The sequence below is a fragment of the Variovorax sp. Root434 genome, assembly GCF_001426595.1.
GTDB lineage: Bacteria > Pseudomonadota > Gammaproteobacteria > Burkholderiales > Burkholderiaceae_C > Variovorax.
In genome coordinates this window covers 1-57,671 of record NZ_LMEK01000013.1, presented here as the reverse complement: position 1 = coordinate 57,671, position 57,671 = coordinate 1, and the positions used below count along the sequence as shown (strand labels likewise).

Genomic DNA, 57,671 nt, shown 5'->3' with positions numbered 1-57,671 from the left:
CTGCCGGTGCTGCGCCGCATCGGGCAGGCGCTGGCCGAGGTGAAGGGCGAGGTGCTGATCACCGGCCATTCCGACAACCAGCCGATCCGCTCGCTGCGCTATCCGTCGAACTGGCACCTCTCGGCCGCGCGGGCCGATGCGGTGAAGGGCGCGCTGTCGACGCTGGTCGATCCGGCGCGCATGCGCTCCGACGGCAAGGCCGACGCCGAGCCCGTGGCCGCCAACGACACGCCAGCCAACCGCGCGAAGAACCGGCGCGTCGACATCGTGCTGCTCACGGAACCCGAGCGCGTCGCCGCGAACACGGGAGCCACGAAATGATCAAGAAAATCTTCGGCTTCCTGTTCAGCCCGCTGCTGCTGACGCTGCTCGCGCTGCTCATCGTCGCGCTGCTGATCTGGTGGATCGGGCCGCTGGTGAAGATCGGCTCGCTCGCGCCGCTCGAAAGCGAAATGGTGCGCGCCATCGTCATCGGCGTGATCGTGCTGGCCGTGCTGCTGCGCGCGCTGTACCGCCGCTGGCGCGCGCGCCGCGCGAGCCAGCACCTGACCGACGGCCTCATGAAGGCCCCGGCCGCCAAGACCGATGCGCCGGTCAACGGCGAGCAGAAGATCCTCGACACGCGCTTCAGCGAAGCCGTCGCCACGCTCAAGCAGATGCGCCTGCACGCCGCGGGCAAGAAGCCGGGCTGGCGCGACTGGATGTCGATCTCGGGCGGCAGCTACCTGTACGACCTGCCGTGGTACGTGTTCATCGGTGCGCCCGGTGCGGGCAAGACCACTGCGCTGGTGAACTCGGGCCTGAGCTTTCCGCTCGCCGAGAAGTTCGGCCCCGGCGCCATTCGCGGCGTGGGCGGCACGCGCAACTGCGACTGGTGGTTCACCGACGAAGCCGTGCTCATCGACACGGCCGGGCGCTACACCACGCAGGACAGCCACCAGTCGGAAGACAAGAGCGCGTGGGAAGGCTTCCTGGGCCTGCTCAAGAAGGCGCGCCCGCGCCGGCCGCTCAATGGCGTGTTCCTTACCGTCAGCGTGGCCGACCTGCTGAGCCAGGGGCCGGAGGCGCGCACGCAGCTCGCGGCCTCGATCCGCGCGCGCCTGCTCGAACTCGATTCGAAGCTCACCACGCGCCTGCCCGTGTACGTGCTCGTCACCAAGAGCGACCTGCTCTACGGCTTCACCGACTACTTCGACGACCTCGGCAAGGAGCAGCGTGCGCAGGTCTTCGGCTTCACGCTGCCGGCCGACGAGAACCTGCAGGTCGAGGAGAAGGGGCTTTCCAAGGCCTTCCACCGCGAGTTCGCGCTGCTGCACAACCGCGTGAACGACGGCCTCATCGCGCGCATGCAGCGCGAGACCGACGGCACGCGCCGCGCGGCGATCTTCGGTTTTCCGGCGCAGTTCGGCTCCATCGGCTCGCTGCTGTCCGACCTGCTCGAACAGGTGTTCACCGGCTCGCGCTTCGCGCAGCCGCCGTGGGTGCGCGGCGTGTACTTCACCAGCGGCACGCAGGAGGGCAGCCCGATCGACCGCGTGATGGGCAGCCTGGCGCGCAGCTTCGGCATCGAGCGCGCGATGCTTGCGCCGCAGAAGTCCAGCGGTCGCAGCTACTTCCTCACCTCGCTGCTGCGCGAAGTGGTGTTCCCCGAGCAGCGCCTCGCGGGCGCCGACGTGAAGCTGGAGCGCCGCCGCCACACCATGCGCGTGATCGGCGTGACCGCGATGACGCTCGTCACCGTCGGCCTGCTCGCCGCCTGGGGCTACAGCACGCTGCAGAACATGAACTACCTGAAGTCGGTCGAGGCCCGTGTCGAGCCGGCCCGGCAGAACCTCGCCGCGCTGCCCGCGCGCGTGCAGAACCTGGTCGAGGTCGCGCCCGTGCTGCAGGGCCTGCGCGACATCTGGAAGACGCCCGACAACCGCCAGGGCGACGAGCCGCTGTCGATGACGCTGGGCCTGTACCAGGGCGACAAGCTCGACGCGGCCGCCATGCTCACGCACCAGCGTGCGCTCAACGACGCCTTCCTGCCGCAGATCGCCAAGCGCATCGAGGACCAGCTGCGCACCGCGCAGAAGGACAACCTCGAGTTCACCTACGAAGCGCTCAAGAGCTACCTGATGCTCTACCAGCCCGAGCACTTCGACGCCGAGGCGCTCAAGGCCTGGATCACGCTCGACTGGTCGCGCAACCTCGACCGCGGCATTCCCGAAGACCAGCGCAGGCAGCTCGAAGACCAGCTCGACGTGCTCATCGCCCAGGGCCCGCCGCGCTCGCCGCTCAAGATGGACGAGAACCTGGTGCGCAGCGTGCGCGCCGTGCTCGCGAGCTACCCGCTGGAGCAGCGCGTGTTCAGCCGCCTGAAGCGCCAGCGCGCCAGCAAGGACATTCCGGCCTTCAGCGTGGCCAACGCCACCGGCCCCTCGGGTCCGCTGGTGTTCGAACGCATCAGCGGCAAGCCGCTGAGCGAAGGCGTGCCGGGCATGTTCACCTACGACGGCTATCACAAGCGCTTCCAGAACGAAGTGACGGTGCTCACCGGCCTGCTCGCCAACGAAGACCCGTGGGTGCTGGGCCAGGACCGCAACGCCGCCGACCGCCTGCGCGACGTGGCCGCGCTCGGCGCGCTGACCGACCGCGTGCGCCGCCTCTACCTGGAGGAATACGTCAAGCAGTGGGAGGCGCTGCTCGCCGACGTGCGCCTGATCCGCGTGAGCGGCCTGGAGAAGAACATCGAGACCGCGCGCATCCTCTCGGGCGTCGACTCGCCGCTCGCGAACTTCCTGCGCGCCGTGGTCAAGCAGACCACGCTGATCCCCGCGGCCGACACCAACAAGGACGTGGTCAGCAAGGCCACCGAGACGGTGCGCAACACCCGCAAGGGCCTGGAGGACCTGTTCGGCAGCGACCCCGGCCGCCAGGTGGCGCCGGGCAAGCGCATCGAGAGCATCGTGGACGACCGCTTCGAGTCGCTGCGCCGCCTCGTCACCGCGGGCGGCCCCAACCAGCCCGCGCCGATCGACGACGCGCTCAAGCTCTTCAACGAGGTGTACGTGTACCTCAATGCGGTCGACACCGCGGTGAAGGGCCGCACCTCGCCGCCGCCCGGCGACGTGGCCGGCAAGCTCAAGTCCGACGCGGGCCGGCTGCCCGAGCCGGTGCGCTCGATGGTCGAGAACCTGAGCCAGGCCGGCGCCGCACAGGCCCAGGTGGCCGAGCGTGGCAACCTGAGCCAGGACCTGCGCCCGGTAGCCGAGTTCTGCGCGCGCGCCATCGCCGGTCGCTACCCCTTCGTGCAGAGCAGCAAGCGCGACGTGCTGCCCGAGGACTTCGGCCAGATGTTCGGCCCCGGCGGGTTGATGGACGACTTCTTCCAGAAGCGCCTGGCCGCCATCGTCGACACCAGCACGCGCCCGTGGCGCTACAAGCCCGTGGCCGAGCGCGGCGCCATCACCACCCAGGCGATCGCCCAGTTCGAGCGCGCCGCGCGCATCAAGGAGATCTTCTTCCGCGGCGGCGGCCGGGGCCCGTCGATGCGGCTGGACTTCAAGCCCGTGGAGATGGACGCCGGCATCACGCAGTTCATCCTCGACGTCGACGGCCAGCTCGTGAAGTACGCGCATGGTCCCGTCGTGCCCATGGCCGTGCAGTGGCCGGGACCGAAGGGCAGCAACCAGGTGCGCATCCAGGTCAGCCCACCGTCGACCACCGGCAGCTCGGGCGCCGCGGTGGATGGGCCGTGGGCGTTGTTCCGTGCGCTGGACGACGGGCAGCTCGAAGCAGGCGATGCGCCCGAGAAGTTCTTCATCACCTTCCAGATCGGCGCGCGCAAGACGCGCTTCGAAGTGACGACCAACAGCGTGCAGCATCCGATCCGGCTGCGCGAGCTGCGTGAGTTTTCTTGTCCGGAGGGGTTGTGAGCGTTGAGTCTTCATCGCCGCTCTTTGCATCGACCGCGTTGCCGGGGTGGTTCGGCAAGCTGCCGGGCATGGGCGACTTCGCGCACCGGCGTCTGCCTGAGCCGTTCCGCGCCGTGTGGGACCAGTGGCTGCAACGCGGCATGGCGCGGCTGCGGGATCGGCATGCGGACTGGACCGAGCGGTATCTGGAGGCGCCGATCTGGTGCTTTGCGCTGGGGCGGCAGGTGGCGGGGGAGCGGGCGTGGATCGGGGTGCTGATGCCTTCGGTGGATGGGGTGGGGCGCTACTTTCCGTTTGCTTTGGCGATGGAGCTCGATGAGGCGGTGCCTGAACAGCTTCAAGGGGCGGCGCTGGCTGCGGCGCTGCAGTGGTGGGCTCATGCGACTCAGGCTGCGCTGGAGGGGCTGGATGGGGATCTGGACGCACTGCGGTTCGATGCTGTGCTGCAGAGGTTGTTTGCTGCTGCTGCTGCTGCTGCCTCGGTTCGCGAGAACACGGTGGAGTCGTTGATGTTGCCTGTTGCTGGGGCCTCGCTTTGGTTGGGGGATCCTGCTGCTGAGCAGGGGGTTCGGATGTTGAGTACCGGGTTGCCTCGGGATGAGCAGTTCGAGGCGTTGTTCCTCGGCTTTGCGGAGGAGGGGTGAGATGAGCGCCTCTCTTCGTCTTGTTTCCCGAGGCCGGGTCTCGCCCCGGCGGGCGACTTACTTTCTTTGCTTCGCCAAAGAAAGTAAGCAAAGAAAGGCGACCCCACTGTCTGCGTCCCTTCGCTTCGCTGCGGGCAACCTGCGGTGCTCGCGTTTCGCGGGGTCCGCAGAACTCGCTTCGCTCAAACAGCTGCGGCCCTTATCCGCGAAACGCTCCGCTCCTCGGCGCAGCCAGAGGGGAGGAGAACCCTCCCGGGCCTTCGCTTCGCTCGGCCCCCATGCGGCTGCAGGCGCGCAGCGCGTGCAGCCGCCCCACGCCGAGCGCAGCGATGGCGCGTTCGGTTTTCCTATCCCTTCTGGCTGCGCCGAGGAGCGCAGCGGTTCGCGGATCAGGGCCCGCCCTTGTCTGAGCGAAGCGAGTTTGGGCGGGACCCCGCGAACCGCGAGCACCGCAGGTTGCCCGGAGCGAAGCGGAGGGTCGCAGACAGTAGGGTCGCCTTTTCTTTGCTTACTTTCTTTTGGCGAAGCAAAAGAAAGTGAGTCGCCCGCCGGGGCGAGACCCGGCCCCGGAAAGCAAACCAAAAGCACACCCCAACAAGGAGCCAGTCAATGACCGACTCCAACGACGACCGCACCCGAGTGGTCCCCAACAAGCCTGCGCAGCCGACAACAACCGGCGACACATCAGCCACCGTCATCACAGCCGGTGCAGCCGCGAACATTCCCGTCACCAGCCCCGCCACGGGCAGCACCGAAGCCGGCCTCCTCCCCGTAGGCAGCCGCCTCGCAGAATTCGAAGTCACCAGAGTCATAGGCCAGGGCGGCTTCGGCGTCGTCTACGAGGCCTGGGACCACACCCTCGAACGCGTGGTGGCCATCAAGGAATACCTGCCAACGTCGCTGTCGACAAGACAGCAGGACGGCACAGTGGTCCCCCTGTCGGAACGACACCGCGAAACCTTCGACCTCGGCATGCGCAGCTTCATCAACGAAGCCCGCCTGCTGGCCCAGTTCGACCATCCGTCGCTGCTCAAGGTCTACCGCTTCTGGCAGGAGAAGGGCACCACCTACATGGTCATGCCCTTCTACCGGGGCGACACGCTGAGAGAGGCCCTGGTGGCCATCCCCGCCGGTGTCGACGAGGCATGGCTGATCCGCATCATGGACGGCGTCACGCAGGCGCTGGCGGTGATGCACAACGCCAACTGCTACCACCGCGACATCGCCCCCGACAACATCATCCTGCTCGAAGGCTCCGGGCGCCCGGTGGTGCTCGACTTCGGCGCCGCGCGCCGCGTGATCACCGACAAGACGCAGGCGATCACCGTCATCCTCAAGCCCGGCTATGCGCCCATCGAGCAGTACGCCGAGATGCCCGACATGTCGCAGGGCGCTTGGACCGACGTCTACGCACTCGCGGCCGTGATGCACGTCGCCGTGTGCGGCCGCGCGCCGCCGCCGTCGGTGGCGCGGCTGCTGTCCGACAGCTACGTGCCGCTCGCGGGCAACGAGATCCTGCGCCAGCGCTACAGCATGCGGCTGCTCGAAGCCATCGATGCGGGCCTGGGCGTGCGGCCCGAGCAGCGGCCGCAGTCGATGGCCGAGCTGCGCGCGGCGCTCGATCTCGAGGTGGGGCACAGCATCGCGCCGACGCCGCGCACGCAGCCGCCATCGGGCGCGCGGGCCACCACGAATGCCGATGCGGCGACGGTCATCGCCAGCGGCAGCAAGGCCGGCAGCGGCAAGCCGCCCGCACCCGCACCCACTCCCGCCAGCGGTGGAAAGGGCAGCAGCAAGACTGTCGCCGCACTCGCATCGGTCGCCGTCCTCGCGGCCGCGGCCGGTGGCGGCTGGTGGTGGTTCCAGGGCCGCGCAGGCGGTGAAGCGGACAGCGGCGGCGGCAAGCAAACCGTCACCGCCACGCCGGCCCCGCCGACCGACACCAAGGTTGCAGAGGCACCACCTCCTGCGCCTGCGCCACCACCGCCGCCTCCGGCCCCGCGCACGCCCGCCGAATCGCTGCAATCGCTCGCGGCCGGTGCAGCCCCGGGCTTCGACGTGACGGCCACGCCGAAGAAGGCCGAGGTCGCCATCGGCAAGGACCGCCTCGCTTTCGAAGTGCGCAGCAAGCGCGAGGGCTTCGTCTACGTGTTCCTGCTGTCCAGCGGTGGCGAGATGTTCCTGCTGTTCCCGAACCTGCTCGACAAGTACAACAAGATCACCGCCGGCGGCTCGCTCTCGCTGCCGCGCGCCTCGTGGCCGATGGACGCGGGCGGCCCGGTCGGCACCGACCAGTTCGCGGTGCTCGTGAGCGAGCGCGAGCGCGATTTCAGCGCCGCCGGCGTGCAGAACGACGGCGTGTTCCCCGTGTTCCCGCTGCCGGTGCTGGCCGCGCTCGAAGCCACGCGCGGCACCGGTCCGTCGCCGCTGCTGGGCAAGCCCGTGTGCGCGCCCAACACCCCATGCAACGACGTCTATGGCGTCGCGAATTTCAAAATCGTCGAGAAGTAATCGTCTGTAGGGCGTTGGCCCCTCGGGCCGCCACTTGCTGGACAAGGAGACTTTCATGACCGCTTCACAACCGCAACAGCAGCCCGAACAGCGCCTCGCCTGCGCGCTCCGATGGGCCGTTGCCGCCGCCATCGCCTCGCTGGCGGGCTGCGCCGCACCACCGCCGGCCGCCACGGGTACCGGCGCGGCCACGACGGACACCGCGGGCAGCACGACTGCCTCGCGCACGCCGCCACCTGTCGGCACCAGCGTGGCCGGGCAGGCGCGCACTTTCTCCACGCAGCTCGCCACCTACACCTCGGTCGGCTTCGACTCGGTGCCGGGCTGGGCGCGCGACGATTTCTCCGAGAGTTGGCCTGCCTTCCTCGGCAGCTGCAAGGTGCTGACCGGGCGCGGCGCCGAGTGGAAAGAGGTTTGCGCCCGCGCGCTGAAGGTCGACGGCAAGAGCAACAACGCCATCCGCGGCTTCTTCGAGGGCGAGTTCTCGGCCTACCAGATCCGCGACGACGACCGCAGGCCCGACGGCGTGGTCACCGGTTACTTCGAGCCCGAGATCGCGGGCGCCCGCCAGTACGGCGCACCCTTCATCTACCCCGTCTACGGCCAGCCCGAGGACATGCTGTTCGCCGACGCGCGCAAGCTGCCCGCCGGCAACGGCACGGTGGCGGCGCGCGTGGAAGGGCGCAACGTGGTGGTGCAGACCGGCCTCAGCACGCGCGACATGGGCGCACCGGGCCTCTATGCGCTCGATCTCTCGGGCATTTCGCGCGACACGCTCGACCGCAAGGTGCGCCTGCGGGTCGAGGGCAAGCAACTGCTGCCGTACTACACGCGCGAAGAGATCGAGACCAAGGGCGCGCCCAACGCCAAGGTGCTGGCCTTCGTGAGCAGCGCCACCGCGCTGTACGAAATGCAGATCCAGGGCTCGGGCCGCATCAGGATGGCCAATGGCGACATCGTGCGCGTCGCCTACGCCGAACAGAACGGCCAGCCCTTCCGCCCGACGCTGGCGCAGGCCTCCAACGGCAAGCCGCGCAGCCCGGTAAAGGTGCGCGGCTCGTCCATCGAGCTGCAGCTGGACGACGGCGACGAGGACGACACCGGTGCCGTCGACAGCGGCACCATCCGCACGCGCGGCTTCACGCTCGTGCGGCCGGTGGCCAGCGGTCCGGTCGTCGTGCCGGGGCGGCGCGCGGCTGGCGCGGTGAGCGGCTCGGGCATCAAGGACCCGAGCTACGTGTTCTTCAAGGAATCGATCTCGCCGGTGGGCGGGCCGGTGGGCGCCTTCGGCGTGCCGCTGTCGGCGGGGCGTTCGATTGCGGTCGATCCGCGCAGCACGCCGCTGGGCTATCCGGTGTTCGTGTCGACCCGCACGCCCGGCAGCGGCGCGCCGATGCAGCGCCTGACCATCGCGCAGGACACCGGCGGCGCCATCCGCGGCGCGGTGCGGGCCGACTATTTCTTCGGCAACGGCCAGCAGGCAGCGACCAACGCGCGCCGCATGAAGGAGCGCGGGCAGCTGTGGATTCTTCTGCCGCGCGGCCTCGCGGTGGCGCAGGCCGCGGCCTCGTCGGCCATCCGCACGCGCGGCGGGGCGGTGGGTGCGAACCTGCCGCAGTGCCTGGTGCCCTCGGAAGGCAGCTGCGTCGACGATTGATCGATCGATCGGGCGCCTTGATTCTTCATGCAGGAAACCCTCTCGTCCGCGGAAAGTTCTGAACTCGTCCGCCTCTGGCGGCGCAGGCAGACGCTGTCCCCCGACGACATGGGCGCCATGTACCGCATCGTGGGCGAGGCGCTGGTGGCCTGCAACCCGCCCGAGCTGCAGGTGCTGGGCGAGGGCCGGCAGGAGCTGGTGGCGCAGTTCATCTACGTGAAGGTGCTGCGGCTCGACGCCGACCCCGACGAGGCCGACGAGCGCGCGGGCCACAGTGCGCCTTCCACGGCGTTTGCCTTGTGCGCCTACTTCCGCCGCTACCTCATCGACTGCACGCGTGCCAGCTCGTTTCGCCGCAAGCTCTCCATCGGCGACCAGATCACCGAGGCGCAGCTCGAGGACGAGATCGGTGCGGGCGAAGACCTCGACGGCTGCCTGGCCGAGCACGGCTTGAGCGCGCAGGCCGTGCAGCTTGCCGCGCGCGCCTTCATCGCCGGGCTGCCCGAGCCCGAGCGCCTGCTGCTGTGCGAGGGCTTCGGCAAGGAGGCCGAGGGCGGGCTGTCGGGCGTCGCCTCGCGCCACGCCATTGCGTCGTACCACTACCGTGCGGGGCGGCTGGGCCTCGTGCACAAGCGCGAGGGGCTGACCGCGGACTACGCCAAGACCCGGCTCGGCGGCTGGATCGAGCAGACGCTGGGCATCGCCATCGAGCCCGGCAACATGGCCGCGATCCTGCAGGTTTTCAAAATCCTCGGTGCTGAAGCGTCTTATGCCTGAAGACATAGCCATTCAGGAACAGACGCCATGACCCACGACCTCTGGCCCCCGCTCAGCGTGATCCGCCACGCGTTCGAAACGGGCGCGGCCGTGCCCGACGACGCGTCGCCGCCGGGCATGGCCACCGTGGCCATGCCGGGCTCGTCCCTCGGGACGAGCGCCGAACCCGTTGCTGCAGCCGCCGCATCCGATCTGCTGCTGCCCCTCACCGAATTGGCCCGGCGCCGCGAGGCTGTCGCCCAGCGTGCCTTCCCGGCGCGCTGGGCGCCGGGCCGCCTCGTCAGCGTGGTGCACGAAGGGCGCCTGCTCGGCGTGCTGCTCGACCGCTGCATCCACGGCGAACTCTGGCAAGGCTGGATGGCCGCCGGCGAGGCCGACTGGGCATCTGCATTCGACGTGCTGCTGGAGCCTGAGGACGAGCCCTTCGAGCCGATGTTCGGCGTGATCCAGACCTGGAACGTGCTCACGCTCGAGCCGAGCCCGCAGCTGTGCGCGCGCGTGCAGGGCGAGGTGTCGGCCACGCGTCTCGCCGCGATCCGCGCGGTGCATGACGAGTGGGCCGCGCACGCCTCGCTGGCCATTGCGCCCGAACCGGGGCGCATCGCGCTGCGCAGCGTGGGCGGGGTGTTCTCGGTGCTGTCGGGCACGCCGCTCGGTCCGCAGGACCCGCGTGCCGACTACCAGGCGCTGTACCGCGACGCGGGCCTGCGGCTGGGGGCGGCGCTGGCGCGGCCGCAGGGCGATGCATCGGCTTCTTCGCCTTCTTCTTCTTCATCTTCGCGTGCGCAGCCGCAGTCCCGGCCGGAAGACGGCTGGTGGGGCAGCATCCGTCGCTGGTTCGGCGCGGAAGGCTGGGCGCGCCCGGCCTTCGCGGTGCTGGCGCTGTTCGTGGTGATCCAGAACATCGGGGTGCTGGGCGGCCGCGGTGCGTCCGAGGAAGACGAGGTGCGATTCCGCGCCGTGCCTGCCGCACCTGCGCCGACCCGGGCCGACCTCGTGGTGCGTTGGAAGTCCGGCGTGCGCATGGACGAGGCCGACCGGCTGCTGCAGTCGATTTCGGCCGATGTGGTGGGCGGGCCGGGCGGCGAGGGCGCGTGGCGCCTGCGAGTGCCGGAGCCCGTCGATGCGCTGGCGGTGCTCGCGGCTTCGCCGCTGGTCGAGTCGGCCGGGCCGGCCCGGGAGCAGCGGCCGTGACACACCGCGCGCGTTTGTTGTCTTCCTCCCTCCCCCTCTGGGGGAGGGCAGGGGTGGGGGCACGCGGCGCATCCAGTGGGCGCTCTGCCTGCCCCCATCCCAACCTTCCCCCAAAGGGGGAAGGAGCAATACAAACGCGCGGTGTGCGAATGCTGTCGGCATTTTTCTCCCTCCCCTTCCGGGGGAGGGCCGGGGTGGGGGCACGCGGCGCATCCAATGGGCGCTCTGCCCGCCCCCATCCCAGCCTTCCCCCAAAGAGGGAAGGAGCAACACAACTTCGCGTTCTGCAGGTGCTGCTCGTGCTGTGGCTGATCGCCTGCTGCACCCTTGCTTTCGCCACCCCGCGCGCGCTGCTCGTCGGCGTCTCTGAACTCGCCAACCAGCCGCAGGCGCTGTGGCTGCAGGCGCCGCGCAACGACGTGATGCTGATGCGCGATGCGCTGCTCAAGCAGGGCTTCGCGGCGTCCGACATCACCATGCTCGCCGATGGTGTGAATGGCGCCGCATTGCCCGAATCGAAAGCCATCCACGAGGCTCTTGCCAAGCTGCTCGCGCAGTCGAGAAGCGGCGACTTCGTGCTGCTGTATTTCTCCGGCCATGGCACCCGGCTGCGCGACATCGCCAAGCGCTACCAGGAGCCCGATGGCCTCTCCGAGAACTTCCTCGCGCGCGACGTGCGCGGCACGCTGGGCAGCGACAACGTGCTCACGGGCGACCTGCGCGACGCCGACTTCGATGCGTGGATCCAGTCCTTCCTCGCGAAGAACGTGTTCGTCGCCTCGGTGTTCGACACCTGCTCCGCCAACTCCATGACGCGCGGCACCGCCGATGCACCCGCCACCGCCGAAGGCCCGAGCGACGACGAGGTGCGCTGGCGCGGCCTGCGCGCGACCCAACTGACTGGCGGTGCCGCGCCGGTACGGCCCCTGACGCCGCCCACACCGGCCGAAGCCGTGCCGCGCGCCCGCTACGTCGCGTTCTTCGCCTCCGAGAGCCACCAGATCACGCCCGAGCTGCGCCTGCCCCGCAAGGCGCGCAACGCCCGGCCGCAGGGCCTGCTGACCTGGGCCATGGTCGAGGCGCTGTCGCGCAAGCCCGCCACCTGGCGCGACCTGTTCGACGGCGTGCTCGCGCTGTACCCGCCGGTCATCGACGAACTCGCGCAGCGCTTCCCCACGCGCGAGCTGCCGTCGCCCGTGGCCGAAGGCAACCTCGATGCGCCGCTGTTCGCCAACAGCGGCGCGCCCGCGTCCACGCGACCCGTGTGGCGCGCGCAGCGCAGCGGCGACAGCCTGGCCATCAAGGCCGGCCTGCTCGATGGCCTTGCGCAGCAGCAGGAGCTGCGTGTGATCGCGACGCTCGACGACGGCGCCGTGCGCAGCGCGCCGGCCACGGTGGCGCAGATCAAGCTCGGCGGCGCGTGGCTCGCTGTGCCCGCGGCGTTGAAGGACGTGTCGGGCAGCGCGTTCTGGAGCGTCACGCCGATGACGGAGCCGGCCGCCACCGCCTTGCGCGTGCGCGCCGACAAGCCCTTGCCCACCGGCCTCAGCCTCGACTATCCGGCGGCGATCCGCCTGACCGACGACGCTGCCACCGCCGACGTGCGCTGGACCGACCTCGGCGCCTCGGGACAGCGCCTCGAACTGCTCGCACCGCTCTTCGGCGCGAACGTCTCGACCGTGGTGCTGCCCGACACCGCCGCGCTGCGCCGCCGCCTGCAGGCCTTGGCGCAGCTCAAGTGGCTCTCGCAGCTGCAGGGCTACGGCAAGGACGGCCAGCTCGACGGCTTCGATGCCGCGCTGGAGGTGTGGAGCGGCGACCGCATGCTGCGCAGCGTTCCCGTCTCGCAGGCGGCCAACGCATTGCCCGCCGCGCGCACCGGGGAGCGCGTCCGCCTGACTGTGCGCAACACCAGCGGCCGCTCGCTCGACCTCGTCATCACCGGCATCGATGCGCGCGGCAACCTGCAGTCGGTCTACCCCGACGAGCTCGGCGAAACCAACCGATTCAAGCGCGGCACGACCGAGCAGCCCTCGGTCAAGCGCTTCGACCTGCCCTGGCTCGATGCCGCCGGCGATGCGCGCCTGCTGGTCATGGCCGTGCCCGCCACGCCCTACAGCGCGCCGCGCCTGTTCGGCGTGGGCTACGCGCAGGCCGATGTGTCGGAAGTGCGCGTGCGCGGCGGCCAGCCGCCGGCCGAGAGTGGCGAGCGGCAGGTGTTCGCGGCCCTGCTGCGCAGAAGCGCCGCTGCGGACGGCGGAGCCCGGCCATGAAGCCGGCGCATGCGATTTCGATTCATCCTTTTTCTTTCGCACCTCGGAGGTGATATGGCATTTCTCGACGACGGCTCCTGGAGCCCTGAAGACGCCCGGCAGTTCTACGACCTGATCGGCACCGGCTCCGCGGAAACCGACCTTGTCATGCTGATCGAGAACAAGGGCGCGCCCGTCGAAGCCGAACTCGACCGCTCCTTCGACGACGGCAAGGCGCGGCTGAACATCGGCGGCTACTACTGGTCGGTGCAGGTGCCCGAGTCGTCCAGCCAGAACCAGGTCGTGCCCAACAACCTGATCGTCGCGCGCCGCAGCGACGCGGCCACCGCCACGCTCGCCAGCCTGCTGCGCACGCAGGAGAAAGACCTGAAGGTCGTCATCAGCGCCTTCAAGGCCGGCGGCGACGAGCGCGCGCCCGATGCGCAATCGACCTTCGAGCTGGTGCTGGAGAACGCCCGCATCTGCAGGCTGGTGCTCAACTCCGGCGGCCACTGGGGCGTGCCCTCGGAGCTGGTCTCCATCAGCTACCGCACGGTGAAGGTCAAGTCGGCGCCGCAGAAGACCACCGGCTTGCGCGGCGCGGTGCGCGAATGCCAGTTCACCCGCGCCTGAACGCCGCCACATCCAGGAGCCGCACACCATGACGACCGCCGCCGAACTCCTCAAGGCCGCCGACCCGGCCGCCGCCCTCAAGGCCCTGAGCGACGACGTGCGCGCCAGCCCCGCAGACAGCAAGCACCGCGTCTTCATGGCGCAGCTGCTGTGCGTGCTCGGCCAATGGGAGCGCGCGCTCAACCAGCTCAGCGTGGCGGCCGAACTCGACGCGCTCGCCGTGCCCATGAAGCAGGTCTACGGCGAGGCCGTGCGCTGCGAGGGCCTGCGCGCCGAAGTGTTCGCCGGCACGCGCACGCCGATGATCTTCGGCCAGCCCGACGAATGGCTGGCGCTGCTCATCGAGTCGCTGCTGCGCCAGGGCCGCGGAGAAAGCGAGCTGGCCGAGGACCTGCGCCAGCGCGCCTTCGACGGTGCGCCCGCCATCAGCGGCACCATCGACGGCACGCCCTTCGAGTGGCTCGCCGATGCCGACATGCGCCTGGGGCCGGTGCTCGAAGCCTTCGTCAACGGCAAGTACTACTGGATTCCGTACGCGCGCCTCGCGCACATCAAGATCGAGCCGCCCGAGGACCTGCGCGACTGCGTGTGGATGCCCGCGCACCTGCAGTTCGAGAACGGCGGCGAAACGCTCGCGCTGATTCCCACGCGCTACGAAGGCACCGAGAAGACCGAGGACGGCGAGCTGCTTCTTGCGCGCAAGACCGAGTGGCGCGAACTGCGCCCCGAGGTCTGGGCCGGCCATGGCCAGCGCGTGCTCGGCAGCGACGCGGGCGAGTACGCGCTGATGGACGTGCGCGAGATACTGTTCACGCCCGAGGGCGGCGAGAGCAGCGCCGGTGGCTGAACTCACCGCGCAGGAGCGGCTGCAGCCTTCGCTGCTCGACCGCCTCGTCGACAACGCGCCCGACGAGAAGCGCGAGAGCGACGAGAAGCGCACGCTGACCAAGCAGGCGCTGCGCCAGGCCGTGCTGCGCGACCTCGGCTGGCTGTTCAACGCCACCGGCTACGGCCTTGCGATGGACGACAGGCAGTACCCGAATGCAGCGCGCTCGGTCATCAACTACGGATTGCCTATGCTGTCTGGCCAGTTCACCTCGTCGGTGCAGCGTGTCAGCATGGAACAGGCTTTGAAGAACGCAATCCTGCAGTTCGAGCCGCGCATTTTGTCCCGCACACTCGAAGTGGAACTCGTCATGGAAGGCCCGGCACTGGACTCCCACAACAGCATCGGCCTGCAGATCCGCGGCATGCTGTGGGCGCAGCCGGTACCGCTCGAGTTCCTGATGCGAAGCCGCGTAGATCTTGAAGAGGGCCGCATAGAGATCGTGGACATGGCGCAAAACCCAAGGTAAGTCCGACATGGACCCTCGGCTGCTGAGCCTGTACGAACAGGAACTGCGCTACTTCCGCGAAAGCTCTGCCGAGTTCGCACGCGCGTTCCCGAAGATCGCGCATCGACTTGGCATCGAGGGCCAGGAGGTGGCCGACCCTTACGTGGAGCGGCTCATCGAGGCCACCGCGTTCCTGTCGGCGCGCGTGGGCCTCAAGCTCGACGCCGAGTACCCGCGCTTCACGGGCCACCTGCTCGACATCGTCTATCCACACTTCCTCGCGCCGACGCCGGCGATGGTGATCGTGTCCTTCGTGCCTGACCCCGATGACGCGAACCTCGCGACCGGCCCGAGCCTGCCGCGCGGCAGCGGCCTGCGTGCGCGGCAGGCCGTGGGGCAGAACACGCATTGCGAATTCCGCACGGCCAGCGCGCTGCGCGTGTGGCCCATCGAGGTGCAGCGTGCGCAGTACTTCACCTACGCCCCCGACCTGCCGCTCAACACGCACCCGCAGTCGCGCGCCATCCGCGGCGGCCTGCGCATCGCGCTGCGCGCCACGGCCGGCCTGAACTTCAGCCAGATCGCGCTCGACGACCTCGTGCTGCATTTCGGAGGCGCCGAAGACGTGGCCTGGCAGCTGCACGAATGCGCGCTGGGCCAGCCCGTCGGCGTGCTGGTGCGGCCGCTGGCACCGAGCGGTGCCTTGCAGGGCGCGGCGCAGAGCCTGCCCGCCAGCGCCATCGGCGCGGTCGGCTTTGAGGACGACGAGGCGCTGCTGCCCGCCACCGCCACCGGCTTCTCGGGCTTTCGCCTGCTGCAGGAGTACTTCGCGTTTGCGCAGCGCTTCCAGTTCGTACGCATCGGCGGGCTCGAGGCGCTGCTGGCCACGATGCCGGTGACCGATGTCGAGATCGTGCTGCTGTTCTCGCGCGGCGACGCGGCGCTCGAAAAGCTCGTGAGTGCCGACAACGTGCAGCTGCATTGCGTGCCCGCCGTCAACCTGTTCACCAAGCGGCTCGACCGCGTGGCCATGACCGAGGGCGTGAGCCAGTTCCACCTGGTGCCCGACCGCACGCGGCCGCAGGACTTCGAGGTGCACACCGTCACCGAGGTCATCGGCCACGGCGCGCCCGGTGCCGATGCGGCGGCGGTCGAGCAGCCGTTCCGGCCCTTCTACTCGGCCTTCCACGGCAGCCGCACGAGCCATCCGGCCTACTTCACCACCACGCGCGAGCCGCGCATGCTGTCGGTGCGCCAGCGCACCGAGGGCAACCGCAGCAGCCACATCGGCTCCGAGGTCTACATGCAGATCGTCGATCCGCAGCAGGCGCCGTATGCGGCCACGCTGCGGCAGCTGGCGGTGACCGCGCTGTGCACCAACCGCGACCTGCCGCTGCTCATGCCGCTGGGCCGCGAGAACGACTTCGACTGCGTCGACTCCTTCCCCGTGCAGCGCGTGCGCATGGTGCGCGGGCCGTCGCGGCCGGTGTCGCCGGTGGTGAGCCAGGGGCTGGGGTGGCGCGTGGTCGATCACCTCGCGCTCAACTACCTGTCGCTGTCCGACAGCACGCCGGAGCAGGGCGCCGCTGCGCTGCGCGAGACGCTGATGCTCTACGCCGTGCATGCCGACGAGATGCGCCAGGGCCAGGTGCGCGGGCTGCTGTCGGTGAAGTGCAAGCCCGTCGCGCGCAGGCTGCCGCTCAAGGGCCCGATCGCCTTCGGGCGCGGACTCGAAGTGACGCTCGAAGTCGACAAGGACGCCTTCCACGGCCACAGCGCGTTCCTGTTCGGCGCCGTGCTTGCACGCTTCCTGTCGCGCCACGTGGAGGTGAATCATTTCGTCGAGACCGTGCTGCGCATCGCGGGCAAGGGCGAGACCATGCGCTGGAGGCCGCTGTGCGGGACGCGCCAGATTCTGTGAACGCGCGGGTCGATGCCGCACTGCGCGAGTGGTCGGCGCAGCCGTGGGCCTTCGACTATTTCGCGGTGATGCGCCGGCTGGAGTCGGTCGCGAAGACCACGCCGCGCTGGGGCCGTGCCTTGCTGCCGAGCGCCGAGCCTGTGCGCGTGGGGCAAGAACCTTCGCTGTCGTTCGCGCCCGCGAGCTTCAGCCGCTTCGAGCCTGCCACCGCGCATTCGCCGCCGCGCCTGCGCCAGCAGTTCTTCGGCTACATCGGCCCCAACGGCCCGCTGCCGGTGCACCTGAGCGACTTCATCCGCGAGCGCAGCCTGAACCATGGCGACCCGACGTGGCTGGCTTTTCTCGACAGCTTCTCGCACCGCTTCTCGCTGCACTTCTATCGCGCCTGGGCGCAGTCGCGGCCTGCCGTGGCGCTCGACCGGCCGGGCGAGGACCGCTTCCGCCTGCAGATCGGCGCGCTGATCGGCATCGGCACGCCGGGCCGCGTGGACCGCGACGAGATCCATGACGACGCGCGCCTGCATTTCTCGGGCTGGCTCGCGCGCCGCGTGCACAACGTGGAGGGCGTGGAGTCGGTGCTGTGCAGCTACTTCGGCGTGCCCGTGAAGCTGGAGCGCTGGGTTGGCCACTGGATGAGCCTGCCGGCCGGAGAGCTCACGCGGCTGGGGCAGGGCGAGAGCTCGCGCTCGATGGGCATGGGCGCCATGCTCGGCACCCGTGCCTGGGACCGCCAGCACCGCGTGCGCCTGCACCTGGGGCCGCTCACGCTCGACCAGTACCGCATGTTCCTGCCGATCGGCAACGCACGGCCCGTGCTGCAGCGCTGGATACAGCAACTGCTGGGCGACGAGCTGGAGTGGGACGCCGAACTCGTGCTCGAAAAGGCACAGGTGCCGCTCACGCGCCTCGGCGATGCGAAGGGCAACGGACCGCGCCTGGGCTGGGTCTCGTGGCTCGGGCAGCGCACACGTTCGCGCGACGCGGCGGACGTGCGCATCGGCAGCCAGCCTTTCAATCAACCCATCTTCATTCGTTCAGAAGAGATACGGAGTCCCTCATGAGTGAAATCAGCCGCACCGCCCTTTTCGGCAAGCTCAACTCGCTGGCCTACAAGGCCATCGAGGGCGCCACCGTGTTCTGCAAGATGCGGGGCAATCCGTACGTGGAGCTGGAGCACTGGTTCGCCCAGCTGCTGCAAGTGCAGGACTCCGACCTGCACCGCGTGATCCAGCACTACGGGCTCGATGTGTCGGTCATCGCGAAAGACATGACCACCGCGCTCGACCGCCTGCCGCGCGGTGCCACCGCCATCAGCGACTTTTCGCCGCACATCGAGAACGCCATCGAGCGCGCATGGACCTACGCCACGCTGCAGTTCGGCGAGGCGCAGGTGCGCACCGGCTACATCCTGGTCGGCATGCTGAAGACGCAGAGCCTGCGCAACCCACTGTTCGGCTTGTCGAAGCAGTTCGAGAAGGTCAAGGTCGAGGACCTGGCCGACAACTTCACCAAGATCTGCGACGCCTCAACCGAGGCGCAGATGCGCGCGCAGGACGGAACCGGCATGGGCAGCGGCGCGCCGGGCGAAGACTCCGGCGCAATGGCGCCGGCCGCCATGGGCAAGGGCGATGCGCTGAAGAAGTTCGCGGTCGACCTCACCGAGAAGGCCAAGAAAGGCGAGATGGACCCGGTGACCGGGCGCGACGAGGAGATCCGCCAGATCGTCGACATCCTCATGCGCCGCCGCCAGAACAACCCGCTGCTCACCGGCGAGGCCGGCGTCGGCAAGACGGCCGTGGTCGAAGGCTTCGCGCAGCGCCTCGCGCGCGGCGACGTGCCGCCGCAGCTGAAGGACGTGAAGCTGCTCACGCTCGACATCGGCCTGCTGCAGGCCGGCGCCAGCATGAAGGGCGAGTTCGAGCAGCGCCTGCGGCAGGTGATCGACGAGGTGCAGAGCTCGCCCACGCCCATCATCCTGTTCATCGACGAGATCCACACGCTAGTGGGCGCGGGCGGCGCGGCCGGCACCGGCGACGCAGCCAACCTGCTGAAGCCCGCATTGGCGCGCGGCAACCTGCGCACCATCGGCGCCACGACGTGGGCCGAGTACAAGAAGTACATCGAGAAAGATCCGGCGCTCACCCGCCGCTTCCAGGTGGTGCAGGTGCCCGAGCCCGACGAGACCAAGGCGATCCTGATGCTGCGTGGCGTGGCCAGCGTGCTCGAGAAGCACCACCGCGTGCAGCTGCTCGACGAGGCCATCGAGGCGGCGGTGAAGCTGAGCCACCGCTACATTCCCGCGCGCCAGCTGCCCGACAAGGCCGTGAGCCTGCTCGACACCGCCTGCGCGCGCGTGGCCGTGTCGCAGCACGCGACGCCGCCCGAGGTGGAAGACTGCATGCGGCGCATCGAGGGGCTCACGGTCGAGCAGGAAATCATCGGACGCGAGGAGGCCATCGGCATCGATGTGACCAAGCGCGCGGCGCAGGTAGCGGCGCTGCTCGACGAATCGAAGACCCAGCTCGAAGGGCTCAATGCGCGGTGGAAGGAAGAGAAGGGGCTGGTCGACCGGCTGCTCGAACTGCGCGCCAAGCTGCGGGCGGGGAACAAGCCGGTCGATGCGCCGGCCGGCGGCGATGCCAAGGCCGACGTGCCCCCACCCCAACCCTCCTCCAGCGGGGGAGGGAGCGAAGACAGGGCGGCGCTGCTGGAAGAACTGCACACGCTGCAGGCCAAGATCCACGTGGTGCAGGGCGAGTCGCCGCTCATCCTGCCCTCGGTCGACGAGCAGGCGGTGGCCTCGGTCGTCGCCGACTGGACCGGCATTCCCGTCGGCCGCATGGTCAAGAACGAAGTCGAAGCGGTGCTCAAGCTCGCCGACACGCTCAACCAGCGCGTCATCGGCCAGAAGCACGGCCTGGAGATGATCGCGCGCCGCATCCAGACCTCGCGCGCGCGGCTCGACAACCCGCAGAAGCCCATCGGCGTGTTCATGCTCTGCGGTACATCGGGCGTGGGCAAGACCGAGACCGCGCTCGCGCTGGCCGAGGCGCTCTACGGCGGCGAGCAGAACATCATCACCATCAACATGAGCGAGTTCCAGGAGGCGCACACGGTCTCCACGCTCAAGGGCGCGCCGCCGGGCTACGTGGGTTACGGCGAGGGCGGCATCCTGACCGAGGCCGTGCGCCGCCGGCCGTACAGCGTGGTGCTGCTCGACGAAGTGGAGAAGGCCCACCCCGACGTGCACGAGATCTTCTTCCAGGTGTTCGACAAGGGATGGATGGAAGACGGCGAGGGCCGCATGATCGATTTCAAGAACACGATCATCCTGCTCACTACCAACGCGGGAAGCGAGCTAGTGATGAGCATGTGCCGCGACCCCGAGCTGCTGCCGGACTCCAACGCACTGGCCGATGCACTCAAGGCGCCGCTGATGAAGGTGTTCCCGCCCGCGCTGCTGGGCCGCATCGTCACCATTCCCTACTACCCGCTGTCGCCCGAGATGATGAAGAAGATCGTGCGGTTGCAGCTGGGCCGCATCAAGAAGCGCGTGGAGACCAACCACGGCGTGCCCTTCGAGTACAGCGACGCGGTGGTCGAGCAGGTGGTCGCGCGCTGCCAGGACCCGGAATCGGGCGGGCGCGTGATCGACGCGATCCTGACGAACACCGTGCTGCCGACGATTTCGGTCGAGTACCTGCAACGGCTGGCGTCGGGTGGGGAGATCCGCCGGGTGGCGCTCGACGTGAAGGACGCCGACTTTACCTACGCCTTCGACTGATCAATCGGCTCACCGACTGACCGACAAGCCTCCACCTCAAGAGAAAAAGATGGCCGACCACGAGTTCCGCATCGAGAGCGATTCACCCGCCAAGGACGACCTGATGTTCTGGCGCATCGTGGGGCACGAGGCGCTGGCGCGCCCGTCGGCCTACGAGCTCACGGTGATCTCGACGAACAAGGCCATCGATGCCAAGGACATCCTCGGGCATGCCTTCGACGTGGTGATCGAGTTCAAGGATGCCGACGGCGGCACGCACGAGCGCCACTGCCAGGGCCATGCGGTGCGCTTCGTGCGCGCGGGCCACATGGGGCGGCACTACGAATACCGCATCGCGCTGCGCTCCTGGTTCTGGCTGCTCACCAAGCGCGCCAACTCCCGCATCCTGCAGGAGAAGAAGGTGCTCGAAGTGCTCGACGCGGTGTTCGAGGACAGCCCCATCAAGCGCTTCAAGAAGACCAAGGCCGACAATGTGATCGGCAACCACAATCCGCGCCGCTACTGCGTGCAGCACCAGGAAAGCGATTACCAATTCCTGTCGCGCCTGTTAGAAGACGAAGGCATCTACTACTGGTTCGACGCGCACGACGCGCCCGGCACCATGCACATATCGGACGCCAGCGACATGGCGCACGACAAGCTGCCCGCCGCCGACACCTTGCGCCACATGGCGACCAACGCCGCCGAGCCGCGCTTCAACGAGATCTCGCGCTGGGTGAGCGGGCGCCAGTTCGACACCGGCAAGCACGCCTCGCGCGACAGCGATTTCAAGGCGATCAAGAAGAAGCTGGGCGCGGACATCGATGCATCGGACGACCACGAACTCGCGAGCCTGGAGCTCTTCGAGTTCCCGGGCGGCTACTTCAGCGGCGACGATGCCGAGACCCGGGCCAAGCTGCGCGGCGACGAACTCAGTGCGCGCCGCGACCGCCACTGGGCCGTGACGCCATGGCCCGACGTCACGGCCGGGCGCGGCTTCAAGTACGAGGGCGACCCCGACGGCACCCGCAACGGCGACTACATCATCGCGGCCTGCACCTTCGTCGCCAGCCATCGCGGCTACGAGGGCGTGAGCGGCAACACCCTGGCGCAGCCCGTGCACGCCGCGCTGGCCGACGTGCTGCGCGACGACGCGGTGAACGCCGACACGCTGCCCGTGCTGGAAGAGATCATCGCGGCCACGCCCGCGCTCTCGGCCGCGCAGACCGGCAGCAGCATCTTCCTGCTCACCGTGATGCCGGTCGAGCGCCTGTTTCGCACGCCGCGCCTCACGCCGCGCGTGACCATGCCGGGCCCGCAGACCGCCATCGTCGTCGGGCCCAAGGGCGACGAGCTGCATGTGGACGACCACGGCCGCGTGAAGGTGCACTTTCATTGGGACCGCTACGACGAGAGCAACGAGAAGTCGACCTGCTGGGTGCGCGTGTCGCAGCCCTGGGGCGGCAAGGGCTGGGGCGGCTACTTCATTCCGCGCATCGGCCAGGAGGTGATCGTCGACTTTCTCAATGGCGATCCCGACAGGCCCATCATCGTCGGCCGCGTCTACAACGACGACCAGCCCATTCCCTACAAGTCGCCCACGCAGAGCGGCTTCAAGACCCGTTCCACGCCCGGCGGCGGTTCGTCGAACTACAACGAGATCATGTTCGAGGACAAGAAGGGCGAGGAGAACATCAACATCCACGCCGAGCTGGACATGAGCCGCAGCGTGGAGCGCGACGATTCCACCACCATCGACCGCGACCAGAGCGTCACCGTCAAGCGCGACCAGACCAACCACGTGGACCGCGACCGCAAGAGCACGGTGACGCGCAACGACACCAACATGGTGGCGGTCGATCAGAAGAACACGGTCAAGGGAAAGCAGAACAACCAGGTGGTGGGCGACCGCACCACCTTCGTCGACAGCAACGACACGCTGACCGTCACCGGCACCCGCACCACCGACGTGACCGGTGCCCGCACCGACACCTCGCGCGCGGGGGAGACCCGCAACGTGATCGGCAACCAGACCATCACGGTGAGCGGCAACCTCACCTACAAGGCGGCGAAGATGAGCTTCGAGGCCGCGCACATCGACTGGATGGTGACGGGGGCGAGTTCCAAGTACATCACTGTGCCCAGCGGTCCTCTCGCCTTGATGGCCAACAAGATCAAGCTGATGGGCAATACCGGCATCGAAATGATGGCGGCGGGCAACATCGACCAGACGGCGGTGGGGTCCAACACCACCATCCTCGGGCCCAACACCAGCGGCTACATCGGCAACAACTCCGAGGCGAACCTGGGCATCACCAGTTCCACCTTCATGGGGATGAGCATCGAGAATTCGGTGTCGCTGGCGATGAGCAACTTTGTCGGTGTGGCCATCGAGAACACGCTTGCCGTCAAGCTCATCAACTGTGCGGCGCCGGAGATCAAGGCGGTGTCCACTGCTGACGTGGACTTGACGCCGCTGAAGGTCATCACCCCTGGGGGCGGTGGCGGCGGCGCCGGCGCCGCCGCGGTTGCCGGCGTCATCGGCCTGGCGGCGGGCGTGGGCACAGCGATCAAGGGCATCGGCGACACACTGAAGCAGTACGCTGATGCGGCCGATGCGTTGACGACTGCTTCCGAAGAAGCCGCGCAGGCCGGTCTGCCGGGGCTTGCGGGCCGGCTCTCCACGCTCGCGAGAATCACACGCGATCGCCGCTCGCAGGGCGTCGCGGCGGCGGGCACCGCTGCCATCGGCATCTTCATGCCTCCGGCGATTCCTCTTTTTCTGGCCATGGGCGCGGGAGCGGCTGCATCCATGGCGACGGATGACGCTGGGGCCGCAGCGCTCGGTGACGACAGGTCCACCAACGCCGACGGTTCGTCCGCCAGTTCGAGCGCCTACGGGGAGCGTGCAACCCCCTGGACGCCGCCCACTGGCTCGGGGTCGGGCTCTGGCGGCTCCGGCTCCGGCGGCGGTTCCTAGGCGCAGCGGCAGACGATCATGCAGGTCCTCAAACCCCAGGCGCTCGGCCTGTCGACGCGCCCCATCGAGTTTCGCAAGCGCTTCGGCCTCAGCATCAGCGCCTGCCTGCACTTGCCGTTCGCGCAAGGCGAGCACGGCACGCTGTGGGCGGAGCAGTCGATGTGGTCTTTCCTGGCGAAAGAAATGGCTCAGCCGTTGATTGACGAGGGTGTGGCCAAGCTCACACCGGAGTTCCTGGTGCACGGCAAGGCGTTTCCTCCTCCGGATCGATCGGCCGGCTGCGCGGTGCGCGCCCGCTTCGGCACGCGAGAGAAGACCTTGCTGGTGCTGGGAGACCGCTACTGGGATGGCTCCGCTCCGAGCGAGGCCAGACCCTTCGAGGAGATGCCGCTGGATTGGTCAAGGGCCTATGGCGGGCCGGACTTTCCCCTCAACACCGGCGGCCGCGGCAGAGAGAGGTCGGACGGCACGGCCTGGTTGCCCAACATCGAATTGCCGCACGACCGCCTGCTGCGCCCCGACCAGGCCGTCGCACCGGCCGGCATGGGTGCGCTGGACGTGATGCACCCCCAGCGCGTGCAATACCGCGGCACCTACGATGCCGACTATCTGAAGCTGCATGCGCCGGGGTTCGCACCCGACACCGACTGGCGCTATTTCAACCTGGCACCGTCCGACCAGTGGATGGACTCCGCACTCGCTGGCGACGAGTCGTTCTCGTTCGAGAACATGCACCCGCAAAAGCGCCTGATCGAAGGCCGCTTGCCGGGCATGCGCGCACGCGTTTTCGTCGGCTACAGGATGGCGGTCGGCGAGCCCAAGGTGCGCGAGGTGCCGCTGCGGCTGACGACGGTGTGGTTCTTTCCGCATGCCGAGCGCTGCATCGCGATCTTCCAGGGGCTGGCCGAGGTCGGAACCGACGACGGCTCCGACGTGGTGAGCCTCATGGGTGCGGTCGAACGCATCGGCCAGCGTCGCTCCGATGCGTACTATCTCGCCGCCGCCGCGAAACGTGCCGATCCGAAGATGGGGCCCATCTACTCGATCGTTGACAGCGACCTGCTGCCGGAAGGAGTGAGCACGCTCGACCCTGATGTGGAGGCCGCGAAGGCACCCTTCGAATTGCAAGGCCTGCAGGCCGAAGCGCAATACCACCGCGCCGAGATGGAAGTGGCGCTCGCCCGCGAGAAAGCCGTTGCCATGGGCAAGGACCCGGATGCGCTGGGTATCCGGATGCCCGAGCGCGAGAAGGTTCCGGTAGGCGACGAGCTGCCGGCCTATCTGGAAAAGAAGATGAAGGAGGCCGAGGCCCAGCGGTGGGCGGCGATCGAGACTGTGGTCACGACGATCGAACGGGCCCTGGCGATGACGCAGGAGCAGAAGATCGACCTCGAGAACCTGCAGCACCGGGGCCCGCCGAAGTATGACCCCGACAAGCACATGGCCGAGATGCGCGCGCAGGCGGCCGCAGGTACCCGGCCGCTCGATCTGTCGCCGGTCTTTCCCAGGTTGTGCCAGATCGAGGACGCGCATCGCGCCGGCTACCTCCAGGCCGCGCACATGCAACTGCCGGCCTTCGCGATGCCGAAGGACGAGGCGGCGAAACTGCGCGCAGAGATGGCGCGCGCCGGCGCGGCCAGCATCAAGTTCTTCGCGGGCATCGACTTCACGGGGGCCGATCTTTCGGGCCTGGACCTGAGGGACGTGAACCTGGAGGGCGCGTGGCTGGAAAGCGCGAACCTCGCCAATGCCAATCTCTCGGGCGCCAACCTTGCGGGCGCGGTGCTGGCGCATGCGAACCTGGAGGGCGTGATCGCCATCGGCACGAAGTTCGGCAAGGCCAACCTCGGCAAGGCCCGGCTCGCGGGTGGTGTCTTCGACGACGCCGACTTCACTGATGCAACGCTCATGCACTGCGCATTCGCCGGAACGCAGATGCGGCGCGCGATATTCGCCAAGGCCAATCTGCTGGAGACCACGTGGGGCGATGCCGACTGGACAGGCGCAGACCTGAGCAGGCAGGTCTTCTACAAGCTGGACCTGAAGGGCATGCGCTGGCCGGAGGCCAACCTGTGCGGCTGCAGCTTCATCGAGTCGGACCTCTCGGGTGTCGACATGCATGCCGCGAAGATCGAGAACGCGACCTTCGTCACCAGCAGGCTCGACGGCGCGAAGCTGATGGCGGCGCAATGCTCCGGGACCGTGGCGGTCAAGGGAAGCAGCCTGGCCGGCGCGGATATGAGCCAGGCCGATCTGCGCAACTTCAATTTTGGCGCTTCCGATGCGCGCGGCGCCAAGCTGATCCGCGCGGTGCTCGATGGCGCCAACCTCTGCGAGGCACAGCTCGAGGGAGCCGACCTGAGGCTTGCCAGCGCCAAGGGTGCGCTGATGCGCAAGACCATCTGCGCCAATGCGCTGCTGTCGGGCGTGAACTTCAGCGACGCGATCTTTCAGTCGGCGGATCTGCGGGGGGCCGACTTGCGGCGCAGCAATCTCTTCGGGGCCGACCTCGGCCGGGTGCGGCTGGACGGGTCGACGAGCTTCGATGGCGCATTGCTCAAACGGGCGCGCACATGGCCTCGACTCACGGCGCAACAGCAGGCGGCGGCATGAGTCCGGGTCTTCTTGCCATTGCCGTCAGCGTCGGGGAAACGCTGGAAGGGCTCGACCTGAGCAAAGGGCGCTATGCCGGGTTGCCGCTGGGTGGCGGGATCTTCTCGCAGGTCAATTTCGCCGAAGCGGATCTGCGCGGCGCGGACCTGCGCGAGACGGTATTCAATGTGTGCGACCTGCGTGGCGCCATCGCATCCGGCGCCAACCTGCGCAAGGCCGTCTTCAACCGCTGCAAGCTCGATCACGTGGACCTGCGCGAGGCCAACCTGCACGGTGCCGTGTTCGCGGAGTGCGACCTGACGCATGCGCAGATGGCGCAGTCGTCGATGACGATGGCCACGGTGACCCGCTGCAGGCTGGACCATGCCGTGCTGCGCGGCGTGCCGCTCGACTCCGCGGTGATCAGCCAGTCGGTGCTGCTCGACGTATGCGCCGACGACACCAGCTGGCAATACACCACCGTCAACGAATGCGATCTCTCGCACCTGACGTGGACCGGCGCACGCATGCTGCGCAATGTGTTCTTTAAGACCTCGCTGAAGGGCATGTCGTTTGCCGGGCTGGACCTGAACGGCTGCCAGTTCTCGTCCGCCGACCTGAGCGGGGCCGACTTCAGCGGCGTCACGCTGCAGCAGTGCAACTTCCAGGGCGCGACGCTCGATGGCGCGAAGTTCGCGAAGGCCGTCGCGCCGTCGGCGATCTTCTGCGCGGCCACCGGGAAGGCTGCCGACTTCTCCGGCGCAAGGCTGCGGCAGGCGCTCTTCACCGGTGCCGTTTTGCCGCAGGCCAACTTCACAGGCTGCGATCTGTACCAGACCCATTTCGCGGGCGCGAAAGTGCAGGGCGCCAACTTCAGCGGCGCCGAGCTCACGTACGCCGACTTCCGCCACGCCGATCTCGCCACGGCCGACCTGCGCCGCGCCACCATGCTGCGCACCGTGCTGCATGCCGCCATCACCGAAGACGCACAGATGACCGACCGCGCCCGCGCGCTAGAGACCGACCCGGAGCTGTCGGAATCGGAGCGCTGGCAGCCGCTGGTCGCCTGACATGACGAACACAGAGGGAACCACCATCATGAACAACGAAACCTCAATGCCGACGAAAGCGCGCACCGGCAGGAAGAGCCAGGCCGCGAAGGCCATTCCCGGCGAATGGTGCGTGGGCATTCTCGGAACCGATGCGAAAGGCCGACAGGTCGTTGCCAGCGGCGATCTGAAACTGCGCGCACGCCGCGCAGCGAGCTGCCTGCTGGAGCCGGCGGCGGGCGACAGCGTGGCCTGCCTGCGCATCGCGCCCGATGAGGTGTGGATCATGGCCGTGCTGCTGCGGGAAGAGGGCACGGCCAATGTCCTGAGCTGTGAGGGCGGCACCGGCATGCGCATCGCTGCCGAGGGCGGACGCATCGAACTGGCAGCCGAAGAGCTCGACATCGCCACCCAGCGCACGCGCCTGGCCACCGACAGCGCCGACGTCGTCGGCCGCCAGCTCAGCGTGGTCGGCACCAGCCTCAAGCTCGTCGGCTCGGTGCTTTCGTCGGTGATGGACCGCGTGCAGCACTTCAGCAGGCACTACCTGCGCACCACCGACGGCATCGACCGGGTAGCGGCGACGCATGTGGAGTGCGAGGCGAAGCAACTCATGCGTCTCGAAGGCGAGCACACGCTGATCAACGGTCGCGAGTTGGTCAAGGCGCGCGGCGCTCAGATCCACTTCGGCTGAGGCGTCGAAGGAACGAACAGGGAGAACAGGCAATGTTCGCCAACTGCCAGCTGATGGGCACGGACATGGGCTTTCCCGATGTCTGCATCACGCCCGCCGCGCCGTCGCCGATTCCGGTGCCGTACCCGAACATCGCCATGGGCCCCATGGCGATTCCGAACTGCCCCTCGATCCTCATCATGGGCGGGCCGGCCCACAACCTCGGCACCACCATTCCGATGACCAACGGCGACAACTCCGGCGTGCTGCTGGGCGTGGCCTCGGGCACGGTGATGGGGCCGAGCCGCCATCTCACCGGGGCTTTCACGGTGCTGTTGATGGGCATGCCCGCATCGCGGCTCACCAGCGTGTCGCTGCAGAACAGCACGAACTGCCCGGGTGTGCGCACGGTGCCGAGCCAGACGCTGGTGTTGTTGCTGGCGCCGTAGCGCGCATTGCCGATGCCTGGGCGGCGCCCCATGGCGCCGCCTGTACAGAACAAGGGAGCAGCCATCCATGGCAGACAAGGAGTTCCGCATCGAGAGCGACTCGCCCGTCAAGGACGAGCTCATGTTCTGGCGCATCGTGGGTCACGAGGCACTGGCACGCCCCTCGATCTACGAGCTCACGGTGCTGTCGGAGAACAAGGCTATCGACGCGAAGGACGTTCTCGGGCGGGCCTTCGACGTCGTCATCGGCTTCGAGGACGCCGATGGCGCCAGACATGAGCGGCACTGCCAGGGCCATGCGGTGCGCTTCGTGCGTGCGGGCCATGCGGGCCGGTACTTCGAATACCGCTTCACCCTGCGCTCCTGGTTCTGGCTGCTCACCAAGCGCGGCAACTCGCGCATCCTGCAGGAGAAGCCCGTGCTCGACGTGCTCGATGCGGTGTTCGAGGACAGCCCGATCAAGCGCTTCAAGAAGACCAGGTCTGACAACGTCGTGGGCACCCACAAGCCGCGCCGGTATTGCGTGCAGCACCAGGAGAGCGACTACCAGTTCCTATCGCGGCTGCTGGAAGACGAAGGTATCTATTACTGGTTCGATGCGCACGACGCCCCCGGCACCATGCACCTTTCGGATGCCAGCGACATGGCGCACGACAAGCTGCCCGCCGCGGACACCCTGCGCTACGTGTCGAGCGACGCCGCCGAAGCGCGCTTCAACGAGATCTCGCGCTGGGTGAGCGAGCGGCAGTTCGACACCGGCAAGTACGCGTCCACCGACAGCGACTTCAAGGCCATCAAGAAGAAGCTCGAGGCGGCCGGAGGCACGCCCGACAAGCACGAGCTGGCCGAGTTCGAGGCCTTCGAGTTCGCGGGCAGCTATTTCACGGGCGGCGATGCCGACGACAAGGGCAAGCTGCGCGGCGAAGAGATCGGCGCGCGCCGCCAGCGCCACTGGGCGCTCACGCCCTGGCCCGACGTGGCCGCGGGCCGCAGCTTCAAGTTCGAGAACGACCCCGACGGCACGCGCGACAGCGACTATGTGATCGCTGCCTGCACCTTCGTCGTGACCCACCCGGGCTACGAAGGCGCCGACATCGAGGCACTGCCCGCTTCGCCCATGCAGCTGCTGCGCGAAGCGCTCGCCGACGATGCCGTGTTGGCCGACACGCTTGCGGCCTTCGAGGCGGTCGCCGCGCGCATGCCCTCGCTCGATGCGAGCCGCCCGGGCATCAGCGCCTTCCTGTTGACTGTGTTCCCGGTCGACATGCCTTTCCGCCCGCCACGGCTGACGCCGCGCGTGGTGATGCCGGGGCCGCAATCGGCCATCGTCGTGGGCCCGTCGGGCGAGGAGATCCACGCGGATGACTTCGGCCGCGTGAAGGTGCACTTCCACTGGGACCGCTACGACAAGAGCAACGAGAAGTCGACCTGCTGGGTGCGCGTGTCGCAACCGTGGGCCGGCAAGGGCTGGGGCGGGTACTTCTGCCCACGCATCGGCCAGGAGGTGATCGTCGATTTCTTGAACGGCGACCCCGACCGCCCGCTGATCGTGGGCCGCGTCTACAACGACGACCAGCCAATTCCTTTCGGCTCGCACACCCAAAGCGGTTTTCGCACGCGCTCCACGCCCAAGGGCAGCGCGGCCAACTGCAACGAGTTCCGCTTCGAGGACAAGAAGGGCGCGGAGCAGGTGTACCTGCATGCAGAGAAGAACCAGGACATCGAGGTCGAGAACGACGAGACGCATTGGGTCGGCCACGACCGCACCAAGACCATCGACCACGACGAGACCACGCACGTGAAGCACGACCGCACGGAGACAGTCGACAACAACGAAACCATCACCGTGCACGGGCAGCGCACGGAAACGGTGGACAAGAACGAGACCATCACGATCCACCAGAACCGCACGGAGACGGTGGACCTGAACGAGACGATCTCCATCGGCCAGAACCGCGCGATCACGGTCGGTGCGAGCGAGACGGCCACGGTGGCGCTGCAGCGCACGCACACGGTGGGGATCAACGAGACCATCACCGTCGGGGCGGCGCAGGAGATCACGGTGGGGGCGATGCAGGCCATCACCGTGGGGGCGAGCCAGACCGTCACGGTCGGCGCGAACCAGTCGAGCACGATCGGAGCGAACCGGTCGGTGGATGTGGGGGCCAACCTGTCGACCAACGTGGGCGCGGACGAGTTGCGCAGCGTGGGCGCGGGGCGGACCGCCAGTGTGGCCAAGGACGATTCGCTGTCCGTGGGCAAGAACCTCGTCATCAGTGCGGGCGACTCCGTCTCCATCACCACCGGCAGCGCCAGCATCACGATGAAGAAGGATGGAACCATCGTGATCAAGGGCAAAGACATCACGATCGACGCCTCTGGAAAGATCAACGCGAAGGCGAGCAGCGATATCGTGATGAAGGGGTCAAAGATTCTGCAGAACTGAATTCATTCAAGGAGCCTGACCATGAGCGGGAGAGATCTGATCGAGACCGGACTGGAGGAGGCCTTGGCCATCGCGCCATCGAACTCCGTGGCGACGGGAGAACTGATCGCCATGACCGACGAGGGGCGCACGCCGCTCGTGATGTTCCCGGGGCAGCCCGGTACCGCGGCCCTGCGCGCGCGCAGTGTGGTCGACCTGCATGGCGCGCACATCGGACGGTGCGTGGTGCTGATGTTCGAGCAGGCCGATCCGCGCCGTCCGATCGTGATGGGCGTGCTGCGCGGGGATGAGGGCTGGCCGCTGGCGAGCAAGCCGGCGCAAGTGGAGATCGACGCCGATGGGGAGCGGTTGATCCTGAACGCGCGGGAGCAGATGGTGCTGCGCTGCGGCAAGGCCAGCATCACGCTGACACGCAGCGGCAAGGTGTTGATCCAGGGAAGCTACGTGCTGAGCCGGTCGACCGGCGTCAACCGGGTCAAGGGCGGTGCGGTGCAGATCAACTGAGCGGGAGATGCCGCGATGGAAATCATCAACGCCACCGGGATGACGGCCGGTTACACCATGGGTGTCGAGCCGACGGGCCGCGAGTTGCTCGTCGTCGTCGTAAAGGGAACCTTTGCCATTCCGACCGATGGCGGCACGGCGCACCTCCATGCGACGCAGCTGCCGTTGATCACGGCCGATACCTTCACCGGGGCGCCGGGTTACTCGGCGCCAGCGGAAGAAGTCGACTTCGCGCCTCGCAAGCTCCGGTGCGACGTGCTGGTGTCGGGCAGCGCGCATGCGCCGCACGGCGAGCCAGTGCAGCGGGTGCCGGTCGGGGTGCGTCTGGGGCACTGGAAGAAGGTGTTCTCGGTCGTGGGCGACCGCCACTGGGACGCCGGACTGTCGGGCGTGCGTGCATCCCCGCCGCAGTCTTTCTTGACGCAACCGATTTCGTACGACCTGGCGTTCGGCGGCGTCGACGAGCGCCACGAAGATCCGGCCCGGCACGCGGCTTACATGGCCAACCCGGTGGGGCGCGGGTGGCATTGCAACCTGCAGGCCAAGTTCGTGGACGGAGCGCCGTTGCCGAACACGGAGGAGCTCGACCGCCCGGTCGATGCGCCCGACGGTGTTTTTGCTCCGATGGCGTTCGGACCGCTCGGAAGGGGATGGGCAGGCCGGCTGCCCTATGCCGGAACCTATGACCAGGACTGGATCGACAACATCTTTCCGTTCCTGCCGGCCGACTTCCGGGATGACTACTACCAGGCGGCACCGCCGGACCAGCAGATCGATTTCCCGTTGGGCGGGGAAGAACTGGCGCTCGCCAACCTGACACCCGAAGGCCACACGAGATTCAGATTGCCATCGCGCGACGTGCCGGTCACGTTCTTCCGGCGCAAAGGCGGGCACGAAGAGACGCGTGCTGTCCTCGACACCATCGCGATCCACGCCGACCGTGGGCTCATGACCCTTGCCTGGCGCAGCACCTTGCCTCTCAGGAAGAACATGTTCGAGATATCGAACATCCTGGCCGGCACGATGTCGCGGGGCTGGTGGCGTGCGCGTGAACTGGGAAAGACATGGCATCCGTCGCTCGGCGACTTGGTCCGCGGCAAGCGCGAAGCGGCGGAGAGCGTGTCATGAGCGAGGTCCCAGTGGTCATAAGCCGGACCGGCATGGTGACGGGTGTAGGGTTGGACGCACCGGCGAGCTGCGCAGCGATCCGCGGTGCCATCGACAACTTCCGGCAGACCTCGTTCAGGGACCGGCATGGCGAGTGGATCATGGGGTGCGAGGTGCCGCTCGAACGTCCGTGGCGCGGTGAGAAGAAGCTGCTGCTGATGGCCGTGCGGGCGATCGCCGAATGCATAGAGGGCTTCGACCGGGCCACCTGCGAGGAAACGCCCCTGCTGCTGTGCCTTGCCGAAGCGGACCGCCCCGGGCGGGGCGTGACGGACGATACGGCTTTCTTCGAGGCCTTGCAGCATGAGCTCGGCTTCGACTTTCATCCGGAGTCCGCGGTGATAGCGAAAGGTCATGTGTCGGTGGCGGTTGCGCTTCTGCGGGCGCGGCAGCTCATCGGCGCGTCCGTCGCGAAACAGGTCGTCGTGGCAGCGAGCGACAGCTTGCTCGACGGCGCGGCGCTGGCCGATTGCGAGGCGCGCGACCGGCTGCTGACGAGCGAAAACTCGGACGGATTCATTCCCGGCGAAGGTGCTGCGGCGCTGCTCGTGGAACCGTTGCGCGCCCAGCCATGGGGCCAGCTGGTGTGCCGCGGTATCGGGTTTGCGGTCGAGAAGTCCCATATCGACTCCGAGGAGCCGCTGCGTGCCGATGGATTGACCGCGGCCATCAAGCAGTCGCTTCAGGAGGCTGGCTGCAACGAGAGCGTTCTCGACTTCAAGATCATCGACGCCTCCGGCGGGCAGTACGTGTTCAAGGAAGCCACCCTTGCATTCGGCCGGATCGATCGCACCAGGCGAACCGAGTTCGATGTGTGGCATCCGGCGGACTGCATTGGGGAGGTAGGCGCGCCCGTGGGGCTCGCGATGGTCGCCGTACTCAAGACCGCGTGCGAGAAGGCGTATGCCAAGGGAAGCAACGTGCTGCTGCACCTCGGCAACGATGACGGCAAGCGCGCGGCGATGATTTTTTCCTGGCACTTCACGGGAGTCTGAGGGTGGCGAACCAGGTCTTTGCCAACGGAAGGGAAGTGGCGTGCAAGGCCGGAGCGGGCAAGACCATCTGTGCCACGCCCGACGTGTGCATGACCCCGCCGGAGAACCCCGCGACCCCGCCGGGCGTGCCGGTGCCGTACCCCAACACCGGACTTGCGTCGGACACCACCGACGGCAGCCGCAGCGTGCAGATTTCCGGCCAGGAAATCATGTTGAAGAACAAGTCCTACTTCAAGACCTCGTCGGGCGACGAAGCCGGATGCGCCACGAAGAAGGGTGTCATATCGAGCAAGAACAAGGGCAAGGTGTACTTCATCGACTGGTCGATGGACGTGAAGTTCGAGGGCGAGAACGCGGTGCGGCATCTCGACAAGACCACGAACAACCACGGCAGTCCGACGGCCAACGAATCCATCCCGTGGCCCTTCGTGGACACGATGGCCGATGGCGACATCAACAAGACGGCATGCGATGGGGACAAGGCACGCGAGGAAAGGGCTTGCGCGGACTACAAGCCGGCCAAGAAAAACGGCAAGGATGTCTGCGCCGAGACCGGCCTTGGGGGCGATTTCGCTTCCATCAAGGGCGATCTGCCGGGCGCAGCGAAGAAGGCCAGCGAGAACGAGTGCGCCTCGGCGCGCCGATGCAGACTGGTGCCATACCATGCCTCGCCCCAGGTGGAGGATGGCATCAAGGGCTGCTGCCCCGCGCAGACGGGAGACCACATCGTCCCGAAGAGTTCGTTCTTCAAGGACCACTACGGGGGGCAGTCCATGCCCGGCTGGAAGCCCTACAGGATGGAAGCGGCCCCGTGCATGTGCACCGAAGGCGGCAGCTGCTCCGGAACGCACGGGCTGCGGCACACGCATCACAAGACCACTTCTTCCGTGCCGAGCGGAACGCACCGGCCGTTCGACAAGGAAGTCGAACATTGCGCCGCGGGTGCGAAGGCGGTGGCACCGCACTGCGACCAGAAATGCATCGAGGCCCAGTTGAAGGAAGGGCACAAGGGGCTGGGCGATGCGAGCAAGGACGTGAAGCATTCATCGACCGGCAGGACGGAACTCGAACACTATTCGTCGCTGCAGGCCACCATCAACGAAACGGCCGGCAAGCTTGGCTCGCCGCTGCCATGACCACAAGGAGTCTGTATGGGCGAACGAGTTTCCAAGTCGCGTGAATTCGTGAGGGGCGCAGCCCGCTTCGCGGACCTGGTGTATGTCATCAGCCAGATGAAGACGCTGCTCGAGCAGGACATCGCGCATGTGAGCCTGGTGGGTCTCTACAAGGGCAACTGGGGGGATGCGTTCAATTCGACCTGGAACGCCACGGCGATCGCCGTGGCGAAGTTGCCGTCGGAGAAGGTCGTGCTCATCGGAGAGGACGGCGACGTCAGCACGTACGTGAGCGGGCGGCGCGAAGACGAATTGATCGATCCGCGGCCCGTCATGATCCGCAATGCGCGCGAGATCGGCGGCCACGTCCATGCATGCGGCAGCAAGCGGCAGGTCTTCAGGCGCGTCGGAGACAGGCAGTGGGTCGACATGAGCGCGCCGCCTGCCGCGCAGACGGAGGTCTTCGGATTCGAGGCGCTCGACGGCTACGCGGAAAACGAAATCTATGCCGCCGGATGGGGCGGCGAGATATGGCGCTACGACGGCTCGGCCTGGACGCAGTGTGGCAGTCCGACCAATGTCATCCTCACGGCCGTCTGCTGCGCGGGCGACGGCACGGTGTATGTCGGCGGACAGGGCGGTGTGCTGGTCAGCGGACGCGGCGATGTCTGGGCGTCGGTGGCCTGGGAGGACGAAGTCACAGCCGACCTGTGGGACCTGTGCTGGTTTCGCGACAGGCTGTATGTGGCGACCATGTCGCAGCTCTACACGCTGGATGCCGATCGGCTGGTACCGGTCGACTACGGGGGCATGGGGCGGGTCACCTGCTACAGCCTGAGCGTGGCGCAAGGCGTGCTGTGGTCCGTCGGAAAGGCCGACGTGGCGTCGTTCGACGGCACGACGTGGCAGAAGTACGACTGACGGGGGCAGCCGCATGACCGCCGCAACCGTTCCCCGTCACGCTGCGATTGCGGTTCCGCTGGTCGTGATGCGCCATACCGAGGAAGTCGCATTGCTCTGCAATCAGCGATTCTTCCTTGCGAGCTCCGCACACGCGAAGCTCCATCACTTGCGGCGTCTCGACGACCGGCTTGCTGCGCATCTCGACGGGCTGGTGGTTGCCCGCGAGGAGGGCAGCAAGGCGTCCGACGAAGCGCTGGCCAACGCGGGTCGCGGCGAGGTCTTTGCCGCGACCGTGCTGGCACTCGACAACCGCGATCTGCGGCGGCTGGAACTCCTGCTGGGCATCGCCGAGCAGGTGCCGGACGTGCGCGATGCCATCGCGCTGGCAGGCGGATGGGCTTCCGCGGAATCGCTGCGCGGGATCGCGAAGGACATGCTCGACTCGCCCCATCCGTTTCATCGCAGCGTCGCGATCGCCGCCTGCGACTTTCACATGGTCGATCCCGGCGAGATGCTGCATGCGGCCGTCACCGACGCGGATGCGACGCTGCGTGGGCAGGCGCTGCGTGCCGCTGGCGAGTGCGGCAGGCGCGATCTTGTCGCGGCCTGCATCGGCGCGTTGGGCGACGAAGACGTCGATTGCCGATTCTGGGCTGCCCGGTCGGCCGTGCTTCTGGGTGAACGTCATCGACCTGTGCGCGTTCTGCATGACGCGACCCTGCTGGCGGGAACACGGCACGGTGCGCAGGCCCTGTCGCTGTTGTTCAAGCTTGCGAACCCGACGCAGGCGGCGCCGCTCCTCACCGAGATGCTCGACAAGCCGGACCATGTGAGGGACGCGATACGTTGCGCTGGGACAGTGGGCGACCCGAGGCTTGTGCCGTGGCTCATTGCACAGATGAACGAGCCTCGGCTCTCGCGGCTGGCGGGCGAAGCATTCAGCACGATCACCGGACTTGATCTTGCCTGGCTCGACCTTGAACGCAAGCCGCCCCAGGACGTCGAGTCCGGCCCCGGGGATGCCCCGGAAGACGACGACGTCGCGATGGACGAAGACGACGGATTGCCCTGGCCCGACCCGCTGAAGATCCACGCCTGGTGGGAGGCCAACGCGCACGGCTTTCAGGCCGGCGAACGCTATTTCATGGGCGCCCCACCGTCCTGGGCGCATTGCGCCGACGTGCTGAAGAACGGCTACCAGCGACAGCGCATCGCCGCAGCGGAATACCTCTGCCTGCTGCGGCCGGAGAGCAAGCTCTTTCCCACGAGCGCGCCGGCATGGCGTCAGCAGCGATGGCTCGCGCAGTGGCCGCACGCGTAGGCGAATTGCCGATGGCCGCGAAGTACATCCTTGCCGCGTTCGCCGTTGCCTTCCTGGTGGCAGCTGCATTGCGCCGCGCGAAAGTACGCACACTGCGCGACCCCGCCATCCGCACCTGGCTGTTCATCGCCCTCGTCTTCACAGCCATCGCCGCCTTGCTGCAACGGCATACCTCTTAAGGCGAGATTGCCAACATGCCCCACGGAATGAATACTCCTTGCGAGGTTGTTCGGGCGTATTCAGGCACAGAGCCTTCGGGGGCCGATTCATGATCCATATCGCTGTCATCACCCGGCAAGGCGCCCCGGCGGGGCAGTCCATCGCCGCGGACTTCGGACCCAATGGCGGCACCATCGGCCGCGCCGACACCAACACGCTCGTGCTCGTCGACCCCGACCGTACGGTTTCGCGCGTGCACGCCCAGGTGCTGTGCCGCGACGGGCAGTACTTTCTCATCGACCGCGGCAGCAACCCGATGCAATGCAATGGCGTGTCGCTGGGCTCGGGCAAGGAAGTCGCGCTGGCCGATGGCGCGCGGCTGGTGGTCGGCAGCTTCGAGCTCACGGTGCGCGTGACGGCCGACGCCGCGCCGCCGTCGCTGGCCATCCCGAACACGGTGCTGGGCGGGCCTTCCGCCGCCGCAGCGGCACCGTCGAGCGACGACCCCTTCGCCGACCTGCTGGCGGGCCTCGCGCCGCCGGCTGCACCGGCTGCATCTGCACCCGCCTCCGCTCCCGCTGCGGCACTGCCCGATTCGCTGCTGTTCCCCGACCCGATGGAGAGCGGCTCGCGCAACGCGCAGGCCGCGCAGATCGATCCCTTCGCGAACCTGCTCGGACCCACGCCGTCGTCCGCGCCCGCGGCCGGCCTCGGCGCGCTCGACGATTTCTCCGACCTCGGCGCACCGCCCCCGCACGGCAAGGCCGCGGGCATCGACGAGCTGTTCGGCGGCATGGGCGGCGGTGGCGGCATCGGAGGCGATCCGCTCGCGCTGTCGCCGCTGGCCGATCCGCTGCTGCAGCCCAACACCGCGTCCAATGCCGACCCGCTGGCGGCCCTGCAGCAAGCGGCGCCTCCCACGCCCACGCCGCGCTCCGACCATCTTCCGATCGACCAGTTCGGCTTCACGCCGCCGAAGGCCATCACGCCGTCTCCGCCGCCGCCCGTGCAACCCGTGGCGCAGTTCGACGACGAGACCGGCCAGCCGATCCGCATCAGCGGGCCCGAGGGGGCTGCCAAGCCGCTCGAACCGCCTGCGCCCGCGGTCCACGTCGCACCGCCGCCTCCGGTCCCGCGCCCCGCAGCGCCCGCGCCCGCCCGTATGGCCACCGACGACGAGCTGCTCGCCGCCTTCCTGCGCGGCCTCGCCAGCACGCACCAGCCGCCCGAGATGCTCACGCCGGGCCTGATGGAGCGCATCGGATCGATGCTGCGCAGTGCCACCGAGGGCACGCTGCAGCTGCTGCTCACGCGCCAGGAGTTCAAGCGCGAGGTGCGCGCCGAGGTCACGATGATCGCGTCGCAGGCCAACAATCCACTGAAGTTCTCGCCCACGGTCGAGGTGGCGCTGGCCCATCTGCTGGGCCCTGGCGTGCGTGGCTTCATGCCGCCCGAGGCCGCGATGCGCGATGCCTACAACGACCTGCGCGCACACCAGTTCGGTGTGATGGTGGGCATGCGCGCGGCGCTGGCCCATGTCATCGCGCGCTTCGAGCCGGCCGAACTGGAGAAGAAGATCAGCGCGAAGTCGGCGCTCGACGCGCTCTTCAGCGCCAACCGCAAGGCCAAGCTCTGGGACCAGTTCGTGTCGCTCTACGGTGGCATCGCGAGCGAGGCGGAGGACGACTTCCACAGCCTCTTCGGCAAGGCCTTCCTCGAAGCCTACGAAGAGCAGATGGCGCGCCTCAAGTCCGAAGCCTGACGACAACTACAACCGCATCACCCGCGAGGCACCCGCTTGGAAATCGAAATCGTCACGCTCTCCCGCCAGGGCGGCCGCACCTACAACGAAGACGTCCACGGCCACTGGCACGACGAGCGCTATGTCGCCTGCCTGGTGGCCGACGGCGCGGGCGGCCACGGCGGGGGCGACGTGGCCGCGGCCACCGCGCGCAGCAGCGTGCTGGGCGGCTTCTCGGCCGCGCCGGGGCTCGACGAGCCCACGCTGCGCCGGCTGGTGGAGCAGGCCAACGTCGACGTGGTGGCGCGGCAGGCCGAAGGCGGCAAGCTCGCGGGCATGCGCTCGACCATCGTGTTCGCGGCCATTGACCTCGAGGACCACGCGCTGGCCTGGGTGCACAGCGGCGACAGCCGGGCCTACCTGTTCCGCGGCGGTGCCATCGTGGCGCGCACCACCGACCACAGCCTGGTGCAGCAGATGGTGGCCGGCGGCATGCTCGACGAGGAGGGCGCGCGGCTGCATCCGCAGCGCAACATGCTGCTGTCGGCGCTGGGCTCTATCGAGGAGGCGCCCGACATCGCCGTGTCCGACCGCATGCGCCTGCTGCCAGGTGACGTGCTGCTACTGTGCAGCGACGGCGTGTGGGAGCCGCTGGGCGACGAGCGCCTGATCGACACGCTGCACGCTTCGCGCACGCCCAGCCAGTGGACCGAGCTGATCGACGCGCAGGTGAAGGCCAACGCCAAGCCGGGGTACGACAACTACACGGCGCTCACGCTGTGGGTCATCGAGGATGATGGCGACGACGCGACGCGGCTGCTGCCAGAGAGCGTTGCCTCGGCCGACTGACTCTTGAATTGCTTCGAACCAAAGACAAGGGCCTGGAGCACCGTCCATCGGACGATCGCTCCAGGCCCTTGGCCGTTGCCCAGGGGCGGGGCGGAAACTCAGATGCCGCCCGTGACCGGAACTCTCGCGGGTGCGCCGTAGGCGTACTTGCTGGCCGTCTTCTTGACCCGCTTCAATGCGCTGCGCAGCAACAGCGGCATGTCTTCCCGGTTGGGCAGGTTGGTGTAGTTGTCGATCCCCTGCTCCTTGCAGAAGTTGGCGCAGCCGTTGTTGAGCAGGTCGAGCGCGTAGCGCGAATGGCTGATCGTGCTGGACGTACCGGGGTCCCGGAACGGGTCGAAGATGCCGTCCGGCAGGACCTTGCGCCCGGTCGCAACCATCTGCTGCTGGAAGTGCGTGATGTGCTTCTGCGTGACCGGTCCGTAGTAGCCGTCCACGCCGATCACTTCGGTCTGTCCGGGCGGCGGGTCGAAGTCGTGGTTGAAGCCCATCAGCTCGTAGTAGAAGATCTTGAACAGTGCCTGCACCAGCATCACGTCTTCACGCGTGTTGGAGCCGATCCGGCCGACCGACCAGTCGATGTTGTAGGTGGTGAGCAGCGCGCCGCTGTCGCCAATGGTTGGGGTGCTGAATGCCATCGCATTGCTCCGGTGAGGGACGCGTAAGGGGGCGGGCCAGGCACGGTGCCGTGCCTGAATCCGTACTCGACGAATCCGCTTTCGGTCAGCGGGTTTCGGTGGTCGCCACGTTCCAGCCGAACTTGACTTCGCCACCCGCAGCGCCCTTGTCGTCCTGGGCCTTGTAGGCGAACTCGATGTCCTTGAACGAGCACAGCACCTGTTCGTGCACATCGCCGCCCTGCGCGCCGCCGGGGGCGACGCTGGAGATGAAGACTTCCTTCATTGTGACCTTGAGGTACTCCTGCTGGCCTTCGCCCGACTTGCGGCAGGTCATGATCATGTCCTTGAAGTGCTTGCCGCTCACACAGTTCTTGGCGAGCACCGGAGATGCCTTGTCGTAGGTGTGCGTGAAGTGGAACTCACCGGGCGTGGCCTTGCCCTTGCCCGAGCCGCCGCCGGAGCCGGAGCCCGACGAGTTGCTCACGTTCCAGGTCCACGACGAGATCTCGATCTCGTCCTTGTGGTCCTTGTGGGAAGACTCGCCCTTGACGCCGTCGAGCTTGATGTGAAAGTCAGATGACATGTTCCTACTCCTTGGAACCCGATTTGCGTTCGGGCGGTTGATGACTGGGTTGAAGACGAAGGCTGCCGGCGGTTTGAAGACACGACCGATACGCGGCAGCTACAGAGAGAACGAAACGGAACCGGGAATTTCAAGAAAACCCGCGGGACTTTTCAGGTGCCGCCCTTGGTCGAAGGCAGCTTCGACACCAGGCGCAGCGAGACCGTGAGGCCCTCGAGCTGGTAGTGCGGGCGCAGGAAGAACTTGGACGTGTAGTAGCCCGGGTTGCCTTCCACTTCCTCGACGATCACCTCGGCGGCGGCCAGCGGCTTCTGGGCCTTGGTGGTTTCGGACGAGTTGGCGGGGTCGCCGTCCACGTAGTTCATGATCCATTTGTTGAGCCAGCGCTGCATGTCCTCGCGCTCCTTGAAGCTGCCCACCTTGTCGCGCACGATGCACTTGAGGTAGTGCGCGAAGCGGTTGCAGGCAAAGAGGTAGGGCAGGCGCGCCGCGAGGTTGGCGTTGGCCGTGGCGTCGGGGTCGTCGTACTCGGCCGGCTTGTTCAGCGACTGGGCGCCGATGAAGGCCGCGAAGTCGGAGTTCTTGCGGTGGATCATCGACAGCAGCCCAGCCTTCGACAGCTCGGCCTCGCGCCGGTCGCTGATGGCGATCTCGGTCGGGCACTTCTGGTCCACGCCGCCGTCGTCGCTCGGAAATGTGTGCAGCGGCAGGTTCTCCACCGCGCCGCCCGACTCGATGCCGCGGATGCGCGAACCCCAGCCGTAGAGCTTGTACGAGCGGTTGATGTTGGTCGCCATGGCATATGCGGCATTGGCCCAGGCGTACTTGCTGTGGTCGGCGCCGGCCGTGTCTTCCTCGAAGTCGAACTCTTCCACCGGGTTGGTGTTGGCGCCGTAGGGCGTGCGCGCCAGGAAGCGCGGCATGCACATGCCGATGTACTTCGAGTCGTCCGATTCGCGCAGGCTGCGCCAGCCGGCGTACTCAGGGGTGGAGAAGATCTTGGTCAGGTCGCGCGGGTTCGCGAGTTCCTGCCACGACTCCATCTGCATCAGGTTGGGACTGGCGCCGGTGATGAAGGGCGCATGCGCCGAGGCTGCGATCTTGGCCATCTCGCCGAGCAGTTCCACGTCCGGCGGGCTCTGGTCGAAGTGATAGTCGCCCACCAGCGCGCCGAAGGGCTCGCCGCCGAACTGGCCGTACTCCTGCTCGTAGATCTTCTTGAACATCGGGCTCTGGTCCCAGGCCGCGCCCTTGAACTTCTTGAGGTTCTTGGCCAGCTCCTGCTTGGAGATGTCCATCACGCGGATCTTGAGGTTCTCGTCGGTCTCGGTGTTGTTCACCATGTAGTGCAGGCCGCGCCATGCACTCTCGAGCTTCTGGTAGTCGGGGTGATGGATGATCTTGTTGACCTGGTCGGTGAGCTTGGCGTCGATCGCGGCGATCATGGCCTGGATCGACCGGGTCACGTCCTTGCCGATGACGGTGCTGTTGGCCAGCGCCTGCTGCGCCAGCGTGAGCACCGCTGCTTCGACGGCGCTCTTGGCTTCGTCGCTGCGCGGCTTGAATTCCTTCTGCAGCAGCGAAGAAAAGTCGCTGCCTGCATACGCGACATCTTTCAGCGCGCTCTGTTCGAGTGCTTCGGCCATGGTGGTTTACTCCTCGTGTGCTCGGATGGGTGTCAGGCGGCGGACGCGCTGCCGTCTTCGGGTTTCTTGCTCGCGGCCAGCGTCTGCAGCAGGGCCGGGTCTTCGAGCACCTTGGCCAGCAGGTCCTCGGCGCCGCCCTTGCCGTCCATGTAGGTGACGAGGTTCGACAGCTGCGTGCGCGCCTCGAGCAGCTTGTTGAGCGCACCGACCTTGCGCGCCACGGCGGCGGGCGAAAAATCTTCCATGTTCTCGAAGGTGAGTTCCACCTTGAGGTCGCCTTCGCCGGTGAGAGAGTTCTCCACCGCGAACGCCGCGCGCGGTTTCATGGCCTTCATGCGCGAGTCGAAGTTGTCGACGTCGATCTCCAGGAACTTGCGGTCGACCACCGGCGCGAGCGGGTCGGCCGGCTTGCCCGACAGGTCGGCCAGCACGCCCATCACGAAGGGCAGCTGCACCTTCTTCTCGGCCCCGTAGAGCTCCACGTCGTATTCGATCTGGACCCGGGGCGCCCGGTTGCGGGCGATGAATTTCTGACTGCTCTTGGCCATGGAGATGCTCCTTGCGGGTGTGAATGGGTGCGGGTGTCGGGAAGGGCGGGCTTATTCGGACGGGCGGCGGCCGGTGACCGTTTCGATGGTGTCCATCGCGTTCGGCGCGAGGTTGGCCATGATCTCGAGAAAGCTCACGCCGATGAGCTTCTTGGCACGCTCGATCAGCAGCGGCGCGGGGTTGCCGGGCTCGGCCTGCTCGAGGTAGCGGATCACGCGGTCGAGCATCTGGAGCGCGTCCTGCCGGTTCTGGATCTCGCCGCGCATCGCGGTGGGACGGGCGGTGGTGCCGGCCGCCTGCGATTCGTCGGCTTCGGCATCCGCACTCGCTGGCGCTTCGTCAGGCGTGCCAGCGGCGGCGCCGCACGCTTTCTTCAGCACCTGGGCAACGGTGCGAAGCGGGGTCAGGTCGATGGCGTCGGCGCGGCCGGTGCGATCGACCAGCAAGGCCCGCAGTTTCTCGAGGAGGGCGGGCACGTCCATCGCGGTTCGCAGCGGTTCGGGCTGGGACGCGTGGATGGCCTCGAGGCCGCCTTTGACCTGCGAGGCCGAGTAGGTGGCTTCGCCGCTCACGGCGCCCAGTGCGTTGTGGGCGACGGCGATGTCGCGCACGCGTATCGGCCCCACGCCGGGTGCCACACCCACCTGCGCGTCGTACAGCTCTCGCAGCATCGTCTGGCTCTCGTCGCAGAAGGGCGCGAGCGCGTTCAGGCGCATCGTCGGGTCGTTGTCGTCGTCGGCATCCAGCTTTGGATGTATGCCTTCCCAGAAGGTGTCGAGCAGACCCGTCAGCAGTTGCAGTCCGGCAACGAAGCCGGGCACGCCTTGCAGGTGCGTCGATGCGCGCAGCAGCAGCACCGCGGCCCGCACGTCCTTGCTGCGGCGCAGGATGCTCCCGGCCTGCTCGCCCACTTCGCGCCACTCGGGTTCGACCGCAGGGATCACGGTGTCGCCGAACTGCTGCTCGGGCTTGCGCTGCGCGGCCGCCACCAGCGCCATGAAGTCCGCGTCGTACTCGAGATCGTCGCCGCACGGAGAGGCCTCGCCGATGGGCGCGAGCAGTGTGGCTGCAAGTTCGTTGGTCAGCATGTTGCCTGTTGGAGTTCGCTGGTGATAATCAAAGATGCGTCTTGACCGGTCAATGCAACGAAGGGAATAGCATGCACACGCTGGGTACACACCATTCGTCCTATGAAGGCTTCCTTGCCGCTGCAACGCGGCGCCGCATTGCGGTCTTTGGCCTTGCTGCAGCGGGTCTTTCGATCGCGGGCTGCGCAAGCAAGCCGGTCGTCACCACCGTGGCCGTCACGCTCACGGCGGGCACCGACGCCAACCCCGATGCGCGCGGCCGCGCCTCGCCGCTCACCGTGCGCGTGTATGCATTGAAGTCGCCAGGTCCCTTCGAAGGCGCCGATTTCTTCTCGCTGTTCGAGAAGGACCAGGCCACGCTCGGCGCGGAGCTGGTGCAGCGCGAAGAAGTGCTGCTGCGGCCCGGCGAGACGAAGAAGCTCGACTTCAACCTGCCGCCCGATGCGAAGTCCATCGGCGTGATGGCGGCGTTCCGCGACCTCGACCGCGCGCGCTGGCGCGAAGTGCGGCCCGTCACTACCGGCAAGGCGCAGACGCTCGACGTGAACTTCAGCGCTCGCGCGATCCGCGTCGACGCGAAGTGAGCGCAGCGCCGCAAACCGCAGCGCCGCGAGAAGCGGTGTGCGGGGAACGGCAACGCGTTCAACGCGGGACGGTTTCGAGGAACACGAAGTCCGCGATCAGCCGCTCGCTGTTCTTGCTCGCCGCCAGCGCCTCGCGCAGTCGCAGCAGGTAGGCCGAGGCCAGCTCGAAAGGCGGCCGGCCGGATGTTTCTGCAAAAGGCGTCGGCGACGACAGCACCGTGATCAGCACGCTGCCGAAGGGCGGGCTCACCAGCCAGCTCGATGGGACGTCGCGGCCGAGCTCTAGGGGCTCGCCGGCCCGCAGCCGCGTGGGCGCCTGTCCGGCGTTGAGGTGCATGACCGAGCCGTCGGCGGTGTAGTAGTCGACCCAGATGTAGCTGTCGTGGCGCGGCGCCACCACCCGCACGCGCACGCCGTCGCCCTCGCGCAAGTCGCCTTCGCGGGCCGAAGGTGCTTCCACCTCCAGCCCATAGGCCTTCTCGCGGTTGCGCGCCTGGTAGGGCTTGAGGATGGCGAACACCTCGCAGTGGGGCCACACGCGCAGGCCGATGTCGAATTGCGGCGCTTGCACGCCGGGAATCGCGCTCACTTCGCTCTCGACCCGCGGCAGGTCGCCGGGCACCGAAACGAAGCCGGTGACGTGCGTGCGGCCCTCGGGGTCGATGCCGGCCGTGAGGTCGGCGCAAGCGAAAGTCTGCAGGTGCTGCTCCACGCGCTGGCCCGGGCCCGCGGCGGTGGCCGGCGGTCCGGTGGACCACAGCCACAGCAGGTAGAGCAGCGGTAGCATCAGCGCCAGCGCGGCACTGCTGCGCAACAGCGTGCGGTCGCGCCGGCGCGTGTCGCTGGGGCCGCGCGGGCCGGGCACGTCGTGGGGCTGGGGCGCGACGCGGTCCTGCACTGGGCTGCCGGTGGACAGCGGGCGCAGCTGAAGCTGGCGGCCGTGCAGTTCCTTGAGCTTGCCGAGCTCGCCGTGGTCGCCATCCTCGAAGTAGTACTGGCCCTTGAAGCCGAGCACCAGCGCATGCCAGTACACCTCGCGCACGGGGTCGTCCTGTGGGGTCAGGGCCGACAGGTGATGGAAGAACTCGCTGTGCGCGTTGTTGGAGTTGAAGAGCTGCACCTGCAGCGGGGCTGCGCCAGCCGTGTTGACGGCAGCGGTAGCGCCGGGATGGCGCGCGAGGATTTCGTCGATCCAGGCCACCATTGCGAAGGTTGCCGATTCGATCTGCGCTGCGGGCGTGCCCGAGGCCTCGGCGGCGGCGCGCGCCGCATCGAGCAGCTGGCGGGCCTGCTGCTGTGCGGTCTCGTGCGGCAGCAGCGGCGGCGCGCCGGCCGCAATCGACGCGTCCAGCGCGAGTCCGAACGAGATGAAGCTGGAGAAGCAGTCGAGAAGGCGAGCCATGCGTGGGCTCGTTCAGCCATGCGTTGCGAAGGATGCCTTGCGCCGGAGTCTGCTGCGATGGCACATGCCCATGTCCCCGGTTTCTTCGAGTAGGCGTTCATTCTTTCAAATGGCTCTCGCCCCGCGCCATACCGCTTGGGGTCTATGCCGTTGGTGGGGCCGCCGCCCTTGCTGCACGGGGCATTCGCCGGTATCTTCAGCGCCTGCAATTCACTGCACGCTGGGACACGGGGAAAAAGCATCATGAAAATCCTGATCGCCGACGACCACCGGCTCGTCATCGAGGCGGTCAAAGCCAAGTTGTCGGAGCTGGAGCCTGGCATCGAATTCGTTCTGGCGATGAGCGTCGACGAATTGCTTGCCGGAGCCACCGACGATCTCGACCTGGCCCTGATCGACCTCAACATGCCCGGCGCCGACGGCCAGGCCCACATCGACGAAATCCGCCGCCGCCATCCGGCCGTGCCGCTGATCGTTCTGTCGGGCTACGAAGACCCGGCCATCATGCGCAGCGCGCTCGAACGCGGCGTGCTCGGCTTCATTCCGAAGGCCTACTCGCCCGAGGTCATGCTCTCGGCCGTGCGGCTGGTGCTGGCCGGCGGCGTGTACGTGCCGCCGATGATGCTGGCTGCGCTGCCGCCCGGCATCGTGGCCGGCGTGGCGCCGCAGGCCGGCGCCGAGGCGCTGGTGCGCAGCGGCAATGGCGGCGCTGGCAGCCAGACTCTGGAGCACCTGCGCAACGTGCTGACGGAGCGGCAGGTCGAGGTGCTGCAGTTGCTGTCGCAAGGCAAGCCCAACAAGCTGATCGGGCGTAGCCTCGGCATCAGCGAGGGCACGGTGAAGATCCACCTTGCGGCGATCTTCCGCGCGCTGAATGTGCGCAACCGCACCGAGGCGGTGGTGGCGGCGCAGGCGCTGACCGAAGCGCAGCAGGCCTGAGCCCGCACGCGTGGCGTTCAGCGCTTGGCGAACACGCCGTTCCAGGCGAACACGGAGTTCGGCGCATTCACGCGCATCGGCGTGACGGCGGAGATTTGCGGGGGCTGTCTCTTCGTCGGCGCTTCGTGCTCGACGCGCACGCCCTTGGCGAGTTGCTCTTCGACCAGGCTCTGCAGCGTGACAGAGCCCAGAAACTCCATGACATGGTGCTTGGCGGAGGCCCACAGCGCGTCGGTCGAATAGCAGCCCTTGCCACCGGTGTCCTTCTTTGGCGAGGCATCGGTGTCCGCCATGGGCTGGCCATCGACCGAGGCGAGGATGTCAGCCACGGTGATTTCGGAAGCCCTGCGCGTCAGTGTGTAGCCGCCTCCGGGGCCACGCGTTGCCTTGATCAGCGCATGCTGGCGCAGCTTGCTGAAGAGCAACTCCAGCGAAGAACGGGCAATGTGTTGCCGTTGGCTGATCGACGCCAATGGCACGGGGCCGTCCCGCTCGCGCATCGCGACATCGATCATGGCCGTCAAGGCGAAGCCGCCCTTCGTCGTGAGACGCATGGAGTGTTCCTCGGTGGTGAGTTTTGCAAACGATGAGCGGTAGGTGTGCAAAAGACCGGGAAAAGTTTCCGACGCGTGGCGGCGGCATTTTTGAAACAATATGCAGAACGCCGTGGGCTCCCGCCGTTGAGGGGTGCGGCCGCTTTCGATTTTCCTGTTGCTCTCTGCCTTGAACTCTTTTCACATGGACCACACCCACTTCGACGCAGCCATCGTCGACCTCGACGGCACCATGGTCGACACGCTCGGCGACTTCGCCGCGTCGTTGAACCGCATGCTCGACGACCTCTCGCTGCCGCATGTGGCGCCTGCCGCCATCGAGGCGATGGTGGGCAAGGGCTCGGAGCACCTGATCCATTCCGCGCTCGTGCACGTGATGGCGCCGTCGGGTGCCGGCGCTGCCGAGGCGAAGGCCCATGCGCTGTTCGATCGCGCGTGGGAGCGCTACCAGCATCACTACCTTGCCATCAACGGACAGCATTCGGCGGTATATGCCGGCGTGATCGAGGGGTTGAAGGCACTGCGCGCGCGAGGCCTCAGGCTGGCCTGCCTCACCAACAAGCCGACTTCGTTCGCCAAGCCGCTGCTTGCCGGCAAGGGCCTCGACGGCTTCTTCGATCTGGTGTTCGGCGGCGATGCCTTCGAGCGCAAGAAGCCCGATCCGCTGCCGCTGCTCAAGACCTGCGAAGCACTGGGCACCCAGCCCGCGCGCACGCTGATGATCGGCGACTCGAGCAACGACGCGCGCGCCGCACGTGGCGCGGGTTGCCCCGTGGTGCTCGTGACCTATGGCTACAACCACGGCGAGCCGGTGCGCGGCGTCGATGCCGATGGCTTTGTCGATTCGCTGGCCGAGTTCGGGGCAGCCGCGATGCGATAGCGGCGCTGCCTGCTTGTTGCCCGGCTATTGCTTGCCGAGCAGCGCGTCCTTCAGTTTCCAGTCGGCCGGATTCGGCCCCAGCCAGATGCGCAACAGCGCGTTGAAGAAGGCCTGTTCCCTGATCGGATCGGGCTGTGCCACGCCGCGCACGGTGATCACCGTGCCGGTGCCGGGCAGCCAGTCGATGGTGAAGGTGTCGCCGGCCTTCAGCTGTTTCTGGTCGGCGAACATCTGGCCCATGCGCAGCAGGCCGGGAATAAGGTTGACCATCTCGCTCTTGGGCGAGTTGTCTTCCACGCCCTTGGTGAAGAGCTTGCCGAGCTCGTTCGCGTCGATGTCGCGCAGCATGGTGATGGCCACGCGCTTGGCGCCCGGCGTGGCCAGTGCCTCTTCGGTGGTCGATGCCTTCTTGCTCATGTACAGGCCGGCCGTGTAGACCTTGAAGATGGCCTTGTAGCGAATGCCCGCGCCATTGAGCACCAATGGGGTGCCGCGCAGATCCATCTGGTCTTCGAGCTTGACGCCGGCCACGTCGACCTGCGCGGCCGAGGCGCCGAGGGCTGCGGTGGCCAGGCAAGCGCCCAGGAGGAGGCGCGATAAGAACGCGCCCGGAAGCGAAAGAGCGGTCAACGGGGACTCCTTGGAATTTTGCGAACGGTCGTGCGAATGTATCTTTTCGTTTTACGTTTCGCCCTCGGGGGAACCCTCAAAACCGAGGTTCGCGGCTCGCGGTGCACGCTTGCGCGTTTTCGTGGGCTAAACTCCGCGGCTCATATGTTCGTTCATCACATCATTCAAACAGGTGAAGGCAGCCGGGGAGCCTGGCCCTGGCGTCGCCATACTTCGCTGACTGTTTGATTGCACGGCGCACGCCGTGCGCCCGCGGTTCCGGATCGACACACACGACGACGCCGGACCATCCGTGAATGACCTTGCCACGGCCAAAGGAGCGCCGGCCGGCAACTGGAGAACGAATCCGTGATCACCGAACTTGAATTCAAGAGCCTCAGCGCCCAGGGCTACAACCGCATTCCGCTGATGGCCGAGGCCTTTGCCGACCTCGAAACGCCTCTATCCCTTTATCTCAAGCTGGCCCATTCGCAGGGCGGCGGCAAGCACAGCTTCCTGCTCGAATCCGTGGTGGGCGGCGAGCGCTTCGGGCGCTACAGCTTCATCGGCCTGCCGGCGCGCACGCTGCTGCGTGCCTCGGGCTTCGGTGCCGAAGCCGTCACCGAGGTGGTGACCGACGGCCAGGTGGTCGAGACCGCCAAGGGCAATCCGCTGGATTTCGTGGCCGACTACCAGAAGCGCTTCAAGGTCGCGCTGCGGCCCGGCCTGCCGCGCTTCTGCGGCGGCCTGGCCGGCTACTTCGGCTACGACACCGTGCGCCACATCGAGCGCAAGCTCGAGAACAGCTGCCCGCCCGACACGCTGGGTTGCCCCGACATCCTGCTGCTGCAGTGCGAGGAACTGGCGGTCATCGACAACCTCTCGGGCAAGCTCTACCTCATCGTCTATGCCGACCCCAAGCAGCCCGAGGCCTATGCCGTGGGCAAGCGACGCCTGCGCGAGCTGAAGGAAAAGCTCAAGTATTCGGTGAGCGCGCCCGTCGTGAAGCCCACGCAGCCGCATCCGCCGGAGCGCAGCTTTGCCAAGGCCGACTACCTTGCGGCCGTGGAGCGCGCCAAGGAAATGATCGCCGCCGGCGACTTCATGCAGGTGCAGGTGGGCCAGCGCATCAGCAAGCGCTACACCGAGTCGCCGTTGTCGCTGTATCGCGCGCTGCGTTCGCTGAATCCGTCGCCCTACATGTACTACTACAACCTGGGCGATTTCCACGTGGTGGGCGCCTCGCCCGAGATCCTGGTGCGCCAGGAGAACACGGGCGACGGCGAGCAGAAGATCACCATCCGCCCGCTGGCCGGCACGCGCCCGCGCGGCGCATCGATCGAGCTCGACAAGGCGGCCGAGGTGGAGCTCATCAACGACCCGAAGGAGCGCGCCGAGCACGTGATGCTGATCGACCTCGCGCGCAACGACATCGGCCGCATCGCCAAGACCGGCACCGTGAAGGTGACGGAAGCCTTCGCGGTCGAGCGCTACAGCCATGTGATGCACATCGTGAGCAACGTCGAAGGCACGCTGAAGGACGGCATGACCGCCATCGACGTGCTCAAGGCCACCTTCCCGGCCGGCACGCTGACCGGCGCGCCCAAGGTGCATGCGATGGAGCTCATCGACCAGCTGGAGCCCACCAAGCGCGGCCTGTACGGCGGCGCATGCGGCTACATCAGCTATGCGGGCGACATGGATGTCGCCATCGCGATCCGCACCGGCATCGTGAAGGACCAGATGCTCCATGTGCAGGCCGCGGCCGGCGTGGTGGCCGACTCGGTGCCCGAGCTGGAGTGGAAGGAAACAGAGGCCAAGGCGCGCGCGCTGTTGCGTGCCGCCGAACTGGTCGAGGAAGGCTTGGAATGAGCACCGCACCCGACATTCAGAACGACTTTTCGCACGAGATCATCGGCGCCGCCGTCGAGGTGCAGCGCGTGCTCGGCACGGGGCTCGACGAAGGGGCTTATGCCGCGGCGCTGGCCATCGAGCTCGCCGAGCGCGAGATCGGCTTTGCGCGCGACGTGGCGCTGTCCGCCAGCTACAAGGGCCGCTCGCTCGGCGAGGTGTACCGCGCGGGCTTCGTGGTCGAGCAGTCGGTCATCGTCGAACTCAGGGCGGTCGACGTGCTGACCGACCTGCATCGCGCCCAGGTGCTGGCCGCGCTGCGTCTTTCGGGCCTCAAGCTGGGCCTTCTGATCAACTTCAACGTGTTCCCCGTCGTCAAGGGCGTGCACCGGATTGTGAGCAAGCCATGAAACTGCTGATGATCGACAACTACGATTCGTTCACCTACAACATCGTCCAGTACCTCGGCGAGCTGGGTGCGGACGTGCAGGTGCATCGCAACGACGAGATCACGGTGGCGCAGATCGGCGAGCTGATCGCTTCCGGCGTCACGCGTCTCGTGGTGTCGCCAGGGCCTTGTTCGCCTGCGGAAGCGGGCGTTTCGGTGGCGGCCATCGAGGCCTTCGCGGGCAAGCTGCCCATTCTTGGCGTGTGCCTCGGCCACCAGGCGATCGGCGCGGCCTTCGGCGGCAAGATCGTGCGCGCGCAGCAGCTCATGCACGGCAAGACCAGCGAGATCACGACCACGCGCGAAGGCGTGTTCGCCGGGCTGCCCGGGAAGTTCATCGTCAATCGATACCACTCGCTCTCCATCGAGCGCGAGAGCTGCCCGAAGGCGCTGGCGATCACCGCGTGGACCGACGACGGCGAGATCATGGGCGTGCGGCACACAGGCTTCGCGCACGACGTGCGCATCGAAGGCGTGCAGTTCCATCCCGAATCGATCCTCACCGAGCACGGCCACGCCATGCTCAAGAACTTTTTGGACTGACCCGCCATGACAGAACGCTCCTCCATCGTCGATCTGCGCAGCGACACCGTCACGCAGCCCACCCCCGCGATGCGCGAAGCCATGATGGCGGCGCCGCTGGGCGACGACGTCTTCGGCACCGACCCGAGCGTCAATGCGCTGCAGGAAAAGATTGCAGGCATGCTGGGCTTCGAGGCCGCGCTGTTCGTGCCCACGGGCACGCAGAGCAACCTCTGCGCGATCCTGTCGCACTGCGGCCGGGGTGACGAGTACATCGTCGGCCAGCAGGCGCACTGCTACCGCTGGGAAGGCGGCGGCGCCGCGGTGTTCGGCAGTGTGCAGCCGCAGCCGCTCGACCACGCGCCCGACGGCACGCTGCCGCTCGCGCAGATCGAGGCGGCGATCAAGCCCGACGACGCGCACTTCGCCCGCACGCGGCTGCTGGCGCTGGAGAACACGCTGGGCGGCAAGCTGCTGCCTTTCGAGTACGTTCAGGCTGCGACCGATCTGGCGAGAAGCAAGGGGCTGCAGCGGCACCTCGACGGCGCACGGCTCTTCAATGCGGCGACCGCGCAGGCGGCATTGAACAATCGCAGCGACATCCGCGCGGAGGCCCGCCGCATCGCGCAATGTTTCGACAGCGTGTCGGTGTGCTTCAGCAAGGGGCTCGGCGCGCCCATCGGCTCTGCGCTGGTGGGTTCGCGGGAGTTCATCGCGCGGGCGCACCGCATCCGCAAGATGGCGGGCGGCGGCATGCGGCAGGCGGGGCTTCTGGCTGCAGCGGCTTCGCATGCGCTCGACCGCCATGTCGATCGTCTCGCCGACGACCACGCGCTGGCGCAGCGCCTGGCGCAGGGGCTCGAAGGCATCGAAGGGCTGAAGGTCGAGGCGCCGCACACGAACATCGTGTTCGTCGATCTCGTCGGCGCCGCGCAGGCGCGTTCTTCGGAACTGCTCGCGAGCCTCAACGCGCAGGGCATTCTCGCGACCGGGCTCTACCGCCTTCGCTTCGTGACGCACCTCGATGTCGATGCCGCCGGTGTCGACCGGGCCATCGGCGCGATCCGCGCCTTCTTCGACAAGTCCTGAGTGCTGCGAGAACGCGATGCCTGATCTTCCTCATCTGCTCGCCTTCATCGCCGCCGGCTGGCTGCTGAACCTGACGCCGGGCCCCGACGTGCTGTACGTCGTGACCAACTCGCTGCGCTCGGGCGTGCGTGCCGGCGTCATGGCGGGGCTTGGCATTACGGCAGGCTGCTTCGTTCACATCTTCGCCGCCGCGGTCGGCGTCGGCACGCTGATGGCGACATCCGCCACGGCCTTCACCGTGCTCAAGTACATCGGCGCGGCGTACCTGCTGTACCTCGGTGTGCGCACGCTGCTGTCGCGCGCGAAGCCGCCGGCCGACCTGGAGGCCGTGGCCGCCGTGAGCGAGACGCGCAGCCTCAAGGCGATCTTCCTCGGCGGCTTCTGGACCAACGTGCTGAATCCGAAGGTTGCGCTGTTCTTCCTGGCCTTCGTGCCGCAGTTCATCGCGCCGGGCACCGACAGCAAGGCATTGGCCTTCGTGTTGCTGGGCGTGCTGTTCAATCTCAACGCCATCCCCGTCAACGTCGGATGGGCCATGGCGGCGAGCTGGATGGCACATCGCAGTGCCGTGCAGAAAGGCATGCACTGGCTCGACCGCGCCGCCGGCGTGCTTTTCATCGGCTTCGGCCTCAAGCTCGCGTTCACCGACGCGCCCGCCGTTCGCGTCGGTTCCTGACGCACTTTCCAGGAGACTTTCCATGATCACCCCCCAGGAAGCGCTGCAGCGCACCATCGAACACCGCGAAGTCTTCCACGACGAGATGCTGCACATCGTGCGCCTCATCATGAGCGGCGAGTGCTCGCCCGTGATGATGGCTGCGCTGATCACCGGCCTGCGCGTGAAGAAGGAAACCATCGGCGAGATCACCGCCGCCGCGCAGGTGATGCGCGAGGTGTCGACCAAGGTGCCCGTGACGGACACGACGCACCTCGTGGACATCGTCGGCACCGGCGGCGACGGCTCGCATACCTTCAACATCTCGACCTGCTCGATGTTCGTCGCGGCCGCCGCGGGTGCCAAGGTGAGCAAGCATGGCGGGCGCAGCGTGTCGAGCAAGTCGGGCAGTGCCGACGTGCTGGAGTCGCTGGGCGTGAACATCAACCTGAAGCCCGAGCAGATCGCGCGCTCCATCGAGGAGTGCGGCATCGGCTTCATGTTTGCGCCGAACCACCACCCCGCGATGAAGAACGTCGCGCCGGTGCGCAAGGAGCTCGGCATCAAGACGATCTTCAACATCCTCGGGCCGCTGACGAATCCGGCCGGTGCGCCGAACATCCTGATGGGCGTGTTCCACCCCGACCTCGTGGGCATCCAGGTGCGCGCTCTGCAGCGGCTAGGCGCCGAGCATGCGGTGGTGGTCTACGGCCGCGACGGCATGGACGAAATTTCGCTCGGCGCGGCCACCATGGTGGGCGAACTGAAGGACGGCGAAATCCGCGAATACGAACTGCATCCGGAAGACTTCGGCTTCCAGATGTCGAGCAACCGCGCACTGCGCGTGGAGACGCCCGAACAGTCGAAGGCGATGCTGCTCGGCGTGCTCGACAATCACGCCGGCCCCGCGCTCGACATCGTGTTGCTGAATGCCGGCGCCGCGCTGTACGCGGCGAACGTGGTCGATTCGGTGGCGGCGGGTGTGGAGCGCTCGCGCGCGGCCATCGCGTCGGGCGCGGCGAAGGCCAAGCTGGCCGAACTGGTCAAGGCCTCCGCGGCCGTCTGAGCCTCAAGAAACCGGAACCCCAAAGCTATGTCCGACATCCTCGACAAGATCGTTGCCGTCAAGCACCAGGAAGTGGCCGCGGCCCTGAAGCGCGCGCCGCTCGAAGCCGTTCGCTTCGACGCCGAGAGCCGCGTGCTGACGCGCGATTTCGAAGCCGCGCTGCGCGCCAAGATCGCCGCCGGCCATGCCGCCGTGATTGCCGAAGTCAAGAAGGCCAGCCCGAGCAAGGGCGTGCTGCGCGAGGACTTCATTCCCGCCGACATTGCGCAGAGCTATGCCGAAGGCGATGGAGAGATCAGTGCCGCCTGCCTTTCGGTGCTGACCGACAAGCAGTTCTTCCAGGGCGGTGTGGACTACCTCAAGCAGGCCCGCGCCTCGTGCGACCTGCCGGTGCTGCGCAAGGATTTCATCATCGACGCGTACCAGGTGTACGAATCGCGCGCGATGGGCGCCGATGCGATCCTGTTGATCGTCGCGTGCCTCGACGACGCGCAGATGAAGGACTACGAAGCCATCGCGCGCGGGCTGGGCATGGCGGTGCTGGTGGAGGTGCACGACGCCGCCGAACTCGACCGCGCGCTCAAGCTGAAGACCGCGCTGATCGGCGTCAATAACCGCAACCTGCGCAACTTCGAGGTGTCGATCCAGGCGACCATCGATCTGCTGCCCAGGCTGCCGGCGGACCGCCTGCCTGTCACCGAATCGGGTATCGCCACGCGCTCAGACGTGGCGACGCTGCGCGCGGCCGGCGTCAATGCCTTCCTGGTCGGCGAGGCGTTCATGCGCGCCAAGGAGCCCGGCGAGGCCCTCGCTGCGTTGTTCAAATGAGCCGGCCCGATCAGCTGTCGAGCAGCAATCCTGCCGACTGGCCGGTAGCACCCGGCTGGCAGCCGCTGGTCGACGACTTTTTTGCCGGCCCCGTCGGGCAGAAGGTGCTGGGCTTCCTGCGCGAACGCCTCGATGCGGGAGCCGTGATCTTTCCGCCGCAGCCGCTGCGGGCGCTGGAACTCACGCCGCCCGAAGAGGTGCGCGTGGTGATCCTGGGCCAGGACCCGTACCACGGACGTGGCCAGGCCGAGGGGCTGGCGTTCTCCGTGGCGCCCGGCGTGGCGCTGCCGCCGTCGCTGCGCAACATCTTCAAGGAGCTTCAGCGCGACCTCGGCGCGCCGCAGCCGCCGTTTCCCAATCCGGGCGGCAGCCTGGTGAAGTGGGCGACGCACGGCGTGCTGTTGCTCAACACCTGCCTGACGGTCGAAGAAGCGCAGCCCGCAAGCCATTCCGGCCGCGGCTGGGAAGTGTTGACGGATGCCGTCATCCGCCATGTTTCGGCTGGCGCCAAACCTGTTGTTTTTATGCTCTGGGGCTCGCACGCGCAGAGTAAGCGCGCGTTGATCGACGTTGGGCGCCATAAGGTGCTGATGTCGAATCATCCGTCGCCTCTTTCGGCGCTGCGCCCGCCCGTGCCGTTCATCGGCTGCGGTCATTTTGGCGAAGCGCGCGCATGGCGGGAGGCACAGCGGCCGGAGGGTTGAACTTCGGAGATAATCGTGGGCTCACGCCTCGGGCAGTTCTTCCGCATCTTCTTGATGTTGGGATTTCTGGGTAGTCACAAAACCGTGCTATATTTCGAGGTTCGCCGGAGAGGTGGCCGAGTGGTTAATGGCAGCAGACTGTAAATCTGCCCTCTTACGAGTACGCTGGTTCGAATCCAGCCCTCTCCACCAGCGATGAATTTGGTTTCTAGGAGCGATTGGATCTAGCGCTTTGGGTGCCTTGAAGTGCCCCTGATGCGGGAGTAGTTCAATGGTAGAACCCCAGCCTTCCAAGCTGATGACGCGGGTTCGATTCCCGTCTCCCGCTCCAGAGATCCGGTTCGGCGCAGGAATGCGATTTGGTTAGACAAAGCCCTTTTGGCTCAGTGGTAGAGCACTCCCTTGGTAAGGGAGAGGTCGCGGGTCCGATTCCCGCAAAGGGCACCAGTTTTTGGGGGTTGCAACGGCAGCTTTGCAACCCATCTGCATACGTTGAAAACGTTTTTTTCGGAGTCGAAAAATGGCAAAAGGTAAATTCACCCGCACCAAGCCGCACGTGAACGTGGGCACGATCGGTCACGTCGACCACGGCAAGACCACGCTGACGGCGGCGATCGCCACGGTGCTGTGGCCAAGTTCGGCGGCGAAGCCAAGGCCTACGACCAGATCGACGCGGCTCCTGAAGAAAAGGCYCGCGGCATCACGATCAACACCGCGCACGTCGAGTACGAAACGGCCAACCGCCACTACGCACACGTCGACTGCCCCGGCCACGCCGACTACGTGAAGAACATGATCACCGGCGCCGCCCAGATGGACGGCGCCATCCTGGTGTGCTCGGCCGCCGACGGCCCGATGCCCCAGACCCGTGAACACATCCTGCTGGCTCGCCAGGTGGGCGTGGGCTACATCATCGTGTTCCTGAACAAGTGCGACATGGTYGACGACAAGGAACTGCTCGARCTGGTCGAAATGGAAGTCCGCGAACTCCTCGACAAGTACGAATTCCCCGGCGAYGACACCCCCATCATCCACGGCTCGGCCAAGCTCGCCCTCGAAGGCGACAAGGGCGAACTGGGCGAAGGCGCCATCATGAAGCTGGCCGAAGCCCTCGACACCTACATCCCGACGCCCGAGCGCGCCGTGGACGGCACCTTCCTGATGCCCGTCGAAGACGTGTTCTCGATTTCGGGTCGCGGCACCGTCGTGACCGGCGCTGTCGAGCGCGGCGTGATCAAGGTCGGCGAGGAAATCGAGATCGTCGGCATCCGCCCGACCGTCAAGACCACCTGCACCGGCGTGGAAATGTTCCGCAAGCTGCTGGACCAGGGCCAGGCTGGYGACAACGTCGGCGTGCTGCTGCGCGGCACCAAGCGCGAAGAAGTCGAGCGCGGCCAAGTGCTGTGCAAGCCCGGCTCGATCAAGCCGCACGTGCACTTGCGCGAAGAAGTCGAGCGCGGCCAAGTGCTGTGCAAGCCCGGCTCGATCAAGCCGCACGTGCACTT

At 67.4% G+C, this 57,671-nt stretch carries 48 protein-coding genes, 3 tRNA genes and 1 pseudogene (1 of these 52 running past the window's edge); 44 read left to right on the top strand and 8 right to left on the bottom strand.

Annotated elements, in window-relative coordinates; genetic code table 11:
• The 29 genes from ASD05_RS16460 to ASD05_RS16320 form a co-directional block, all read left to right on the top strand.
• Nucleotides 1-321, top strand: the 3' portion of a protein-coding gene (locus ASD05_RS16460; RefSeq protein WP_056594642.1) for a DotU family type VI secretion system protein. It extends 1,011 nt beyond the left edge of the window; 321 of the gene's 1,332 nt are visible here — the last part of the coding sequence; its start codon lies off the left edge, out of view; it ends in the stop codon at nucleotides 319-321.
• Nucleotides 318-3,920 carry a type VI secretion system membrane subunit TssM gene (tssM, locus tag ASD05_RS16455; protein WP_056594639.1) on the top strand — a complete coding sequence of 1,201 codons (3,603 nt, stop codon included), beginning with the start codon at nucleotides 318-320 and terminating at the stop codon, nucleotides 3,918-3,920. Before ASD05_RS16460 ends, tssM begins: the two co-directional genes overlap by 4 nt.
• The gene (gene tagF / locus ASD05_RS16450) at nucleotides 3,917-4,564 is read left to right on the top strand and encodes a type VI secretion system-associated protein TagF (RefSeq protein ID WP_056594636.1); all 648 of its coding nucleotides are present in this window, start codon (nucleotides 3,917-3,919) and stop codon (nucleotides 4,562-4,564) included. Before tssM ends, tagF begins: the two co-directional genes overlap by 4 nt.
• Before the next feature lie 609 nt (nucleotides 4,565-5,173).
• The gene (locus ASD05_RS16445) at nucleotides 5,174-7,075 is read left to right on the top strand and encodes a serine/threonine-protein kinase (protein WP_056594633.1); all 1,902 of its coding nucleotides are present in this window, start codon (nucleotides 5,174-5,176) and stop codon (nucleotides 7,073-7,075) included.
• 55 nt (nucleotides 7,076-7,130) lie between these two features.
• Nucleotides 7,131-8,732, top strand: a complete 1,602-nt coding sequence (locus ASD05_RS16440) for a murein transglycosylase A (RefSeq protein WP_056594664.1) — start codon at nucleotides 7,131-7,133, stop codon at nucleotides 8,730-8,732.
• A 27-nt stretch (nucleotides 8,733-8,759) separates the two neighbouring features.
• Entirely contained in the window at nucleotides 8,760-9,509 is a 750-nt protein-coding gene (locus tag ASD05_RS16435; RefSeq protein WP_056594630.1) for a hypothetical protein, read from the top strand.
• 27 nt (nucleotides 9,510-9,536) lie between these two features.
• The gene (locus tag ASD05_RS16430; RefSeq protein WP_056594626.1) at nucleotides 9,537-10,703 is read left to right on the top strand and encodes a hypothetical protein; all 1,167 of its coding nucleotides are present in this window, start codon (nucleotides 9,537-9,539) and stop codon (nucleotides 10,701-10,703) included.
• Nucleotides 10,704-11,002: 299 nt separating this feature from the next.
• On the top strand, nucleotides 11,003-12,976 hold the full coding sequence (locus tag ASD05_RS16425) for a caspase family protein (RefSeq protein WP_056594660.1): 1,974 nt from the start codon (nucleotides 11,003-11,005) through the stop codon (nucleotides 12,974-12,976).
• Between the two features lie 54 nt (nucleotides 12,977-13,030).
• Nucleotides 13,031-13,588: a type VI secretion system tube protein Hcp gene (locus tag ASD05_RS16420; RefSeq protein WP_056594624.1), complete on the top strand. Its 558-nt coding sequence runs from the start codon at nucleotides 13,031-13,033 to the stop codon at nucleotides 13,586-13,588.
• A gap of 28 nt (nucleotides 13,589-13,616) precedes the next feature.
• Nucleotides 13,617-14,435, top strand: a complete 819-nt coding sequence (locus ASD05_RS16415; protein ID WP_056594621.1) for a type VI secretion system accessory protein TagJ — start codon at nucleotides 13,617-13,619, stop codon at nucleotides 14,433-14,435.
• Nucleotides 14,428-14,943: a type VI secretion system baseplate subunit TssE gene (gene tssE / locus ASD05_RS16410; RefSeq protein WP_056514827.1), complete on the top strand. Its 516-nt coding sequence runs from the start codon at nucleotides 14,428-14,430 to the stop codon at nucleotides 14,941-14,943. The genes ASD05_RS16415 and tssE overlap by 8 nt, the downstream gene beginning before the upstream one ends.
• Before the next feature lie 7 nt (nucleotides 14,944-14,950).
• Complete coding sequence (gene tssF, locus ASD05_RS16405; RefSeq protein ID WP_056594619.1) at nucleotides 14,951-16,843, top strand: type VI secretion system baseplate subunit TssF; 1,893 nt, start codon at nucleotides 14,951-14,953, stop codon at nucleotides 16,841-16,843.
• Nucleotides 16,840-17,904 carry a type VI secretion system baseplate subunit TssG gene (gene tssG, locus ASD05_RS16400; protein WP_235507996.1) on the top strand — a complete coding sequence of 355 codons (1,065 nt, stop codon included), beginning with the start codon at nucleotides 16,840-16,842 and terminating at the stop codon, nucleotides 17,902-17,904. Before tssF ends, tssG begins: the two co-directional genes overlap by 4 nt.
• Complete coding sequence (tssH, locus tag ASD05_RS16395; RefSeq protein ID WP_056594614.1) at nucleotides 17,901-20,627, top strand: type VI secretion system ATPase TssH; 2,727 nt, start codon at nucleotides 17,901-17,903, stop codon at nucleotides 20,625-20,627. The genes tssG and tssH overlap by 4 nt, the downstream gene beginning before the upstream one ends.
• A 49-nt stretch (nucleotides 20,628-20,676) precedes the next feature.
• Nucleotides 20,677-23,586 (top strand): type VI secretion system Vgr family protein, encoded by a 2,910-nt coding sequence (locus ASD05_RS16390; RefSeq protein WP_082572087.1) that lies wholly within the window; start codon nucleotides 20,677-20,679, stop codon nucleotides 23,584-23,586.
• Between the two features lie 18 nt (nucleotides 23,587-23,604).
• Nucleotides 23,605-26,199 carry a DUF2169 domain-containing protein gene (locus tag ASD05_RS16385; RefSeq protein ID WP_056594611.1) on the top strand — a complete coding sequence of 865 codons (2,595 nt, stop codon included), beginning with the start codon at nucleotides 23,605-23,607 and terminating at the stop codon, nucleotides 26,197-26,199.
• Nucleotides 26,196-27,248, top strand: a complete 1,053-nt coding sequence (locus ASD05_RS16380; protein ID WP_056594657.1) for a pentapeptide repeat-containing protein — start codon at nucleotides 26,196-26,198, stop codon at nucleotides 27,246-27,248. The genes ASD05_RS16385 and ASD05_RS16380 overlap by 4 nt, the downstream gene beginning before the upstream one ends.
• A gap of 28 nt (nucleotides 27,249-27,276) precedes the next feature.
• Complete coding sequence (locus ASD05_RS16375; RefSeq protein WP_235507995.1) at nucleotides 27,277-27,921, top strand: DUF3540 domain-containing protein; 645 nt, start codon at nucleotides 27,277-27,279, stop codon at nucleotides 27,919-27,921.
• A gap of 32 nt (nucleotides 27,922-27,953) precedes the next feature.
• Nucleotides 27,954-28,349, top strand: a complete 396-nt coding sequence (locus ASD05_RS16370; protein ID WP_056594608.1) for a DUF4150 domain-containing protein — start codon at nucleotides 27,954-27,956, stop codon at nucleotides 28,347-28,349.
• A gap of 67 nt (nucleotides 28,350-28,416) precedes the next feature.
• Nucleotides 28,417-30,795 (top strand): type VI secretion system Vgr family protein, encoded by a 2,379-nt coding sequence (locus ASD05_RS16365; protein ID WP_056594606.1) that lies wholly within the window; start codon nucleotides 28,417-28,419, stop codon nucleotides 30,793-30,795.
• Between the two features lie 21 nt (nucleotides 30,796-30,816).
• The gene (locus tag ASD05_RS16360; protein WP_056594603.1) at nucleotides 30,817-31,299 is read left to right on the top strand and encodes a DUF6484 domain-containing protein; all 483 of its coding nucleotides are present in this window, start codon (nucleotides 30,817-30,819) and stop codon (nucleotides 31,297-31,299) included.
• A gap of 15 nt (nucleotides 31,300-31,314) precedes the next feature.
• On the top strand, nucleotides 31,315-32,427 hold the full coding sequence (locus ASD05_RS16355; RefSeq protein WP_056594600.1) for a DUF2169 domain-containing protein: 1,113 nt from the start codon (nucleotides 31,315-31,317) through the stop codon (nucleotides 32,425-32,427).
• Nucleotides 32,424-33,461, top strand: a complete 1,038-nt coding sequence (locus ASD05_RS16350) for a 3-oxoacyl-ACP synthase (protein ID WP_056594599.1) — start codon at nucleotides 32,424-32,426, stop codon at nucleotides 33,459-33,461. Before ASD05_RS16355 ends, ASD05_RS16350 begins: the two co-directional genes overlap by 4 nt.
• Before the next feature lie 2 nt (nucleotides 33,462-33,463).
• Nucleotides 33,464-34,597: a PAAR-like domain-containing protein gene (locus ASD05_RS16345; RefSeq protein WP_056594596.1), complete on the top strand. Its 1,134-nt coding sequence runs from the start codon at nucleotides 33,464-33,466 to the stop codon at nucleotides 34,595-34,597.
• A gap of 15 nt (nucleotides 34,598-34,612) precedes the next feature.
• Nucleotides 34,613-35,497 carry a hypothetical protein gene (locus ASD05_RS16340; RefSeq protein ID WP_235507994.1) on the top strand — a complete coding sequence of 295 codons (885 nt, stop codon included), beginning with the start codon at nucleotides 34,613-34,615 and terminating at the stop codon, nucleotides 35,495-35,497.
• A 13-nt stretch (nucleotides 35,498-35,510) separates the two neighbouring features.
• Entirely contained in the window at nucleotides 35,511-36,800 is a 1,290-nt protein-coding gene (locus ASD05_RS16335) for a TIGR02270 family protein (protein WP_056594593.1), read from the top strand.
• Between the two features lie 11 nt (nucleotides 36,801-36,811).
• On the top strand, nucleotides 36,812-36,979 hold the full coding sequence (locus ASD05_RS30475) for a hypothetical protein (RefSeq protein WP_200955446.1): 168 nt from the start codon (nucleotides 36,812-36,814) through the stop codon (nucleotides 36,977-36,979).
• 89 nt (nucleotides 36,980-37,068) lie between these two features.
• The gene (tagH, locus tag ASD05_RS16325) at nucleotides 37,069-38,721 is read left to right on the top strand and encodes a type VI secretion system-associated FHA domain protein TagH (protein ID WP_056594588.1); all 1,653 of its coding nucleotides are present in this window, start codon (nucleotides 37,069-37,071) and stop codon (nucleotides 38,719-38,721) included.
• Nucleotides 38,722-38,757: 36 nt separating this feature from the next.
• A complete protein-coding gene (locus ASD05_RS16320) occupies nucleotides 38,758-39,549 on the top strand; it encodes a PP2C family protein-serine/threonine phosphatase (protein ID WP_056594585.1) in 792 nt (263 codons plus the stop codon).
• A gap of 98 nt (nucleotides 39,550-39,647) precedes the next feature.
• On the opposite strand, the gene ASD05_RS16315 is transcribed toward ASD05_RS16320, so the two are convergent.
• The 5 genes from ASD05_RS16315 to tssA all read right to left on the bottom strand — a co-directional run bounded on the left by ASD05_RS16315 (nucleotide 39,648) and on the right by tssA (nucleotide 44,035).
• Complete coding sequence (locus tag ASD05_RS16315; RefSeq protein ID WP_056594582.1) at nucleotides 39,648-40,187, bottom strand: peptidoglycan-binding domain-containing protein; 540 nt, start codon at nucleotides 40,185-40,187, stop codon at nucleotides 39,648-39,650.
• Nucleotides 40,188-40,272: 85 nt separating this feature from the next.
• Nucleotides 40,273-40,752, bottom strand: a complete 480-nt coding sequence (locus tag ASD05_RS16310) for an Hcp family type VI secretion system effector (RefSeq protein ID WP_056594579.1) — start codon at nucleotides 40,750-40,752, stop codon at nucleotides 40,273-40,275.
• A gap of 152 nt (nucleotides 40,753-40,904) precedes the next feature.
• Entirely contained in the window at nucleotides 40,905-42,398 is a 1,494-nt protein-coding gene (tssC, locus tag ASD05_RS16305; RefSeq protein ID WP_056594575.1) for a type VI secretion system contractile sheath large subunit, read from the bottom strand.
• 32 nt (nucleotides 42,399-42,430) lie between these two features.
• Nucleotides 42,431-42,946: a type VI secretion system contractile sheath small subunit gene (gene tssB / locus ASD05_RS16300; protein WP_056594572.1), complete on the bottom strand. Its 516-nt coding sequence runs from the start codon at nucleotides 42,944-42,946 to the stop codon at nucleotides 42,431-42,433.
• A gap of 51 nt (nucleotides 42,947-42,997) precedes the next feature.
• On the bottom strand, nucleotides 42,998-44,035 hold the full coding sequence (gene tssA, locus ASD05_RS16295; RefSeq protein ID WP_056594570.1) for a type VI secretion system protein TssA: 1,038 nt from the start codon (nucleotides 44,033-44,035) through the stop codon (nucleotides 42,998-43,000).
• Between the two features lie 71 nt (nucleotides 44,036-44,106).
• Here tssA and tssJ point away from each other — a divergent pair, with 71 nt between their 5' ends.
• The gene (gene tssJ / locus ASD05_RS16290; protein ID WP_056594568.1) at nucleotides 44,107-44,619 is read left to right on the top strand and encodes a type VI secretion system lipoprotein TssJ; all 513 of its coding nucleotides are present in this window, start codon (nucleotides 44,107-44,109) and stop codon (nucleotides 44,617-44,619) included.
• 58 nt (nucleotides 44,620-44,677) lie between these two features.
• Here the strand turns inward: tssJ and ASD05_RS16285 are convergent, their stop codons facing one another.
• On the bottom strand, nucleotides 44,678-46,021 hold the full coding sequence (locus ASD05_RS16285) for a DotU family type IV/VI secretion system protein (RefSeq protein ID WP_056594566.1): 1,344 nt from the start codon (nucleotides 46,019-46,021) through the stop codon (nucleotides 44,678-44,680).
• A 243-nt stretch (nucleotides 46,022-46,264) separates the two neighbouring features.
• Here ASD05_RS16285 and ASD05_RS16280 point away from each other — a divergent pair, with 243 nt between their 5' ends.
• Nucleotides 46,265-46,960 (top strand): response regulator transcription factor, encoded by a 696-nt coding sequence (locus ASD05_RS16280; protein WP_007830939.1) that lies wholly within the window; start codon nucleotides 46,265-46,267, stop codon nucleotides 46,958-46,960.
• Between the two features lie 17 nt (nucleotides 46,961-46,977).
• Here the strand turns inward: ASD05_RS16280 and ASD05_RS16275 are convergent, their stop codons facing one another.
• Nucleotides 46,978-47,514 (bottom strand): Rrf2 family transcriptional regulator, encoded by a 537-nt coding sequence (locus ASD05_RS16275; RefSeq protein ID WP_056594648.1) that lies wholly within the window; start codon nucleotides 47,512-47,514, stop codon nucleotides 46,978-46,980.
• Nucleotides 47,515-47,698: 184 nt separating this feature from the next.
• Here ASD05_RS16275 and gph point away from each other — a divergent pair, with 184 nt between their 5' ends.
• Nucleotides 47,699-48,394: a phosphoglycolate phosphatase gene (gph, locus tag ASD05_RS16270; protein WP_157610133.1), complete on the top strand. Its 696-nt coding sequence runs from the start codon at nucleotides 47,699-47,701 to the stop codon at nucleotides 48,392-48,394.
• A gap of 24 nt (nucleotides 48,395-48,418) precedes the next feature.
• On the opposite strand, the gene ASD05_RS16265 is transcribed toward gph, so the two are convergent.
• Complete coding sequence (locus ASD05_RS16265; RefSeq protein WP_056594561.1) at nucleotides 48,419-49,024, bottom strand: chalcone isomerase family protein; 606 nt, start codon at nucleotides 49,022-49,024, stop codon at nucleotides 48,419-48,421.
• A gap of 348 nt (nucleotides 49,025-49,372) precedes the next feature.
• Here ASD05_RS16265 and trpE point away from each other — a divergent pair, with 348 nt between their 5' ends.
• From trpE to tuf, 12 genes and pseudogenes are all read left to right on the top strand, one after another.
• Nucleotides 49,373-50,875: an anthranilate synthase component I gene (trpE, locus tag ASD05_RS16260; protein WP_056594559.1), complete on the top strand. Its 1,503-nt coding sequence runs from the start codon at nucleotides 49,373-49,375 to the stop codon at nucleotides 50,873-50,875.
• Nucleotides 50,872-51,264 (top strand): GxxExxY protein, encoded by a 393-nt coding sequence (locus ASD05_RS16255; protein WP_056594556.1) that lies wholly within the window; start codon nucleotides 50,872-50,874, stop codon nucleotides 51,262-51,264. Before trpE ends, ASD05_RS16255 begins: the two co-directional genes overlap by 4 nt.
• Complete coding sequence (locus tag ASD05_RS16250; RefSeq protein ID WP_056594553.1) at nucleotides 51,261-51,845, top strand: aminodeoxychorismate/anthranilate synthase component II; 585 nt, start codon at nucleotides 51,261-51,263, stop codon at nucleotides 51,843-51,845. Before ASD05_RS16255 ends, ASD05_RS16250 begins: the two co-directional genes overlap by 4 nt.
• A 6-nt stretch (nucleotides 51,846-51,851) precedes the next feature.
• Nucleotides 51,852-52,913 (top strand): low-specificity L-threonine aldolase, encoded by a 1,062-nt coding sequence (gene ltaE, locus ASD05_RS16245; protein WP_056594549.1) that lies wholly within the window; start codon nucleotides 51,852-51,854, stop codon nucleotides 52,911-52,913.
• A 16-nt stretch (nucleotides 52,914-52,929) separates the two neighbouring features.
• Nucleotides 52,930-53,589 carry a LysE family translocator gene (locus tag ASD05_RS16240; protein WP_056594547.1) on the top strand — a complete coding sequence of 220 codons (660 nt, stop codon included), beginning with the start codon at nucleotides 52,930-52,932 and terminating at the stop codon, nucleotides 53,587-53,589.
• A gap of 22 nt (nucleotides 53,590-53,611) precedes the next feature.
• Nucleotides 53,612-54,634, top strand: coding sequence for an anthranilate phosphoribosyltransferase (gene trpD, locus ASD05_RS16235; RefSeq protein WP_056594544.1), 1,023 nt, complete (start codon nucleotides 53,612-53,614; stop codon nucleotides 54,632-54,634).
• Between the two features lie 27 nt (nucleotides 54,635-54,661).
• A complete protein-coding gene (gene trpC / locus ASD05_RS16230) occupies nucleotides 54,662-55,462 on the top strand; it encodes an indole-3-glycerol phosphate synthase TrpC (RefSeq protein ID WP_056594541.1) in 801 nt (266 codons plus the stop codon).
• On the top strand, nucleotides 55,459-56,166 hold the full coding sequence (locus tag ASD05_RS16225; protein WP_056594538.1) for a uracil-DNA glycosylase: 708 nt from the start codon (nucleotides 55,459-55,461) through the stop codon (nucleotides 56,164-56,166). The genes trpC and ASD05_RS16225 overlap by 4 nt, the downstream gene beginning before the upstream one ends.
• Before the next feature lie 106 nt (nucleotides 56,167-56,272).
• Nucleotides 56,273-56,358 (top strand) — tRNA-Tyr (locus ASD05_RS16220).
• A 65-nt stretch (nucleotides 56,359-56,423) separates the two neighbouring features.
• Nucleotides 56,424-56,497, top strand: a tRNA-Gly gene (locus tag ASD05_RS16215).
• 41 nt (nucleotides 56,498-56,538) lie between these two features.
• Nucleotides 56,539-56,613: transfer RNA gene (locus ASD05_RS16210), tRNA-Thr, on the top strand.
• A 73-nt stretch (nucleotides 56,614-56,686) separates the two neighbouring features.
• Nucleotides 56,687-57,671 (top strand): annotated as a pseudogene (gene tuf / locus ASD05_RS16205) (elongation factor Tu); the annotation flags it as partial.

Bases quoted from the DNA above. Each gene is read 5' to 3' on its own strand.
- tssM (WP_056594639.1), top strand. From the start codon at position 318: ATGATCAAGAAAATCTTCGGCTTCCTGTTCAGCCCGCTGCTGCTGACG.
- ASD05_RS16445 (WP_056594633.1), top strand. From the start codon at position 5,174: ATGACCGACTCCAACGACGACCGCACCCGAGTGGTCCCCAACAAGCCT.
- ASD05_RS16440 (WP_056594664.1), top strand. From the start codon at position 7,131: ATGACCGCTTCACAACCGCAACAGCAGCCCGAACAGCGCCTCGCCTGC.
- ASD05_RS16435 (WP_056594630.1), top strand. From the start codon at position 8,760: ATGCAGGAAACCCTCTCGTCCGCGGAAAGTTCTGAACTCGTCCGCCTC.
- ASD05_RS16430 (WP_056594626.1), top strand. From the start codon at position 9,537: ATGACCCACGACCTCTGGCCCCCGCTCAGCGTGATCCGCCACGCGTTC.
- ASD05_RS16420 (WP_056594624.1), top strand. From the start codon at position 13,031: ATGGCATTTCTCGACGACGGCTCCTGGAGCCCTGAAGACGCCCGGCAG.
- ASD05_RS16415 (WP_056594621.1), top strand. From the start codon at position 13,617: ATGACGACCGCCGCCGAACTCCTCAAGGCCGCCGACCCGGCCGCCGCC.
- tssF (WP_056594619.1), top strand. From the start codon at position 14,951: ATGGACCCTCGGCTGCTGAGCCTGTACGAACAGGAACTGCGCTACTTC.
- tssH (WP_056594614.1), top strand. From the start codon at position 17,901: ATGAGTGAAATCAGCCGCACCGCCCTTTTCGGCAAGCTCAACTCGCTG.
- ASD05_RS16390 (WP_082572087.1), top strand. From the start codon at position 20,677: ATGGCCGACCACGAGTTCCGCATCGAGAGCGATTCACCCGCCAAGGAC.
- ASD05_RS16385 (WP_056594611.1), top strand. From the start codon at position 23,605: ATGCAGGTCCTCAAACCCCAGGCGCTCGGCCTGTCGACGCGCCCCATC.
- ASD05_RS16380 (WP_056594657.1), top strand. From the start codon at position 26,196: ATGAGTCCGGGTCTTCTTGCCATTGCCGTCAGCGTCGGGGAAACGCTG.
- ASD05_RS16375 (WP_235507995.1), top strand. From the start codon at position 27,277: ATGAACAACGAAACCTCAATGCCGACGAAAGCGCGCACCGGCAGGAAG.
- ASD05_RS16370 (WP_056594608.1), top strand. From the start codon at position 27,954: ATGTTCGCCAACTGCCAGCTGATGGGCACGGACATGGGCTTTCCCGAT.
- ASD05_RS16365 (WP_056594606.1), top strand. From the start codon at position 28,417: ATGGCAGACAAGGAGTTCCGCATCGAGAGCGACTCGCCCGTCAAGGAC.
- ASD05_RS16360 (WP_056594603.1), top strand. From the start codon at position 30,817: ATGAGCGGGAGAGATCTGATCGAGACCGGACTGGAGGAGGCCTTGGCC.
- ASD05_RS16355 (WP_056594600.1), top strand. From the start codon at position 31,315: ATGGAAATCATCAACGCCACCGGGATGACGGCCGGTTACACCATGGGT.
- ASD05_RS16350 (WP_056594599.1), top strand. From the start codon at position 32,424: ATGAGCGAGGTCCCAGTGGTCATAAGCCGGACCGGCATGGTGACGGGT.
- ASD05_RS16340 (WP_235507994.1), top strand. From the start codon at position 34,613: ATGGGCGAACGAGTTTCCAAGTCGCGTGAATTCGTGAGGGGCGCAGCC.
- ASD05_RS16335 (WP_056594593.1), top strand. From the start codon at position 35,511: ATGACCGCCGCAACCGTTCCCCGTCACGCTGCGATTGCGGTTCCGCTG.
- ASD05_RS30475 (WP_200955446.1), top strand. From the start codon at position 36,812: ATGGCCGCGAAGTACATCCTTGCCGCGTTCGCCGTTGCCTTCCTGGTG.
- tagH (WP_056594588.1), top strand. From the start codon at position 37,069: ATGATCCATATCGCTGTCATCACCCGGCAAGGCGCCCCGGCGGGGCAG.
- ASD05_RS16315 (WP_056594582.1), bottom strand. From the start codon at position 40,187: ATGGCATTCAGCACCCCAACCATTGGCGACAGCGGCGCGCTGCTCACC.
- ASD05_RS16310 (WP_056594579.1), bottom strand. From the start codon at position 40,752: ATGTCATCTGACTTTCACATCAAGCTCGACGGCGTCAAGGGCGAGTCT.
- tssC (WP_056594575.1), bottom strand. From the start codon at position 42,398: ATGGCCGAAGCACTCGAACAGAGCGCGCTGAAAGATGTCGCGTATGCA.
- tssB (WP_056594572.1), bottom strand. From the start codon at position 42,946: ATGGCCAAGAGCAGTCAGAAATTCATCGCCCGCAACCGGGCGCCCCGG.
- tssA (WP_056594570.1), bottom strand. From the start codon at position 44,035: ATGCTGACCAACGAACTTGCAGCCACACTGCTCGCGCCCATCGGCGAG.
- tssJ (WP_056594568.1), top strand. From the start codon at position 44,107: ATGCACACGCTGGGTACACACCATTCGTCCTATGAAGGCTTCCTTGCC.
- ASD05_RS16285 (WP_056594566.1), bottom strand. From the start codon at position 46,021: ATGGCTCGCCTTCTCGACTGCTTCTCCAGCTTCATCTCGTTCGGACTC.
- ASD05_RS16280 (WP_007830939.1), top strand. From the start codon at position 46,265: ATGAAAATCCTGATCGCCGACGACCACCGGCTCGTCATCGAGGCGGTC.
- ASD05_RS16275 (WP_056594648.1), bottom strand. From the start codon at position 47,514: ATGCGTCTCACGACGAAGGGCGGCTTCGCCTTGACGGCCATGATCGAT.
- gph (WP_157610133.1), top strand. From the start codon at position 47,699: ATGGACCACACCCACTTCGACGCAGCCATCGTCGACCTCGACGGCACC.
- ASD05_RS16255 (WP_056594556.1), top strand. From the start codon at position 50,872: ATGAGCACCGCACCCGACATTCAGAACGACTTTTCGCACGAGATCATC.
- ASD05_RS16250 (WP_056594553.1), top strand. From the start codon at position 51,261: ATGAAACTGCTGATGATCGACAACTACGATTCGTTCACCTACAACATC.
- ltaE (WP_056594549.1), top strand. From the start codon at position 51,852: ATGACAGAACGCTCCTCCATCGTCGATCTGCGCAGCGACACCGTCACG.
- ASD05_RS16240 (WP_056594547.1), top strand. From the start codon at position 52,930: ATGCCTGATCTTCCTCATCTGCTCGCCTTCATCGCCGCCGGCTGGCTG.
- trpD (WP_056594544.1), top strand. From the start codon at position 53,612: ATGATCACCCCCCAGGAAGCGCTGCAGCGCACCATCGAACACCGCGAA.
- trpC (WP_056594541.1), top strand. From the start codon at position 54,662: ATGTCCGACATCCTCGACAAGATCGTTGCCGTCAAGCACCAGGAAGTG.
- ASD05_RS16225 (WP_056594538.1), top strand. From the start codon at position 55,459: ATGAGCCGGCCCGATCAGCTGTCGAGCAGCAATCCTGCCGACTGGCCG.